Annotated in this window: 47 protein-coding genes; 22 read left to right on the top strand and 25 right to left on the bottom strand. The window is 42.7% G+C overall.

Annotated elements, in window-relative coordinates:
• The 16 genes from VB073_RS15460 to VB073_RS15385 form a co-directional block, all read right to left on the bottom strand.
• Window positions 1-740: RNA methyltransferase (locus VB073_RS15460; protein ID WP_323405091.1), on the bottom strand; the 740-nt coding region annotated here is incomplete at its 3' end.
• 6 nt (window positions 741-746) lie between these two features.
• Window positions 747-1,208 (bottom strand): thioredoxin, encoded by a 462-nt coding sequence (gene trxA / locus VB073_RS15455; RefSeq protein ID WP_323405090.1) that lies wholly within the window; start codon window positions 1,206-1,208, stop codon window positions 747-749.
• A gap of 107 nt (window positions 1,209-1,315) precedes the next feature.
• On the bottom strand, window positions 1,316-1,819 hold the full coding sequence (locus VB073_RS15450; RefSeq protein ID WP_323405089.1) for a pyridoxamine 5'-phosphate oxidase family protein: 504 nt from the start codon (window positions 1,817-1,819) through the stop codon (window positions 1,316-1,318).
• Between the two features lie 39 nt (window positions 1,820-1,858).
• On the bottom strand, window positions 1,859-2,980 hold the full coding sequence (locus tag VB073_RS15445) for a glycoside hydrolase family 43 protein (protein ID WP_416349563.1): 1,122 nt from the start codon (window positions 2,978-2,980) through the stop codon (window positions 1,859-1,861).
• Window positions 2,981-3,081: 101 nt separating this feature from the next.
• Window positions 3,082-3,426, bottom strand: a complete 345-nt coding sequence (gene rplT / locus VB073_RS15440) for a 50S ribosomal protein L20 (RefSeq protein ID WP_238868231.1) — start codon at window positions 3,424-3,426, stop codon at window positions 3,082-3,084.
• Between the two features lie 102 nt (window positions 3,427-3,528).
• Window positions 3,529-3,726 carry a 50S ribosomal protein L35 gene (rpmI, locus tag VB073_RS15435; RefSeq protein ID WP_294082979.1) on the bottom strand — a complete coding sequence of 66 codons (198 nt, stop codon included), beginning with the start codon at window positions 3,724-3,726 and terminating at the stop codon, window positions 3,529-3,531.
• A gap of 200 nt (window positions 3,727-3,926) precedes the next feature.
• The gene (locus VB073_RS15430) at window positions 3,927-4,262 is read right to left on the bottom strand and encodes an L-rhamnose mutarotase (protein ID WP_323405088.1); all 336 of its coding nucleotides are present in this window, start codon (window positions 4,260-4,262) and stop codon (window positions 3,927-3,929) included.
• Window positions 4,263-4,343: 81 nt separating this feature from the next.
• Window positions 4,344-7,196: a bifunctional fucokinase/fucose-1-phosphate guanylyltransferase gene (locus VB073_RS15425; protein WP_323405087.1), complete on the bottom strand. Its 2,853-nt coding sequence runs from the start codon at window positions 7,194-7,196 to the stop codon at window positions 4,344-4,346.
• Between the two features lie 173 nt (window positions 7,197-7,369).
• Entirely contained in the window at window positions 7,370-7,924 is a 555-nt protein-coding gene (gene infC / locus VB073_RS15420) for a translation initiation factor IF-3 (RefSeq protein ID WP_323405086.1), read from the bottom strand.
• A 141-nt stretch (window positions 7,925-8,065) separates the two neighbouring features.
• The gene (thrS, locus tag VB073_RS15415; RefSeq protein ID WP_323405085.1) at window positions 8,066-10,012 is read right to left on the bottom strand and encodes a threonine--tRNA ligase; all 1,947 of its coding nucleotides are present in this window, start codon (window positions 10,010-10,012) and stop codon (window positions 8,066-8,068) included.
• Window positions 10,013-10,282: 270 nt separating this feature from the next.
• Window positions 10,283-10,639, bottom strand: a complete 357-nt coding sequence (locus tag VB073_RS15410; RefSeq protein WP_323405084.1) for a heavy-metal-associated domain-containing protein — start codon at window positions 10,637-10,639, stop codon at window positions 10,283-10,285.
• A 120-nt stretch (window positions 10,640-10,759) separates the two neighbouring features.
• Window positions 10,760-12,970 carry a TonB-dependent receptor gene (locus tag VB073_RS15405; protein ID WP_323405083.1) on the bottom strand — a complete coding sequence of 737 codons (2,211 nt, stop codon included), beginning with the start codon at window positions 12,968-12,970 and terminating at the stop codon, window positions 10,760-10,762.
• Window positions 12,971-13,093: 123 nt separating this feature from the next.
• The gene (locus VB073_RS15400) at window positions 13,094-13,555 is read right to left on the bottom strand and encodes a hypothetical protein (protein ID WP_323405082.1); all 462 of its coding nucleotides are present in this window, start codon (window positions 13,553-13,555) and stop codon (window positions 13,094-13,096) included.
• Between the two features lie 60 nt (window positions 13,556-13,615).
• Window positions 13,616-15,679: a tetratricopeptide repeat protein gene (locus tag VB073_RS15395; RefSeq protein ID WP_323405081.1), complete on the bottom strand. Its 2,064-nt coding sequence runs from the start codon at window positions 15,677-15,679 to the stop codon at window positions 13,616-13,618.
• Window positions 15,680-15,714: 35 nt separating this feature from the next.
• Entirely contained in the window at window positions 15,715-16,131 is a 417-nt protein-coding gene (gene tsaE / locus VB073_RS15390) for a tRNA (adenosine(37)-N6)-threonylcarbamoyltransferase complex ATPase subunit type 1 TsaE (RefSeq protein WP_323405080.1), read from the bottom strand.
• A gap of 119 nt (window positions 16,132-16,250) precedes the next feature.
• Window positions 16,251-17,822: a PglZ domain-containing protein gene (locus tag VB073_RS15385; protein ID WP_323405079.1), complete on the bottom strand. Its 1,572-nt coding sequence runs from the start codon at window positions 17,820-17,822 to the stop codon at window positions 16,251-16,253.
• A 361-nt stretch (window positions 17,823-18,183) separates the two neighbouring features.
• Here VB073_RS15385 and VB073_RS15380 point away from each other — a divergent pair, with 361 nt between their 5' ends.
• The 5 genes from VB073_RS15380 (at window position 18,184) to mscL (ending at window position 21,881) form a co-directional block, all read left to right on the top strand.
• Complete coding sequence (locus VB073_RS15380; RefSeq protein WP_323405078.1) at window positions 18,184-18,822, top strand: DUF1080 domain-containing protein; 639 nt, start codon at window positions 18,184-18,186, stop codon at window positions 18,820-18,822.
• 68 nt (window positions 18,823-18,890) lie between these two features.
• A complete protein-coding gene (gene rocD, locus VB073_RS15375) occupies window positions 18,891-20,129 on the top strand; it encodes an ornithine--oxo-acid transaminase (protein WP_323405077.1) in 1,239 nt (412 codons plus the stop codon).
• Window positions 20,130-20,263: 134 nt separating this feature from the next.
• A complete protein-coding gene (locus VB073_RS17530; protein ID WP_416349564.1) occupies window positions 20,264-20,482 on the top strand; it encodes a hypothetical protein in 219 nt (72 codons plus the stop codon).
• The gene (gene ctlX, locus VB073_RS15370) at window positions 20,409-21,311 is read left to right on the top strand and encodes a citrulline utilization hydrolase CtlX (protein ID WP_323405076.1); all 903 of its coding nucleotides are present in this window, start codon (window positions 20,409-20,411) and stop codon (window positions 21,309-21,311) included. Before VB073_RS17530 ends, ctlX begins: the two co-directional genes overlap by 74 nt.
• Window positions 21,312-21,464: 153 nt before the next feature.
• Window positions 21,465-21,881, top strand: coding sequence for a large-conductance mechanosensitive channel protein MscL (gene mscL, locus VB073_RS15365; protein WP_323405075.1), 417 nt, complete (start codon window positions 21,465-21,467; stop codon window positions 21,879-21,881).
• A gap of 75 nt (window positions 21,882-21,956) precedes the next feature.
• On the opposite strand, the gene VB073_RS15360 is transcribed toward mscL, so the two are convergent.
• Together VB073_RS15360 and VB073_RS15355 are read right to left on the bottom strand one after the other, a co-directional pair.
• Entirely contained in the window at window positions 21,957-22,724 is a 768-nt protein-coding gene (locus VB073_RS15360; protein ID WP_323405074.1) for a TIGR03915 family putative DNA repair protein, read from the bottom strand.
• Between the two features lie 282 nt (window positions 22,725-23,006).
• On the bottom strand, window positions 23,007-24,269 hold the full coding sequence (locus tag VB073_RS15355; protein ID WP_323405073.1) for a putative DNA modification/repair radical SAM protein: 1,263 nt from the start codon (window positions 24,267-24,269) through the stop codon (window positions 23,007-23,009).
• Window positions 24,270-24,564: 295 nt separating this feature from the next.
• Between VB073_RS15355 and VB073_RS15350 the strand changes: the two genes are divergently transcribed.
• The 3 genes from VB073_RS15350 to VB073_RS15340 are packed head-to-tail and all read left to right on the top strand — an operon-like array spanning window position 24,565 to window position 25,935.
• Complete coding sequence (locus tag VB073_RS15350; RefSeq protein WP_323405072.1) at window positions 24,565-24,963, top strand: DUF6249 domain-containing protein; 399 nt, start codon at window positions 24,565-24,567, stop codon at window positions 24,961-24,963.
• A gap of 10 nt (window positions 24,964-24,973) precedes the next feature.
• The gene (locus VB073_RS15345) at window positions 24,974-25,546 is read left to right on the top strand and encodes a sigma-70 family RNA polymerase sigma factor (RefSeq protein ID WP_323405071.1); all 573 of its coding nucleotides are present in this window, start codon (window positions 24,974-24,976) and stop codon (window positions 25,544-25,546) included.
• Window positions 25,547-25,560: 14 nt separating this feature from the next.
• A complete protein-coding gene (locus tag VB073_RS15340; RefSeq protein ID WP_323405070.1) occupies window positions 25,561-25,935 on the top strand; it encodes a hypothetical protein in 375 nt (124 codons plus the stop codon).
• 15 nt (window positions 25,936-25,950) lie between these two features.
• Here the strand turns inward: VB073_RS15340 and VB073_RS15335 are convergent, their stop codons facing one another.
• From VB073_RS15335 to VB073_RS15305, 7 genes are all read right to left on the bottom strand, one after another.
• A complete protein-coding gene (locus tag VB073_RS15335) occupies window positions 25,951-26,823 on the bottom strand; it encodes a polyphosphate kinase 2 family protein (RefSeq protein WP_323405069.1) in 873 nt (290 codons plus the stop codon).
• A 109-nt stretch (window positions 26,824-26,932) separates the two neighbouring features.
• Window positions 26,933-28,240: a Gfo/Idh/MocA family oxidoreductase gene (locus VB073_RS15330; protein ID WP_323405068.1), complete on the bottom strand. Its 1,308-nt coding sequence runs from the start codon at window positions 28,238-28,240 to the stop codon at window positions 26,933-26,935.
• A 45-nt stretch (window positions 28,241-28,285) separates the two neighbouring features.
• The gene (locus VB073_RS15325) at window positions 28,286-29,884 is read right to left on the bottom strand and encodes a S41 family peptidase (protein ID WP_323405067.1); all 1,599 of its coding nucleotides are present in this window, start codon (window positions 29,882-29,884) and stop codon (window positions 28,286-28,288) included.
• A gap of 8 nt (window positions 29,885-29,892) precedes the next feature.
• The gene (gene coaD / locus VB073_RS15320) at window positions 29,893-30,363 is read right to left on the bottom strand and encodes a pantetheine-phosphate adenylyltransferase (RefSeq protein WP_323405066.1); all 471 of its coding nucleotides are present in this window, start codon (window positions 30,361-30,363) and stop codon (window positions 29,893-29,895) included.
• A 95-nt stretch (window positions 30,364-30,458) separates the two neighbouring features.
• Window positions 30,459-32,327: a DNA topoisomerase IV subunit B gene (locus tag VB073_RS15315; protein WP_323405065.1), complete on the bottom strand. Its 1,869-nt coding sequence runs from the start codon at window positions 32,325-32,327 to the stop codon at window positions 30,459-30,461.
• Between the two features lie 18 nt (window positions 32,328-32,345).
• On the bottom strand, window positions 32,346-33,476 hold the full coding sequence (locus VB073_RS15310) for a GNAT family N-acetyltransferase (RefSeq protein WP_323405064.1): 1,131 nt from the start codon (window positions 33,474-33,476) through the stop codon (window positions 32,346-32,348).
• Between the two features lie 77 nt (window positions 33,477-33,553).
• Window positions 33,554-34,942, bottom strand: coding sequence for a transglycosylase SLT domain-containing protein (locus VB073_RS15305; RefSeq protein ID WP_323405063.1), 1,389 nt, complete (start codon window positions 34,940-34,942; stop codon window positions 33,554-33,556).
• A 453-nt stretch (window positions 34,943-35,395) separates the two neighbouring features.
• Here VB073_RS15305 and VB073_RS15300 point away from each other — a divergent pair, with 453 nt between their 5' ends.
• The 14 genes from VB073_RS15300 to VB073_RS15235 form a co-directional block, all read left to right on the top strand.
• On the top strand, window positions 35,396-36,133 hold the full coding sequence (locus tag VB073_RS15300) for a TetR/AcrR family transcriptional regulator (protein ID WP_323405062.1): 738 nt from the start codon (window positions 35,396-35,398) through the stop codon (window positions 36,131-36,133).
• 169 nt (window positions 36,134-36,302) lie between these two features.
• On the top strand, window positions 36,303-36,647 hold the full coding sequence (locus tag VB073_RS15295; RefSeq protein ID WP_323405061.1) for a hypothetical protein: 345 nt from the start codon (window positions 36,303-36,305) through the stop codon (window positions 36,645-36,647).
• Window positions 36,648-37,405: 758 nt separating this feature from the next.
• Entirely contained in the window at window positions 37,406-37,783 is a 378-nt protein-coding gene (locus VB073_RS15290) for a hypothetical protein (protein WP_323405060.1), read from the top strand.
• A gap of 171 nt (window positions 37,784-37,954) precedes the next feature.
• Complete coding sequence (locus tag VB073_RS15285) at window positions 37,955-39,190, top strand: hypothetical protein (RefSeq protein ID WP_323405059.1); 1,236 nt, start codon at window positions 37,955-37,957, stop codon at window positions 39,188-39,190.
• Between the two features lie 7 nt (window positions 39,191-39,197).
• Complete coding sequence (locus VB073_RS15280; protein WP_323405058.1) at window positions 39,198-39,665, top strand: hypothetical protein; 468 nt, start codon at window positions 39,198-39,200, stop codon at window positions 39,663-39,665.
• Between the two features lie 11 nt (window positions 39,666-39,676).
• The gene (locus tag VB073_RS15275) at window positions 39,677-40,030 is read left to right on the top strand and encodes a hypothetical protein (RefSeq protein WP_323405057.1); all 354 of its coding nucleotides are present in this window, start codon (window positions 39,677-39,679) and stop codon (window positions 40,028-40,030) included.
• Window positions 40,031-40,033: 3 nt separating this feature from the next.
• Window positions 40,034-40,546, top strand: coding sequence for a hypothetical protein (locus VB073_RS15270; protein ID WP_323405056.1), 513 nt, complete (start codon window positions 40,034-40,036; stop codon window positions 40,544-40,546).
• The gene (locus tag VB073_RS15265) at window positions 40,530-41,585 is read left to right on the top strand and encodes a type II secretion system F family protein (protein WP_323405055.1); all 1,056 of its coding nucleotides are present in this window, start codon (window positions 40,530-40,532) and stop codon (window positions 41,583-41,585) included. The genes VB073_RS15270 and VB073_RS15265 overlap by 17 nt, the downstream gene beginning before the upstream one ends.
• 547 nt (window positions 41,586-42,132) lie before the next feature.
• Window positions 42,133-45,279, top strand: coding sequence for a hypothetical protein (locus tag VB073_RS15260; RefSeq protein WP_323405054.1), 3,147 nt, complete (start codon window positions 42,133-42,135; stop codon window positions 45,277-45,279).
• Between the two features lie 9 nt (window positions 45,280-45,288).
• Window positions 45,289-49,314: an RHS repeat domain-containing protein gene (locus VB073_RS15255; RefSeq protein ID WP_323405053.1), complete on the top strand. Its 4,026-nt coding sequence runs from the start codon at window positions 45,289-45,291 to the stop codon at window positions 49,312-49,314.
• A gap of 8 nt (window positions 49,315-49,322) precedes the next feature.
• The gene (locus VB073_RS15250) at window positions 49,323-49,580 is read left to right on the top strand and encodes a hypothetical protein (RefSeq protein WP_323405052.1); all 258 of its coding nucleotides are present in this window, start codon (window positions 49,323-49,325) and stop codon (window positions 49,578-49,580) included.
• Window positions 49,581-49,629: 49 nt separating this feature from the next.
• Entirely contained in the window at window positions 49,630-49,914 is a 285-nt protein-coding gene (locus VB073_RS15245) for a hypothetical protein (RefSeq protein WP_323405051.1), read from the top strand.
• A 7-nt stretch (window positions 49,915-49,921) separates the two neighbouring features.
• The gene (locus VB073_RS15240; protein ID WP_323405050.1) at window positions 49,922-50,302 is read left to right on the top strand and encodes a hypothetical protein; all 381 of its coding nucleotides are present in this window, start codon (window positions 49,922-49,924) and stop codon (window positions 50,300-50,302) included.
• A gap of 119 nt (window positions 50,303-50,421) precedes the next feature.
• Window positions 50,422-50,631: hypothetical protein (locus VB073_RS15235; RefSeq protein ID WP_323405049.1), on the top strand; the 210-nt coding region annotated here is incomplete at its 3' end.

Below are 50,631 nucleotides of genomic sequence, written 5' to 3'. Positions count from 1 at the left end.
GACACCGAGACATTGAGCGAATCGATTTTTCCACGCATGGGAATCTTGATTCGCTTTGTCGCATGATTTAGCCAGAAACTGGTCAACCCTTCCGCTTCGGTACCCATCACAATGGCAGAGGGACTACTGAAATCAATGTTTTGGTAAAATTCCGCAGCTTGCAACTCCGCGGCATAAATGGCAATCCCGTGTTCCTGCAGCCAGTTAAATGCCTCTTCTGAGGTACAGACAGCAGTCTGCATGGTGAACAATCCACCCACGCCTGAACGGATCACATGGGGGTTATACAGGTCGGTCTGCGGATCGCAGACTATCACGGCATCGACTGCCGCCGCATCGGCGGTACGCAGTACGGCACCCAGGTTACCCGGTTTCTCCACCGATTCGAGAAGAATCAGGAAAGGATTTTTCGAAAGTTGAATGTCTGTCAGCTTGTGCGATTTGGGTTTCAGCAATGCCACGATCCCGTCAGAGTTTTCCCGGTAAGCAATCTTTGCGAACACACCTTGAGATACCGGAAAGTGAGCCTCTTCGGGAATAGAGTCCAACACATCCGGATATTTCGTTTTGTTGAACATTTCCCTACATACATAAACAGCTTCCACGTGGTAGCCACTCTGCAAAGCCAAGGAAAGTTCACGGGCACCCTCGCTCACGAAAAGCTGCTGCTCCTTCCTCTCTTTACTTTTCGAGAGTTTCATGATATGCTTGACGGCCGGATTTTGCAGACTGGTGATCATCTCTTTTCAGAGTTCGGTTTGATTATCTTTTTTCAACAGAAAGTTGTCGATTGCCTCCTTGAAGGATTTTTTCGGCAGGGCACCCATCGCCACCTGCGGTTGTTCGTTCATCGGAATAAAAAGAAACATGGGAATGCTCTGTACTCCAAACATGCGTGCCAGTTCAGGTTCTTTGTCCACATCAATCTTATAGACATAGATGTCATCACCATATTCTGCAGCCAGATCTGACAAAATGGGGGACGTGATTCTGCAGGGTCCGCACCAGGTGGCATAAAAGTCTACAATGGCCGGCTTGTCACCGTTATACTTCCAGGCTTCCGGATTGTTTTCATAATTGAACACCTTCTCCAGAAAGGTTGCTTTGGTCAACTCAATCGGTTTTACGCTGTTCTTACTTTGCGGTTCTGAAGCTGATACGCTGAAGCATGTGATCAGTGCAATAAACAGTATCGTAGAAATTCTCATTGTGGGTAATCTTTACAGTGTGATTTTTAATTTGCCGGATAAATATCCTGTTATTTAATCGCGAATATTACAACAACAATGTATGGACGAAAGTTCTACGGTATCGTTTAAAACACCTTCCGGTCTTTGTACTTAATCGCTTTGGTGCCTGGCACACCGAACTCTCTTGCCGAAACATTTTCAAGGGCAACTTTCCATATCTTTACATTCTTCACCGAGGGTGTCGAGTAATTAAACTCCCTGTCGGAATACTGCCGCATAATGATATGCAATGCCTCCACCTTTTGGTCATACTCTTCCTCGAAAGCCACTTTCCCGTGACAAATCACACTCTCTGCCCGCATCCGGTAGCTGCAGGCTACCTCCTCATCCTGCCATACCAGCTTCGGATCGGTACAGAAGGTGATGCAGACCTGCGGGTTATTCTCCAGGATGGAAATGGAGCGACCCTCCTGTGCGGAATGGAGATAGATGATCTCATCCTCGTATCCGAAATTCATTGGCAACACATAGGGAATACCCTGCTCATCGGCCATGCCAACATAGCAGAGAGGACAGGTACGAATCAATGCTTCGATGCGATGTAACTCCTCCACAGAAACAGTTCTCATAACACAAACAAGTATAATTAAACACTATTTTCCAGTATCTTACAGTTCTTTCTCGGTAGTTGTGGGACCGTCGACGGTAAGTAAACCCTGATCATCGATCTGCACCTCATCGATAAAAACGACCCGTTCATCACCCGTTTGCCGGGTGCGCCCATGATAAACAGCATACATTTTCTGATCGTTCTTCGACCAAAAGATCATGTTGTGCCCGGTTCCGGTCACTTCGCCCCCCTTGCCTGTGTTCTTTTCCAACACGGGATTATTCGCGGCTTTCACGAAAGGGCCCAGCGGGTCATCGGAAACGGCATATCCCACGGCATAATGCTCACCTCCAAAGAAGTTGGCTGAGTACATCATGTATATCTTACCCTCGTACGGGAAGGCAAAAGAACCTTCCGTCCAGCGGCGGTTCACCTCTCCGGCTGTGACGGAACGACTTTCCCACTCTGTTTGCGGATCATCCATCGTCGTGGGCGGCTGCAACAGCAACACAGGCTCCCCGATCACAGCAGTGAAATCGTCTGATATCTCCACCCCATATACCCAGCTTTCTTCTATTTCTTTATAAAGATTCTGTTCCCGTGCCCATTGTGCGACCTCACTCTCTACCGGATGCTTGTAACAACAGCGGGAGTAATAAAGGTAGGTCTTTCCGTCATGCTGCAGGATGTTTGCATCGATGATGGGATAACCCGGGTCCAACAGCGGCTTATCGGATATCTCCAGGAAGGGGCCAGTAGGCTTGTCGGCAACTGCCACGCCAATGCGAAAGTTTTCCAGTTCTCCGGTGGGATTTTCTTTCCAGTCGGCACTGAAAAACATGTAGTATTTCCCGTTTGTTTCATACACTTCAGGGGCCCAGTAATTCTTCACGGTCCAGGAATCCGGTTGATTTCCGGAGTAAACCTCTCCTTCGGGATGCCAGTCCACCAGATTATCGGAGCTGTAAGCAACAAAACCCTTCGCTGTTCCTCCCGTACCATACATGTAATATTTGCCGTCGGCAGCGGAAAGGATGAACGGATCGCCAAAGGCAACGGATAAGGGATTGGAATATGTAATGGGATTGGATACACTCTTTTCCGAGCGGTTCGTACATCCTGCAAAAATAATGCCCATTAGAAGAAACAACAAGGATCGGTATATTTTTCTTGTGATCATATAATTGATTTGAAGTGTGCCTTCAGCACAAAGATAAATAAAAAAAGGAAAAACCATTGTCAGATTCTTCCTTTCTATGTTCAATCAACGGGAAGCTGATTTCACTTCACCTTGTCCACAATGGCCTTAAAAGCTTCGGGATGGTTCATTGCCAGGTCGGCAAGCACCTTGCGGTTGATTTCAATTTCATTTTTGTGCAACGCACCCATCAGGCGGGAATAAGACATTCCGTTTTCGCGGGCCGCAGCATTGATACGCTGGATCCAGAGTGCACGGAAATTGCGCTTTTTGTTTTTGCGGTCACGATAGGCGTAGGTCAAACCTTTCTCCCACGTGTTTTTGGCTACGGTCCACACATTCTTGCGGGCACCGATATAGCCTCTTGTAAGTTTCAGAACTTTTTTTCTGCGGTTGCGCGAGGCAACATGATTGACTGATCTTGGCATAATGTTACTTGTTTTGAATGATAGCGTCCCTGTCGTGCAGAGCCCTTGGTGGCATACATCCTGTTACTAAATCTCTTTTTTGGAAACTCATCCGGGTGTGAATTACTTCATTCCCAGCAGCGTCTTTACACTGTTTAAGTCAGATTTGTGAACCAGACCAGTTTGTGTCAGATTTCTCTTTTGCTTTTTGGTCTTCTTCGTCAAGATATGACTCTTATAAGCATGTTTCCTCTTGATTTTTCCTGTTCCGGTAAGGGCGAACCTCTTTTTGGCACCGGAATTAGTCTTCATTTTTGGCATTTTGCTCTCTTTGAATTTGTTATTATTATTGATCCTTTTCGCCGTTACCCAGCGAAAAAGTTTGCAAAAGTAATGATTTTATTCTCTCCTCACAAGTAATTCCCCGATTTTTTATCTGCATAACAACAGCACATACAGTTATTATGCAGTTTTTATAATCATAACTACTGTAAATACTATATTTAAACACAATCCATAACTTACCCGTTCAGAGAAAATATCTGCGTCATCAATCTCCACTTCTCATGCGACGCCTGTCCGGGTACTGACACCTGATATTTCGACATGTATGCTTCCCACTCCGCCTGACGCGGTAATGTAGCCAACCGGGCATTGTCTTTTTCCCAATTGAAATCGTCGGTGGTATCCATAATCATGAACAGACGGTTACCGAGCAGGAAAATCTGCATATCCAGAATTCCCACACTACGGATACCTTCCTTAATTTCATCCCATACATGCTTATGCTCTTCCACATAAGATGATATCAGTTGGGGATCATCATACAAATCGAGGGTTTGACAATATCGTTTCATCGGCTTGCAATTTATTGGCTTATATAATCGGGATTCATATAGCCCAACACCGGGATAACCATTTTCCCGAAATGGGTACAATTATGACCTTGAGACCTGAAATCCTTTTCGGGACAGTTCCATATCTACAAATCGGGATTTTTCGTTCAACGGATTTTCATTCAATATTTTCCGGATGCGCAGTACCGCTTCTTCATCCTTCGCCACCATGTAGAGGTATCCGCCGCCACCGGCTCCCGGCAGTTTATATCCGAGCGTGTAATCTTTCACCAAATCGATAATCTTTTCCACCTCCGGGGGATTCGTACCTTTATCGATTGTTTTCTTCTGCTCCCATGTTTTCATGATCAGCTGGCCATACCTTTCAAAATTCCCCCGTTGGATACAATTTGCCATATCTATCGCATGCACTTTCATATCATGCAGAATGGAAAGGTGCGGGGCGGAATTAAGAAACATCCCCCTTACAATCTCAGCGAGAATATTCTTTGCCATTCGGGTGATACCCGTATAATACAACAGATGGAGAGGTTTATAAGCGGGGTCGGTAAACAGAAAATCGGGAAGCCAACTGATCTGCGGTGTCTGTACGAACCCACGTCCCGACTCCAACAGTTTTACACCATGAAAGATCCCTCCATACTGGTCCTGCCATCCGCCACCGCTGGTCAATAATTGTTCTAATATCAACGTATTTGTACTGATATCCTGCTTGTTCCATTGCAGCCCGCAGAAATCATTCAGTGCCCCCAGTACGGTAGAAGCAAGGATAGAACTTGTTCCCAATCCCGATCCGGCCGGTATGGCCGCCAGCAAGGTCAGCTCAATACCCGCACCAAACACCTGCAACTGTTCGGTCAATGTATTCCAACGATCCGCGGAAAATTCCGGAAGAAACCCACACAGTGCCAGTGCTGCTTTCGGAATGGAAAAAGGTGATCCCAACTGATGGAAAGCTCTCAACTGGTCAAATGTTTCCACTACTTCTGTCGCACCCATATCAATCGACCGCAATAGGATCCGGTATTCTTTAGAAGGTTTCACGTAGACCTGTAAAGGTGGCTGGCCGTTTAATTCTATCGCCACGTTTACCACGTTTCCTCCTGAGTAGAGCGAGAAAGGTGGGGTATCCGTCCACCCACCCGCCAGGTCGATCCTCACCGGACTTCTACCCCATATGATCTGATCGGGGAATGCTGACAGTTGTGGGGATCGTTTTTTATCTGACAACGCCTCAATCATCCCGTTCCGCAAGAGGGAGAAAGCCTCTTTCTCTTCCTGCTCCGCTTCCGTAGTCTTCCCACGAAACGCCAAAAGGCGCGACCGGAACATCCGGTTATGGATACGCTGCATCTCATCTGCATCCTGTGGTAACAATGCCGGTGGATCCAGGTCCATACGATGGTACTCTTCTGCTACATCACTCAGGTCTAATTGATAAAATACACTCTTTTCGTAGTTCTTTTCCAGCATCTTGTAATTCGAGCGCCGGAATTCCTCACGTTGTGCATATAACCTCTCCATGGACGCTCTCTCCATCAGTTCATCCGCAGAAAGACGCTCCGACTCAAGCCAGAGTCTTTTGCCTTCCTCCGACAGGCCGTCACCGATCATCCATTTGAGCACCACTTCTATCTCTTCCAACTGCTCGAGACGGGGAAATAACTTACAATACTGGATATCTCCCGTATCTCCCGACAACACAGTTGTGTCTAATCCCCGCTCCTGCAACCATTCCATTACAGGTTGTCCCATCCAGAACGTCTGCGGATCATCCATACTTCCTCTGGAATGGTCATCCATTCCGTAGGGTCGTACGGCAAATGAGCGGCCATCCACAGGTACTATATCAATACACACTCCAACCGGCACATTCAACTGCCAGTCATTCTCCGGCACCCCGGTAATCACACTGTCTGCCTCAACGACCCATTTATCACCAAGACTGGCATTTTCAATCCAGATATTCCGGTTTTTTTCGTTAAACTGAAAGTCGAGGAGTGCATTTTGGGTGAAGATCGCAGGGTTCGGTTTAATTTTGCGATGTATGATCAGCCGCTGGTCGAACACCTTATTCTGCAACGCCAGGGTAGAGGTAATCATCTCACGACTAGTACCGTAATGGTAAAATTCACCACCCGGCAAAGGTAGTATTTTTACAGAGAGTTGGTTGATTTCATAGTCTGTCTTCTTCGGATGAGTACCCAATGCCAGGCCGAAGTCACTATACAGGTCGTAGAATTCCAGCGATCCCCCTTTCCCGTACGACCGCTCTCTAAGCAATCGTACTGCCCGGTCGCTTAGTAACCACATACCGATATCCATCAGCATCAAATGTGATCGCGACAGTTCCTCCAACTCTTGTAAGGAAGGCTTCTGCATCACCCGGTCCAACCGATCCGGCGTCTCCCTGCGGGCGGCAAACACGCCGTGACGGGTTGCCTGGGACGAATCCACCCATAGCCCGTAACACACCACATCGGCCTCCGGTATCTCCTGCAAAGGTTCTTCGGTACGGATCAGCACATCTCCACTCGCGATAAATGTCCGCAATGAATCCGGTGCCTGCTTCAAGATTTGCTCATATAGTGGAAGTTGTAATGAAATCAGGTCCTGGTGTAACTTTTGTCCCCGTGCCCAGCGAAATACCGGCATCGGCAGTTCTGTCTTGCCTGTTACGGCATATGAGGGAAGTCGGCGGCTCTGTCCACCCGCATGGACCAGTATCCGTTTTTCATTGGAAAGCCATGCAACGAAATCTGTTCCGGGATTTTCATTCCGGTAACATTCCTCCAATAACCATGTTGTTCCACTCCCCGAACCCAGTCGTTTCTCTTTTGGGTCGGAAGTACAAAACCACTCTTTCTCACTCTTGCGATGGAGTGAGTAATAATTTTTTGTAGCGTTAGGAGGAAGTGAAAGGAGTTTTTTCATTGTAACTCTATATATGAAGTTCAGATTTTTCTACCCACAAAGCACATGCTCTATGAGTATCCGGCAAAAATAATAAAAACAATTGGATATCGAGAATCACGCGACTCTCAATGATTTAGAGGAATAGAATAAGATTATTTCGATTAAAACATTGAACAAGAGGGAGAAGCAGTTTATTCTCCCTCTTTGTTTTCTTTTTTAACACTAGATCCCTTTTTCGGGGAGAGCATAATCGACATACGCTTACCTTCCATGATAGGCATATATTCTACTTTGGCATACTCTTCCAGATCATTGGCAAAACGCAACAACAATACCTCACCCTGCTCTTTGAACAGAATAGAGCGTCCTTTGAAGAATACAAACGCCTTTACCTTTGAGCCCTCGCTCAGAAAGTTCATGGCGTGCTTCAACTTAAAGTTGTAATCGTGATCATCGGTTTGCGGTCCGAAACGGATCTCCTTTACCGTTACCTTTACCGATTTCGCCTTTTGCTCTTTTAATTTTTTCTTTTGCTGGTATACAAATTTCTGGTAATCGATTACCCTGCAGACAGGCGGTTTTGCCGTAGGAGCTATCTCCACGAGGTCTAATTCCTGTTGCTCGGCAATTTTCAATGCCTCTCTCGTGGGATAGATGCCTTCCTGCACATTGTCACCTACTAACCGGACTTCCGGTACCCGGATACGCTCATTGATCCGGTGTTGCTCTTTTGAGTCTTTTCTCATTCAAAAACGTTTACGTTTAATATTCTCTTTTTTTTTAATTTAGACGTTAGAAATTAGAACTAGAAAATTGGAAATCGGAAGTCAAGAAGTCAAGAAGTTTGAAATCATGAATTGCAAATCGACGTAGTCAAATCTTACATCCTAAATCTTACGATTTATCATTTCTTCCACTTCACGTGAAATTTCTTCGGCAAATGTAAGCAATTTTACCGAACCTTTATCTTCCCCACCCTGTTTTCTTACCGAAACTTCTTCATTTTCTATCTCTTTCTCTCCTACAATCAACAAGTAAGGAATGCGCTTCAATTCATTATCGCGGATCTTACGGCCTACCTTTTCATTACGGTCGTCCACCTCAGCACGGATATCGAATTTCTTCAATGTTTTCACCACGTCAAAAGCATAGTCGTTGAATTTTTCGCTGACGGGAAGTACCACCACCTGGGTAGGTGTGAGCCATAACGGGAATTTACCGGCAGTATGTTCGATAAGTACCGCCACGAAGCGTTCCATTGATCCGAATGGTGCACGGTGAATCATCACGGGGCGGTGCTTCTGGTTGTCCGCACCGGTATATTCCAGTTCAAACCGCTCGGGCAGGTTGTAATCCACCTGAATGGTTCCCAACTGCCAGCGTCGACCCAAGGCATCTTTCACCATAAAATCAAGTTTAGGTCCATAGAAGGCAGCCTCTCCCAATTCCACTCTCGCCGGTAATCCTTTCTCTTCACAAGCCTCTACGATGGACCGTTCCGCTTTTTCCCAATTGTCATCCGAACCAATATATTTCTCTTTATCGTTAGGATCCCGGAGGGATATCTGAGCCTCAAAATTTTCAAAATTCAGTGCCTTAAAAATGATGAAGATAATATCCATCACTTTCAGGAATTCATTCTTCACCTGATCAGGGGTACAGAAGATATGCGCATCGTCCTGCGTGAAACCCCGTACACGGGTCAACCCGTGCAATTCGCCGCTCTGCTCATAGCGATAGACCGTGCCGAATTCTGCCAACCGTAACGGCAGTTCTTTATAAGAACGGGGGAAAGCCTTGTATATCTCGCAGTGATGGGGACAATTCATCGGTTTCAGCAGAAATTCTTCCCCTTCTTCCGGGGTCTTGATCGGCTGGAACGAATCTTTTCCATATTTGGCATAGTGCCCCGATGTCACATAAAGTTGCTTATGACCGATATGGGGCGTAATCACCTGTTCATAATCGAATTCGCGCTGTATTTTTTTCAGGAAATCCTCCAGGCGAAGACGTAATTGCGTTCCTTTAGGCAACCACAGGGGAAGCCCTGCCCCCACAGTCTGTGAGAAATGAAAGAGTTGGAGCTCCTTGCCGATCTTGCGGTGATCCCGTTTTTTAGCTTCTTCCAGTAACACCAGATACTCATCGAGCATCTTCTTCTTGGGAAAGGTGATACCGTAAAGCCTTGTCAACTGGGGACGTTTCTCATCGCCACGCCAGTAAGCACCAGCAGCCGACAATATTTTTACAGCCTTGATATAGGAGGTATTGGGAAGGTGTGGACCGCGGCACAAGTCGGTAAAACAGCCCTGGGTATAGGTGGTAATAGTACCGTCTTCCAGTTCATTGATCAGTTCTACCTTGTAATTTTCGTTCCGTCCGGAGAACATACTGATTGCATCGGTTTTAGAGATACTTTTACGCACAATCTCTTCCTTGGCAGCGATCAACTCCATCATTTTGTTCTCGATAGCAGGAAAATCGGCCTCTTTGATGGTCACTCCTTCGCCCGGATCCACATCATAGTAGAAACCGTTCTCAATAGCCGGCCCAATACCGAATTTTATTCCGGGATAAAGTATCTGCAACGCTTCCGCCATCAGGTGAGCTGACGAATGCCAGTAGGCATGTTTACCCTCTTCATCGTCCCATTTCAATAATCTGACAGAGGCGTCTTGTTCAATGGGCCTTGTCAGGTCCCACGTCACACCGTCCACGCTGGCAGCAAGTACTTCCTGCGCCAACCGCGGACTGATGCTATTAGCTATCTCTATTCCTGTTACTCCTTTTTCATATTCCCTGACTGATCCATCGGGAAATGTAATCTTTATCATATTCTTACTAATAATCAATTTCAGTTTGCACTAGACAATTTGAGTCGCCTACGCTCCTTTGTCTGCAATTGAGTCGCCTACGCTCCTTTATCTGCAATTGAGTCGCCTACGCTCCTTTATCTGCAATTGAGTCGCCTACGCTCCTTTATCTGCAATTGAGTCGCCTACGCTCCTCGATTTCCAATTCTCGCAACGGAATTGTTTTAAGAGTACAAAAATAGTGATTTTGTGTTATGTAAAGAAAAAAAGGAGAGTTATCTTTACAGAATACTACTTTTTCGTTTCTTTCTTCTTCTCGCTCTTCTTTGCCGGTTGCTCTACCACCGGTTTTGCCTCAACCACTTCCAGTTTCACCTTCTCAAAAGCAGCCTGCAATTTTTTCGGATCGGTACGGTCAGTACGGTATTTAACCTGTACCGTACTTCCATCCTCGCCATAAGTAATCTCAGTCACCCCTTTTTCAAATGCAATATTGTTATCGATCTTTCTCTTGCAATTCGGACAGATCACTTCATTGAGCTTGAACTCAACCACTTCCTGTTTTTTTTCCTTCTTTTCTTGTTTCTGAGCGAATCCAACGCCTGTAGACAAGGCTATCACTGTAAATAATACTATTAACTTCTTCATATCATTTTGTTTCAATTGTTTATACTTATAATTCTTCTAATCATTAAATTATTCAAATTCATTAGTCATTTTCATATTAACATCAGCAAATCAATCTATCTCAATCAACAAATCATCACATCAGTACCTAGGTATATTATACCTCAGACCGGCGTATATCTTTCTTCCGTGTACAGGTCCCCACACCATGGTGGCATCGAAATTCTCGCTGCGGGGATTGGCCGCATCGATAATCGGGTTTTTCTGCCGGAAGTCGAACAGGTTTTCCACCCCCAAATATACAGAGAAATTCCGGAAGAACTTGGTTATTTGTCCGTTTACAATGGTAAAAGGATCAAATCGTTCCTCCCACAAAGGGTTGTTGACATCGGCTGTAGGCATACGGCCACCTCCATTGAACTGACCGGTCAGATCGAACTGCCATTTTCTCAGCGGAGTCTGATACGAAGCTGTAATCAGGCCTTTATAGTCGTTCATCAACGGTTTGGAGAGAAAACGGTTTTCGCCTGTAGCCGGGTTAATATAATCAGACATGGAGCATGTGTAACGATAGGCCGCAGTGAATGTAAAACCGGTAAAGAAGGAATAGCTTGCTTCTATCTGAGCACTGTTGGAATAAGATCTCCCATCATCCAGATTATAAAAACTGATAGCATGTGGATCACTATCTACATCCACCACCACCTGGTTGATGAAGCGGGTATGATAATATTCACCCGTCAGAGTTATTTCCTTGTCACCCAGCGGAATATAAACGGTTGCATTTACACCTGTATTCCATGCCTCTTCCTGACGGAGGTCATCAGCTATAGTGATCTCTCGGGAACTGGCCAGCAGATAATTATTTTCCGCAAGGATATTGGCAGTACGGAATCCCTTACCGATAGAGCCGCGAAGATGTAACCACTCGACAGGATTGTATTTAAGATGGAGCCGTGGAGTCACAAAAAAGCCATAGCGACTACTATAATCCGCCCGAATCCCCCCTAATACAATGAACTTATTATCAAGATTGAAAGTGTACTGTGCATAAGCGCCGGTAACAGTCTCGTCCCTGTCGAAGGGCGTTGTACGCAACATCTCATCAAAGCCGTCGTAGTTAAGACTAAGTCCCGTACTGAGATTGTGCCTTGCAGAGAAATCCTTCTCATAGAGCAGGCTCACATAGAGGTTCTTCTGATTTACATCGTAGACTGTCTTATCGTACAGCGACTTCTGGTCGTGTACCGATCCCGACGCAATCACCGCCACGCTCTCCGCCAGCTCATCCGCTCTCATCACGTAAGCCTGCTTGGTATAGAACTCTCCACGGTTTGTATTCAACGAGATCCGGTAGGGATCGTCGAATGAGTGGTGGGAGATATCCTGTCCTCCTTCACGCTCTTCATTGATATACTTGACTCCGTATTGTGCCACATATTTCCCTACTTCGTGATTCCAGCGGTTCATCAGATTGAATTGTCTCGTTTTAGGATAGTCCAGAAAACCATCCTCATTACGATCATGAGGATGTTGGTCATTCGAATAGTGAACAAAAAGGGCGGACTTAAGATTTTCATTCAGATGGACGCTTGCATCCGCATTAGCTTCCATCCTCAGGGCATCGCTTCCGAAAAGATTCAACGAGAATTTATCCATCGTCTGCGGCTTCTTGTATTCCACATTGATTTGCCCGGCAAGCGCTTCATAGCCGTTCTTCACCGACGAAGTACCTTTGGATACATAAATGCCCTCCATCCATGCGCCGGGGATATAATCCATGCCAAAGGGTGAAGCCACACCACGGAAATTAGGATAATTTTCCGTCAGCATCTGCACATAAGTGCCTGCCAGCCCCAAGAGTTTGATCTGTTTGGCTCCGGTAGCAGCATCACTGTATGCTACATCCACGGAGGGATTGGTTTCAAAGCTCTCACCCAGATTACAACAGGCAGCACGATGAATTTCACCCAATGTGATTTTTTGTGTCTGTACAACGGCCGACCGCTGGGTTACCGTTCCCGGTGCACGTTTGGTGATCACCACTTCATCAAGTATTTGTGTATCCTCTTTCAGATACACCTTCAATTCCTCATTCACATCATCGATGTGCAGACTTTGGGGTTCGTATCCTGTATATGTGATAATAAGATATTCATGCTCGCCACCTGCTTCAATCTCAAAGTAGCCGTTGGCGTCGGAGACAACACCTTTCTTTGATTTTTCCCAGTAGATATTTGCTCCGATCACCGGCTCTTTTTGTTCGTCAAAAATATAGCCCCGTATTTTATTGCCTGCCATCAACGGAAAGGTGACGACAGATATAAATAAGTATAATATAATCTTTTGCATTAGTGATATAATTAGTAGATGTGTCGCCCGGATTATCTCCTGGCAATATATAATATTTTTTATGTCCGGAAGAGCATACAAAATGCCCTCACCTCTTTTTACCTGGAGGTAAGAAAAAATCCACTAAATTATAAGGAGAGTAAGTAAAGAAAAATAATCCTCTTTACTCAGATCGGGAGGTTTCTGCGATTGTTGTTCCCAACGGGAGACTGGCGAGAGATATGCAATCATATCGGTCAATTGTTCCATCGGGGAAAAAAAGATATAATTAAGGTCGATAACTTTGGGTTGTAACTCTATCCGATTCCCCTGAGACGACTGCCAGTCGAATTCGATCCTATCCACACTGCATTCCCCATGGGTGTGGCTGACAGATTGATCGCAATTATGATCATCATGATGGGAAAGGAGACAACTTTCATGATGATGAGGGTGTACTTCACAACATTCCTGTTCCACAGCAATGCTTCTACTATCTGCACGGCAATTACCGCAGCAATAGAAATAGGTATTTACCCCCGATCCTCCATAAGAGATGAGAACGGAAAGGAATATACTCAATAATATGAAAGCGTTTCGCTGCATAACGTCATAAAGATAGAAAACTTTTTCGACAAGCAATATACATGTAAACGGGGAAAACTATTATTGCATTCGTTTTATAATACTATACGACTGTATGATACCCAGTTCACCGGCTTTACGAAGATCATCAAGCCCATCCCGCGTCTCACCAATGGACAGTCTCGCTATACCCCGGTTGAAATAGGCTTCAGCAAACTGAGGTTCTATTTCGATCGCTTTTGTATAATCAGCAATGGCTGCACGGTAATCTTTTTCCAGACTATAAACCTCCGCACGATTGTAATAGGCATACATAAAATTGGGCTTCAGACGGATAATCTTTTCATATTCCCTCAAGATCTCCTCATATTCTATCGATTTGGTGGAGATCTCCGGTAACCGGGGTTTACCCGCAACTCCACTGCCAGGCAAGGTGATATCTACTCCGGCATTTCTATCTATCATTACCGGATCAGCCTTCAGATGGTCATATTCAATCTGTTTGGAACGGATAACCGCCCGCCCAAAATGCGCAACCAACAGGTCAGGATCCAACTCGATGGCCTTTTCCATATCCTTCAAGGCACTCTCATAGTCTTGTACAAGCATGAAATCCATGCCTCTTCCAAAATAGAATGAAGGATTAGCCGGTTCTCTTTCAATCCTGGCGGAATAATTATCGATGGAACGAAAATGGGTTTGTACCTGAAGTTCATTCAGCGGTGCTTCCTTGTTAGTTATCTTAAGTAACCAGGAAAGGTCAAGGCCTCTGTTCGATTGATCGATCGCCTCGGAATAATAAACGGGACGACGTACTTCTAAATCACGCTCGTAATAGGTTAATACGAAGCGTGGCTCAAGCTCAATCGGGGCATTAAGATTCTGCACACGGCCTCTGCTTTGGCGTTGGTATTTTGTTTTCTCCGATTCACCCTTATCAGCGACCACCAGGAGATTAAACTTCTCAATATCACGGTCGGTCTGTTCACGGGTATCTTTATTTTCTGATTTCTCCCCGGCCTGTTTAAAAGGCTCAGGATTGACAGTTGCCACTTTGTGCGCTTTCGATTCTTCAGCCCGTGCCAGTTTATAATCCTGTTCAGCACCACGTAGATCATTCAATTCACGCTTTAACTGTGAACGCATATAATAACCACTAAAAAAATCGGGGTGCTCTTCCAATACAATATTGAGGTCTTTCAGAGCACTGCTTTTATCACCGATTTCGTTGTACAACACACCCCTGTTCAGATAAGCGATGGTATTTTCAGGATCCAATTCAATCACCTTGTCGAAGTCCTGTATCGCCCTATTATTGTCGGCTACCTGCGCACGCAACAATCCCCTGTTGAAACGGGCAATAAGATTATTTTCGTCCATCTCTATCACCTTGTCGTAATCGGCCATCGCACCCCGTAGATCGTTCAAATGGTACTTCACCAATCCCCGGTTAATATAGTTTCCTTCAAAATAGGGATCTAACCTGATCGCTTCATCCAGATCGGCAAGAGCCCTGTTGAAGTCTTTCTGTTGAAAATGAAGTAATCCACGAGCTGAAAAAGTCTGTGCTGTATATGGATCTTTCTCTATTGCAGTGTTGAGGTCGGTCATCGCTTTAGTGGTATCCTTCATCTCGATATACATCTGTGAGCGGGCAAGATATCCGGCGGTATAATCGGGGAAACGTTGCAATAGCACACCAAAAAATTTCTCTGCCACATCATACTGCTTCAACTCAATATTCACAATCCCCATATTGACCAGCGTGAGCCTGTCCTCCGGATAGAACTCAAGGCTTCGCATGTAATCAGTGGCAGCCTCCTCGAATTTATCCTGATTCTGGCGTGCAGCGCCACGAAGTTGATACGCAGCCGTATAGTAAGGATTACGCTCCAGGCAATTGGTAGCATCTGCTTCGGCTCCTTTAAAATCATCGAGCATAAATTTAGCCACGGCTCTGAAATAATATGGATCCGCCAGATAAGATTTCGCAGTAATCACCTGATTGAAATACTGTATTGCCAGCACATAATCTTCGAAATACAACGCATTCCTTCCGATCATCATCACTCGGTCGGTATTGACCTGTGTCGACGCCGGGATCGATACAAGTAGAATAAAGGCTGCAATGATCGTTTTCTTCATCTTTAATACTTTCAATGTGCGAATATATGGATTTTTCAGGATATATACTCTATAATTCGACTTCCATTATCCATTTCCCGTATAGACAGCCTGACAGTGCTCTCCGGTAATATTTGTTCTATCAGTTCCGGCCACTCGATAAAGCAGGTATGACCACTGTAAAAATAGTCTTCATAACCGAAGTCGAATACCTCTTCAAGTTTGTGGATACGGTAAAAATCAAAATGATAGATCGGTTCTCCATCTCCGCCATTGTATTCGTTGATAATGGCAAACGTGGGGCTGGCCACAGTTTCCCACACCCCAAGTTCTTTACATACCGCTTTGATAAATGTAGTTTTCCCGGCGCCCATTCCACCGTAAAAAGCGAAAACAGTGTTGTCACCCATCTGGTCAATGAATTCCCGTGCAGCCGCTTGAAGCGAGTCTAAGTCATTTATTTTGATTTGCATCGTGTTGTTATGTTGAATCTGAATTGTTAAACAGGTGAATCGTTGAATCGTTGAATTGGAAAGGAGAGATTCACAAATGCCAATTTTTCACTTTTCATTTTTAATTCTTCATTCTTCATTTACAAAGTCTTGGCTCTTGGCTTTAACACAACTACCGGTACCATCATTTCTTCCATAGAAACACCTCCATGCTGGAATGTATCTCCATAATAGGATTGATAATGATGGCTATTATTCGGATAGACAAAAAAATCATCCTTCAATGCAAAAATATAACGCGTAGTCATATTGGGAGCAGGAAGTCCGGCATTCTCCGGATGGATGATATCGAACAAATCTTTGGGATTATACCCCAGGTTTTTACCCAACTTGTAACGGAGGTTTACCCCTGTCTCTCTGTCTCCAACCACCTTCACTCCGTTTCTTACCCGTATGGATCCGTGATCGGTAGTAAGGACGAGCTTATAACCTTTTCCAGCGATCTTTTCTAATAATGCAGGCAAAGGAGAATGTTTGAACCACGACCGCGTGAGTGAACGGTATGCCGACTCATCTGCGGCCAACTCCCTGATCATCGCAGACTCTGTACGTGCGTGAGAAAGAAAGTCGATAAAATTGAATACCAACACGTTTAAGTCATATTTTCCCAATTCCTGGAAACGGCTGACTAACTTTTCCCCTTCCTGATTCCGGTTGATCTTATGATAAGAGATGCGATAGTTTCTTTTATTCCTCTCCAGATGCGACTTTATAAATAATTCTTCATTCAGGTTCTTCCCTTCCTCTTCCGATTCCTCCACCCAGTAATCGGGAAATAATTCTGACAACTGTTTCGGCATCAGTCCCGAGAAAATGGCATTCCTTGCATAGGGCGTTGCCGTAGGAAGGATGGAGAAATAGATCTCTTCCCTGTAATTAAAAAACTCATCGACAATATCTTTCACCACTTGCCATTGGTCAAATCGGAAATTATCTATCAGGATAAAAAAGAGTTTCTCTCCTTTATCAACAAAAGGGAAAACAAATCGTTCAAACAGGTCGGTGCTCATCACGGGACGATCGCCGTCAACGTGGTTACGGCCCTCTATAATCCAGCGTTCATAATTTCCCTTTATAAATCTGGAAAAAAGTCGATTAGCCTCTTCCTTTTGCATTGCCAGCATCTCTCGCATCTGATGTTGGGTCCTATCGAGCTTCAATTCCCACGACACCAGCTTTTTATATACAGATATCCAATCGTCCGCTGTACGACAATTCTCTATCTCGCTGATTAAAGGGTTGAACAACTCCCGGTATTCCTGCGTAACCACTTCCACTAGGCGTTCCTCCTGCTCAAGGATTTTCTTGATGCTCATCAGCACCTGGCTGGGATTGACCGGCTTAATAAGATAATCGGTAATCTTCCTGCCGATGGCCCGATTCATGATCCCTTCATCTTCGCTTTTGGTTACCATCACTACCGGCATCTCGGGATAAGATATATGGAGTTCCGTGAGGGTTTCCAGACCGGAGAGGCCCGGCATCTGTTCGTCAAGGAAAACAATATCAAATCGTTTTGAACGGCACAGCTCAATGGCGTCACGACCATTATTGACACACTGCATCACATACCCTTTCTCTTCCAGAAAAAGGATATACGGTTTCAGAAGATCGATTTCATCATCCACCCAGAGCAGTTCTGCTTTGATCATTCGTTTCGAATCGTTTCAATCTACTCAACAAATGTATCCATTTCCGCTGTATCTCACAATTTTTTTACTTTTTTTGGGGACTTCCCCACCGGGATAATTTTCCCCACCTAATAATATTGCAAAAAAGATACCTAAGGCGATATTATTTTGGCATATTCAGGATTATCGGCACTAGTAGGACATTTCGTTTGATTGTTAAAGAGTTTAATTCTTTTTTACACTATAAAGATAAAGATTATATTTGTAGGGAATTAACAAAAAAAGGGAAACTATTTTTGGATAACTATCCCATTGACAGAAATAGATTGCGTAACAAATTCTGAAACAGAGCCAAACATATAATTAATTAAACTCATACAAAATGCAGACGACAAAACTATCAATTGTTATTCTACTGACATTTTTGGCAGTAGGTTGCGGACAACAATCAGACAAAATTTTCAACGGAAAGGACCTATCCAACTGGAATCTGGTAGTCGAAAACAACAGTGTCCCGGGAGATCAGGTATTCTCGGTGAAAGATGGAGTGATTTCGATAAAAGGCGAACCGTTTGGTTACATGTACACAAAAGAAAAATATGCCAATTTTACGCTCGAACTGGAATATCGTTGGGGAGGAGAAGCAAGCAACAGTGGTGTCTTTATCCTGATCGAAGATCCCGCGAATCCGTTTCCCAAAGGGGTAGAATGCCAACTGATGGCTGGAAATGCCGGTGATTTCGTACTACTCAACGGCTCCGACCTGAACGAATATACTCTTCCAGAAGGTGTGACTGAGCGTCCCAAATTCCCGGTGATCCAAAAGAAACAACCGTCGAATGAGAAACCCGCCGGAGAATGGAACAAAATTCGAATCACGGTGAAAGACGGTGCCATTTCAGTCTTTGTCAACGATACGCTGCAGAATGAAGCCACAAGCAAGGTAAAAGAAGGTTATATAGGTCTGCAGAGTGAAGGAAAGGAAGTACAGTTCCGTAATATTGTGCTCAAGGAAGCGTGAGAAAGTGGACAGGTGGATAGGTGGGAAAGTGGGAAAGAAACAACGGCACAAAAACTAACTATTTTATTATGATAGACTTATCCGATTCAACGAGGCAGTTTATTGATCTGGAAGAGAAATACGGAGCACATAACTATCATCCCCTACCGGTTGTGTTATCCCGAGGGAAAGGATGTTATGTCTGGGATGTGGACGGAAAGAGATATTTTGATTTCCTGTCTGCCTATTCTGCGGTGAATCAAGGTCATTGTCATCCCAGGATCGTGGGAGCGTTGAAAGAGCAGGCCGAGAAACTTTGCCTTACTTCCCGTGCCTTTTATAACGATACGCTGGGACCTTATGAACAATTTATTCATGATTATTTCGGTTATGATAAGATACTACCGATGAATAGTGGGGCCGAAGGGGTAGAAACAGCGTTGAAACTGGCCCGGAAGTGGGGTTATCAGAGGAAAGGCATTCCGGAAGAGAAGGCACTTATTATAACATGCGAAGGAAACTTTCACGGAAGAACCATCACCATCGTTTCCGTTTCCACCGATCCCGAAGCCCGTGCCGATTACGGGCCCTATACACCTGGTTTCGAAGTGATCCCCTATAACGATCCCGAAGCCCTCGCTTCTGTTCTAGCAGAGAAAGCGGACTCTATTGCCGGATTCCTGGTAGAGCCTATCCAGGGTGAAGCAGGCGTGAATGTACCCAACGACGGTTACCTAAGAACCTGCTTTGAACTCTGTAAAAAGCACAACGTCCTGTTCATTGCCGATGAGGTGCAGACCGGTATTGCACGTACAGGGCGGAAGCTCTGCTGTGATCATGAAGGGATCCGTCCCGACATCGTCATCCTCGGGAAAGCTATCTCCGGAGGTGTACTTCCTGTCTCGGCTGTCCTGGCCGACGACGCGATCATGCTCACCATCCGGTCCGGTCAACACGGTTCCACTTTCGGCGGATTCCCTCTGGCTTGCAAGGTAGCCACCGCTGCACTGGAGGTGGTGGAAGAGGAGAAATTGGCAGAGAAAGCCGAACACTTAGGTAACTTCTTCAGAGAAGAAATGAAGCTGTTTGAAAATCCTTTTATCAGGCAAATCAGGGGTAAGGGATTGCTAAATGCCATCGTGATAGAACCATATAATGGCAGACAAGCATGGGATGTCTGTCTGAAGATGGCTGAAAATGGTCTTCTGGCAAAACCGACCCATGACCATATTATCCGTTTTGCTCCGCCATTGGTGATTACCCAAGAGGAGTTGAAAGAAGCGATCGATATCATCAAAAAGTCAATTAAATCTCTGGAAAGTGATTAGGTGATAGGAAGTTGATGTGATGATGTGCTAATATGCCAATGAAATGTTTGTTGAACTGTTGAATTGGTAAACTGTTGAATTGGAAAGGAGAGGCTCACAAAGGCTAATTTTTCACTTTTCATTTTTAATTCTTCATTTACAAAGTCTTATGTCTTAGTTCTAAAAATCTTGGTTCTAAAAATCTTGGTTCTATAAATCTTGGTTCTAAAAGTCTTGGTTCTAAAAGTCTTGGTTCTATAAGTCTTGGTTCTATAAGTCTTGATTCTAAAAGTCTACTTTATGCAGACAACATCCAAAATATTGATGGTCCGTCCTTTCAGGTTTGTTTTCAACGAGGAGACCGCACAGAATAACTATTTTCAGCAACCGACGGATCCGGGGTCAGTGGCTTTTAAAGCACTTGAAGAATTTGACGGGTTCGTGAACCAGCTTCGCGGCAAGGATGTAGACGTAACGATCGTACAGGACACTGCTGATCCACCGACGCCTGATTCCATTTTCCCCAACAACTGGTTCTCGTCGCATTTCTCAGGTGAGTTGGTCCTTTATCCGATGTTCGCAGAAAATAGACGTCAGGAAAGAAAACCACAAGTAATGGAGTTGCTGACCAGGAAAATGAATCATCGTAAAGTGATTGATCTTACCCATTGGGAAAAAGAGGGAGAATTTCTGGAAGGAACCGGAAGTATGGTACTCGACCGGGATAAACGGATCGCCTATTGCTGCCGTTCTCCCCGCACCTCGGAGAAAGTGTTGGTCGAGTTCTGCGCGCGATTGAACTACGATGCTGTGGTATTTGATGCTACCGACAGAAATGGTAACCTTATCTACCATACCAATGTGATGATGAGTGTGGGTAACCAGGTAGCGGTTATCTGTCTTGAATCGATAAAGAATGATGATGAAAGGCGCAAAGTAGTTTCCAGGCTCACCACCACCGGAAAAATCATTGTCGATATCACATTGGATCAGGTTGAACAGTTCGTCGGAAACATGCTCGAAATAAAAAGCCGGAACGGACACCCTGTGATGGTGATGTCCGCTTCTGCCCGAAATGCCCTGACAGCTGTACAGGAAAAGGTCATATCGACCTACAATACTATTTTGGCAGCTCCGTTATCGACTATCGAGTTGAACGGTGGAGGGTCTGCACGCTGCATGCTGGCAGAAATTTTTTATTAGAGTAGAAATTTAACATTATTGTTTACTCTGTATACGAAACAATTTCATTATATAATTCGTTATGTAGTTACAGAGTTAAAACCTGTATTGAATATATCGAGTGCTAAAAAATCTTTTGAACTATATTTTCAACCCTATTAATCAAAAAAAACTATGTCATTCAGCTCAGAATTAAAAGAATTCTTAATGCGCGGCAGCGTGGTCGACATGGCCGTAGGTATTGTGATTGGCGGCGCTTTCGGAAAGATCGTCACCTCTTTCGTGAACGATGTCCTTATGCCCCCCCTCGCATTGATCTCCGACCAGGGTCAATTCACAGACCTGAAGCTGGTCTTAAGGGAAGCGGTAATACAGGGAACGGAAGTAGTCACACCCGCTGTCACATGGAATTACGGCGCTTTCATTCAATCAATTGTCGACTTTCTGATCATCGGCACTGCCATCTTTTTGGTAATTAAAGGAATGAATTCCATGAAACGGAAAAAAGAGGAAGTTCCTGCACCCCCAGCCGAACCGTCCAAGGAAGAGTCGTTATTGACCGAAATCCGCGATTTGCTGAAGAATAAATAATCCCAAAAGGAACACCGGCACTCCATTGACCGGAGCAAATCACTCACGACATTCACCCTCCCATCGAATAACTGGTTACTGGATTTCCGGAAGGTATTTCCAGTAACGGGTGGGCATGTGTTGCCGTTGCAGTTTGAGGTTGATACGTTCCTTGATGGTGATGCTCTGAAAATACTCTTTCCACATTTGCTGGAAAAAGGCTTCCTCTTCGGACACCTTTTCATTGTTGAGCTTGCCCGATTTCAATTCTATAAAGTCTTTCCGGGAAAACGATATCTCCTGTACCGTGTGCGTATCATAGTATAACCCACTGTTCCGAATGGTATCGTAGATGATCCAGGGTTGATCGGCATAACGAGATCTGAAATGAGGCACGATCAGAGAAAGTACATTATAACGCGGTGAAACAGGAGCGAACCAAATCCCGTCCGCCGTCTCCTGAAAACGGATAAACTGGACCAGTTTCCGGGCATCAGTGCCTACCTGTTGTGCGATATCCTTGATACGAAGCACATCATCATCACCGAAATTCATCTCTATCCCTTTCGGATGATCTATATTCTTTCGGATATACCTAAACAGTAACATCGTTGTCTCGGGTAATTCCGACAGCCAGACACTCAGCATCATATTCTGTGCAAACTTCGACAGTTTTTTCTCCAGGCCTTTCCATACCCTCTCCGATTTATCCTTTTCTGTAACCACATAATACTGCTCATCTATAAACAGCGGCTTCTGATCAGAAGCCGAAAGGATCAGATCCGGAAATTTCTTCTGCTCATACGCGAAAAAAACGCATGAAAGCAAGCCATCGAATGTTTTATCATATTCAAAGACAACCATTTTGTAAGATTAGAGAACCAAGAATCAAGACTTATAGAACCAAGACTTTTAGAATCAAGATTTATAGAGCCAAGACTTTTAGAACCAAGACTTTTAGAACCAAGACTTTTAGAACCAAGACTTTTAGAATCAAGACTTATAGAACCAAGACATAAGACTTTGTAAATGAAGAATTAAAAATGAAAAGTGAAAAATTGGCCTTTGTGAGTCTCTCCTTTCCAATTCAACAGTTTAACAGTTCAACAGTTCAACAAATATTTCATTGGCACATTGACTCATTAATCACTCTCCCCAATCAATAGAATACTGTAACAACTCTGTCGCATTTTTTTTCTGCTTTTGTGATACCTGACGCCGCACATATTGCGGTGTAAGCTCATTTACGGTCTGCATAGGCAACTCACGACATACGATAAAGTAGCGGGCGCGTTTCATCACCACACCTATCTTCTTAAGCTGCTCTGAAGTCAATCTACCGTAACGTCGTGAGGTAATGATCAACTTGGCAGATTTCACACCAATACCTGGCACACGAAGGATCATCTCGTAGGACGCCGTGTTGACATCTATCGGGAAGAATTCGGGATGGCGAAGCGCCCACCCCATTTTCGGATCTATATCCAACTCCAGATCAGGATGTGTATCATCTACCAGTTCAGATGCCTTAAACTCGTAGAACCGCATCAGCCAATCGGCCTGATACAATCGGTTCTCACGTACCAACGGAGGTTTGGTCAACATGGGCAGACGGCTGTCACCGGAGTTTACGGGAATATAACCCGAATAATAAACCCGTTTGAAAGAAGGGCGCTTATACAATGCCGATGCAAGAGAAAGTATCTGCTTATCATTATCGGGAGTAGCACCGATAATTACCTGGGTACTTTGCCCTGCCGGTACAAATTTTGGAGCCGAGCGGAATTTTTTACGGTCTTCTGCACTTTCCAACATCCCCTGCTGGATAAACCGCATAGGAGCGAACACACTCGGATAATTCTTCTCCGGGGCAAGTAATTTCAGATTCTCTTCGGATGGAATTTCAAGGTTCACACTCATGCGATCGACCAGTATCCCTGCTTGCGAGATCAACTCGCTACTCGCTCCCGGAATGGATTTCATATGGATATATCCATTGAAACGATGCACCTCCCGTAACAACTTCACTACCCGGATCATCCGCTCCATCGTGTAATCGGGATTACGCATCACGCCGGAACTGAGAAACAGCCCTTCAATATAGTTTCTCCTGTAAAATTCTATCGTCAGTTCTGCCAGTTCCTCTGCAGTGAAAGCAGCACGCTTCATGTCGTTACTCCGGCGATTGCCACAATAGGCGCAATCGTAGATACAGTGGTTGGTAAGCAGTATCTTGAATAATGAAATGCAACGCCCGTCGGGAGTGAAGCTGTGACATATGCCCCACCCTGCAGCCGTACCAATCCCTCCCTTCACGTTGTTACGCGAGGTACCGCTCGAAGCGCAAGATACATCGTACTTGGCAGCATCGGCAAGGATTTTCAGTTTCTCGAGCGTCTTTTCGTTCATCGTAAATCACAATACATTCAAGTATCTTTCCCTGTAAATATCTGTCGGAACCCGGGAGTTGAGGTGTATGTGAGGCACACCTGCTTCTGTCCGGTTACAAAGGAAAGAAATAGAAATCAGATTGACGAATTTAAAATCTTAAAAAATACAGCTTTGTCGATAAGTTATTAAAATGCTGATTTTCAGGTAAAATAAACTTATGAATTAAAAAAACACTATTTTTGTAACCGATTCGTAGAAGTGACTGTCCTATAAATGTAAACAATTTATTATTCACTTTTTACATTAAAAAATTATGGAAGATATTTTGGTCCCGATCGTTGCAATTGTCAGTGCCTTTGGATTTCCGGTTGTCCTTCTCTGGGTAATATTAGAAATAAGAAAAATCAATTTGCGGAACAGAGAACGAATGTCACTCATTTCACAAGGAATTATTCCCGAAGAAGAAATACGACAAAAAAGGAATCCCAATAGATTCGTGTCACTTCGGAACGGAATCGTCCTTATCGGTATAGCGATAGGAATCCTTGTAGGATTCGCCGTCACCGAAGGAATGAGCCTGACAGATGAAAAAGCGTTCTGGATTTATTCGGCATCCATTTTACTTTTCCTTGGAATCGGCTATCTGGTCTATTTCTTCACCACAAGAAACATGAAAATGGTAACTGAAACGACCGACTTACTTCAGGAATAATCCCCGTGTGATGGACGAACAATTGTATGTGAAGCAGGTACTCTCAGGCAATACTTCCGTATTCAGCTACTTTGTCGAAACCTATCAGGAGATGGCAATCACCATCGCCTACCGGATTTGCGGCAACATGCAGGATGCGGAAGATGTCGTGCAGGAAAGTTTCGTGAAGGCATACCGCAATTTACACAGTTTCCGCGCCGACAGCAAATTCTCCACGTGGCTCTATCGCATCGTATATAATACGGCGGTGACACTCACAAAATCAAAAATGTGGACAAGCTTCCACGAAACAGATATGGAAAATGCAGCCCATCTATCCGCCAACCCGATAGATATCAACATAGAAAATAGTGAACAGAAGGAAATGGTAGGAGAGATCCTGCAAAAAATGCCCAAAGGCGATGCGTTGCTGCTTACATTGTATTATATGGAAGACAATCCGGTCAAGGATATTGCGAAAATAACGGGATTGAACGAATCCAATGTGAAAGTGAAATTATTCAGAGCAAGAAAGTTATTCAAGGAGATGCTCGTTCGACACTATGGACAAACCGTAGAGGATCAACTTCTGGCATCTTCCTAAAAAAGAAATCAATTATGGCAGAGAAGAAAAATATACAAACAGAAGAGGATGTCATTCGGCAAATGATGCAATCCTCAAAAATTCAGGCTCCCGAGAACCTGAAATACCGCATCATACAACAAATTGAAACCGAAAAAACGCTCATACCACAAAAAAAGAAACGGGCCACGTCCAAAGGAGATACACTGATAGATTTCAGAAGTATTTTCGGAACCATGTACGGGTTGCTTTTCGTGTTCTCACTGCTGACGATTGTCTTCGCCGGAAAAGAAGCGATCCTCTCTTCCCAATACATATTTACAGCACTCCTTATCGTGATGACCCTCTCCTCTTTCTGGGCGCTTACACGATTGGACACCTATTTGAGACGAAAGAAAAAAACGAAATAAACGGATATATTGGGATTATTCCTTCATCAATATCTCACGTGCTTTCCCCAGAATCTCGGATGATTCGGCAGGCGGGTAGTGCAGGTCGAGCGATTTGAACAGTTCAAGGATGATATCACCAACCGCCACCCGGGCAAAATATTTCTTGTCGGCAGGAATCACATACCATGGCGCATATGAGGTGGATGTCTTCTCCAGCATCTCTTCGAAAGCTTTTTCATACTCATTCCACTGAGTGCGGGCCTGCAGGTCGGCAGAACTGAACTTCCAGTTCTTGTCCGGTTCGTCGATACGGGAAAGAAAACGCTCTTTCTGTTCTTCTTTCGACACATTCAAAAAGAATTTAAGAATGCGCATCCCATTCCGATGAAGGTGCTTTTCAATCGCATTGATATCTTCGTAACGACCATCCCAAAACTGTTGATCGATTTTTTCTACTGAATCGTATCCCGGAATACGCTCGTTGAGTATCCATTGGGGATTCACCTTGGTAGCCAGTACATTTTCATAATGAGAACGGTTGAAGATCTCAATCATCCCACGTTGAGGCAATGCGATGTAATGACGCCAGAAATAATCGTGCTCCAGCTCATTCTTGGTCGGGGTCTTAAAACTGTGTACCCTGCACCCTTGCGGATTAATACCCGACATCACGTGACGGATGACACCGTCTTTCCCGGCGGCATCACGTGCCTGCAAAATGATCAGCAGTGAATAACGATCATCGGCATAGAACAACTCCTGGTATCTCCTCAACTCTTCAATGTTCTGTTCTATTTCTTCTTTGCCCGTTTTTTTGGTATACCCTCCATCTTCACTGGTAGGGAAATCTTTCAGGTTGACTTTCTGGCCCTCCCTGATCATCAACCTTAAATAATCGTATTTCATTGCTTTTTCATTTTATTGGTTTACAAGTTATCCCACATGTATATCAATAATAGGAATTTCCTTACATTATTGGGGAAATACGGGGTTCTCTTACACCGGAAGGCCGACCCTACACCTTTGGGAATACCCAAGGCTTCCTGTAGGATGGTTTTAAATATTTATTGGCTTCGGGCTGGTTGAACGATTTCTTAACATCGTCATACTGAAGTGTAACACCCTTTATACGTGAAGCGATATTGCCTAAATGCGCATATTTAGCAGATAAACTCCCGGTTTCAATAGGACAAGCTGTTTTTTTATCTCCGTTCTTCACGCAACTCAAAAAGTTTGTCACATGATCCTTATGATCCTGGTAGTCTGCTTTTACCGTTTTTGAAGCTATTTTATCTCTTTCAGGATATACCTGCCAGTCATCCCTGTTGGCGACCAATGTTCCATTGGTGCCTATAAAAGCGATACCATAGTTCTTACCATAGGGTCCCGATTCAATCCCGGCATTGTTCTCCCAGGTAAGCATAAAATCATCGAACTTATATTGTACCGATTGGGTGTCAAAAGTTTCATGTGCTCCTTCCGGAAACAGGAAATTACCACCACTCCCCTGTATACTGTTCGGCATCGAATTGATATTCATCGCCCATAGTACCATATCGAGCAAATGTACTCCCCAGTCTGTCATCAATCCGCCACCATAATCCCAGAACATCCTCCAAAGGCCATGAAAACGGTTTTTATTGAACGTACGATCAGGAGCAGGGCCTAACCACCTCTGGAAATCTACCCCTTCCGGGACTTCCGAGTCGGGCACACGGTTTGGAATAGCAGCATAATTGAAATTGGCCCATACATGCACACGTCCGATTCGGCCCAATATCCCCGAATGCAGATAATCCACCATCTCCTTCCACAAACGGGCACTTCGCTGTTGCTGTCCCACCTGTACAATCCTGTCGTACTTTTGGGCTGCAGCTACCATCACGTCGCACTCTGCAATAGAATTACTGATGGGTTTCTCCACATAGACATGCTTACCGGCCTTACAGGTATCCACAAACTGGAGGCAGTGCCAGTGATCGGGAGTTCCGATAATGACAGCATCCACATCTTTGCGATCGAGTATATGACGGTAGTCATTATACAGGTCGAACTTTGTTTGCTGCATACCGGAGAGTTCCTTGCCTCGCGAATCAAGCACGGATTTGTCGATATCACATAAAGCAACGCATTGTACCTCTTTATGTGGCATGAAATCCATCAGGTTAGACCACCCCATACCCCGGCATCCGATCAATGCCACATTCATTTTATCATTAGCTGAAACACCGGAAATCGCCGATTTCAGATAGGCTGGTATAGAAAGGCCGGCTACAGCTACATAGGATGATTTCTTAATAAATGACCGTCTTGTCAGCTCCATACAATATAAATTTAAAGTATCAGGAATATGATGGAAACGGGAGTTTTAATCCGGTTTCAACAGATCGTTATAACGCTTGTCGTCGCCAATAATCTTCAACCCCTCCTTAAAGATATCGCTTTCATCATTAATGATGTGATAAAATGCGGAGGAATCGTATAGATCGCGGGCAATCAACGCTTTTAGCTGTAAAAATATCAGCTTTTTAGAAGAGGCGAATTGTTCTTCATTCCATTCAATTTTCTCCTCGGCAGCAAGTTTTTTCAGTTTAGAAGTCATTGCTTCCGGGATCTGATAATTCTTATTAAATGCAAGAATATCGGGATATTTCGTCAACAACTCCTGACGGTTATTATCCACTTCGGCTATCGCCGCCTTATAGATCACATTCAACCCGTTCAGCTTGGCATGTAACAAGCTTCCTCTCGTGGTATCGATCGGCACAAAATAATCAGGCATAATTCCTCCGCCGCCGTATACCGTACGTTTATTTACCAAAGTGGTATATTTAAGGGAATCGGGAAAATGAATACTGTCGGCCTGGAAGAGTTCTCCATGATTATAACGGTTGATGAAATCCATGTTGTATGACTCCTGATCACCGTTTTCGTATGGCTTCTGGATACTTCTGCCGGTAGGTGTATAATACCTTGCCACCGTCAGACGGATCATCGTACCGTCAGGAAGTCCCAATTGCCGTTGTACCAATCCTTTTCCAAATGTCCTTCTCCCTACGATCACTCCCCTGTCCCAATCCTGAACTGCTCCGGCGAGTATCTCGCTTGCCGACGCCGAATACTCATTGACCAGGATCGCCAGTTTTCCTCCTTTGAGTTCATCCCCTCCGGTAGCGTTCATCGTGAATCGGGGTTGGTTCTTTCCTTCCGTATAGACGATCAGCTTATCTTCACCCAGGAACTCATCCGCTATTTCATTGGCTGTCTGAAGGATACCGCCTCCATTATCTGTCAAATCCAGGATAAGGTGCTTCATACCCTGCGACCGGAGTTCCTGTGTTGCCTGCCGGAACTCATCTGCTGAACTGATTCCGAACCGGCTGAGACGAATATATCCTATATCATTGGTCACCATATAGGAAGCATCAATACTGGTAATGGGGATTTTGTCACGGATAATGCGGAAAGACATTAATTCCGGCACGCCGCGGCGAAGCACTTTGATATCCACCACCGTCCCTTTGGGACCTCGAAGCATCGACACTATATCCTGATTGTTCTTCTTCACCCCCGCGATAAGCGTATCATTCACATAAATAAACTTATCTCCCGGCATAATACCCACCTTCTGCGACGGCCCACCGGAGATGACCTCCATCACGTAAAGTGTATCGGTGAGCATGTTGAACGAAATACCAATCCCGTCAAAATTTCCCTGCAACGGCTCGTTCATCGCCTTCACCTCCTCCTTGGTCAGGTAGGTAGAATGCGGATCCAACTCTTTGAGCATGCCTCGTATAGCCGCTTCAGTCAATCCCTGCGTATCTACATCGTCCACATACAATCCCTGAATAAGCTGGAGGGTTCGCTCTAATTTAACACCATCGGAGGAAGGCCTGAATTGAGCATAAACACATCCGGTTAAAAACAGTGTACCTAAAACAATCGGTATTATTCTTTTTAGCATTTTTATTATTATTGTAGGGTTAGTCCTTTCGGTAGAAATTCACTTACATCGTATCCGTAATGCAGCAGTTCCCTCACATGTGATGAACTGACATGGGTCAGGGCCGGTTCGGTAAATAGTACAAACGTCTCAATTCCCGAAATAGTTCGGTTCATGTCGGCAATCGTCTTCTCATATTCGAAATCGATTACTGAACGGATACCACGCAGGATGTATTGTGCTCCCATTTTTTTCGCGAATTCTATCGTCAGCGAGTCATAACTTTCCACGCTTACACGCGGTTCGTCCCGATAGAGTTTCCGGATCATCTGGAGCCTTCGATCCAGAGGAAAGTATGATTTCTTTGCCTCATTCACTCCGATGGCGATCACAATCCGGTCCATCAGGGATAATCCCCTTCTTACCAACGACTCATGACCGATAGTGAAAGGGTCGAACGTTCCGGGGAACAGGGCAATTTTTTTTTCGGATGTATCCATTTTAATTCAGTTGTTATTCGGTTGTTACTATTGAATAAGATGCGAAGTATGAATAACGGCGAAGCCGAATAACTATCGAATAACGCGAAGCCGAATTATGCAACTTCATCCTCCTCTACCACCAGGTTCTCAATAATGAAAGATTGACGTTCCGGCGTATTCTTACCCATATAGAACTCAAGCAACTCCTTCAGGAGATCCTCTTTCCGCATGGTTACCCTGTCGAGGCGGATATCTTCACCGATAAAATTGCGGAATTCGTCGGGTGATATCTCTCCCAACCCTTTGAAACGGGTTATTTCCGGGTTCGGGCCAAGCTCCTCGATAGCGCTGAGCCGTTCCTCTTCGGTGTAGCAGTATAGAGTTTTCTTCTTGTTACGCACCCTGAAGAGCGGTGTTTGAAGAATATACACATGCCCCTTTTTGATCAGGTCGGGGAAGAACTGCAGGAAAAAAGTAAGGAGCAACAGGCGTATATGCATTCCGTCGGTATCGGCATCGGTGGCAATGATCACCCTATTGTACCGCAAGCCGTCCATATTTTCTTCGATATTGAGAGCAGCCTGCAGAAGATTGAACTCTTCATTCTCATAAACGATCTTCTTTGTCAGGCCAAAGCAGTTCAATGGTTTTCCCCTCAGGCTGAATACCGCCTGCAGGTTCGGGTCGCGGCTCTTTGTGATGGAACCGCTGGCTGAATCCCCCTCGGTGATGAAGATAGATGTCCTGTCCCTGTCGTCCCCTTTTGAATCGTTATAATGGATACGGCAATCCCTCAGTTTCTTATTATGAAGATTCGCTTTCTTTGCCCGTTCACGTGCTAATTTGGTAACACCCGCGATCGCTTTACGCTCTTTCTCCGAATCGAGGATCTTTTTCTGCAATGCCTCTGCCGCATCGCCATGTTTGTGCAGGTAATTATCGAGTTCCTTCTTGAGGAAGTCGTTGATATGTTTGCTCACCGAGATGCCGTTGGGTGTCATCTCTTTCGATCCCAGTTTGGTTTTTGTCTGCGACTCGAAGACCGGCTCTTCCACCTTGATACTGATAGCCGCCACCATCCCGTTACGGATATCGGAATATTCGAAATTCTTGTTATAGAACTCTTTGATCACACGTGCCGTCGCCTCACGGAAAGCGGCAAGGTGTGTTCCTCCCTGCGTAGTATGTTGTCCGTTAACAAACGAGTAGTACTCCTCACCATATTGGTTGGTGTGGGTGATGGCCACCTCTATATCCTCGCCGAAAAGATGAATGATCGGGTAGAGTTCTTCGGAGGTAAGATTTTCGTTCAACAGATCTTCCAACCCGTTTTTCGAACTGAATTTCTTGTTATTGAAAACGATAGTCAACCCGATATTCAGGAAGACATAATTCTTGAGCAATGGCTCTATATGCTCATCTCGGTAATGATATTCACCAAATATCTCCATGTCGGGTGTAAAGGTCACATAGGTTCCGTTTGCACTGGTGGTCGGCACAATCCCTCCGTCATTCAGGATCACACCCTGTACGAATTCCACACCTTTCATCTGCCCATCCCGGAAACACTCCATCGCGAAGGAAGAAGAGAGTGCGTTGACAGCTTTGATACCCACACCATTCAATCCCACCGATTTTTTAAATGCTTTGGAATCGTATTTGGCTCCGGTATTCATCCTGGAACAGACATCCTTCACCTTTCCCAGAGGGACACCACGGCCATAGTCGCGAACTGATACCCTCCCGTTCTCGATGGTCACTTCAATGGTCTTTCCGTATCCCATCATGAATTCATCGATAGCATTGTCGAGAACTTCTTTCAGGAGAACATAGATACCATCGTCGTATGACGAGCCGTCACCCAGCTTCCCGATATACATCCCGGGCCGCCGGCGAATATGTTCCTGCCACTCTAATGTGACAATATTCTCTTCTTGATAATTATTTTCAACTAATTGTACTCCTTTTTCTACTTCGTTCACTTCTCTCTCCTCTTCTCTCTATAAATTTTTGATAAAAGCTCTCCGTCTTTTGTGTTGTTTTGTTTCCAGACCGTTCCACATGGAGTGCACTTTATTGTTTATCTCCAGTTCGGGATTGCTCTCGGCATATTCAAAGCCCAACCGGTTGGCTGCGGGAATAAATTCGTTGAACATCAAGGCATTCAAACCTTTCCCCTGGTATTCCGGATCAACAGCGACCATTAATAGGTCGAGCACATTGGTCCCCTTTCCTTTTAACGCCTTATACAGGTGATACCACCCTGAAGGGACAAATCGTCCCTTTGCCTTCTGTAATGCCCTGGCAATACTCGGCAGGCCTATACCCACTCCCACCAGTTTATTGTCTTCCTGGCGGATCACCAATGTGAGGAAATCCAGGCGAAGCATCGGGATATACATATCCACGTAATAGTCTATCTGCCGCTCGGTTAGCTCCACATATCCGTAAAGATCCTTATAGGCACGGTTGATCAGTTTGAAAATATCTCTCGCATAAGGCAATACATCCTTCTTACTTTCGATATGCTTCACATCAAGTCCGGAACGCCTTTTCACAATCTCCGAAGCTCGTAGGAACCGCTCGGGCATCTCCCTGGGGATGGTAATGAGAAATTCCACCCAGTCCTGATCTTTCACATATCCCATTCGTTCCATGTGGTCCACATAATAGGGATAATTGTATATGGTAGAAAGTGTACCGATCTGGTCGAAACCCTCTACCAGCATCCCCTCATGATCGAGGTCGGTAAAACCGAGAGGTCCATGCATCTTCTCCATCCCCCTCGACCGTGCCCAACTTTCCGCGGCACCAAAAAGAGCATCCACCACCTCGTCGTCATCAATAAAATCGACAAAACCGAAACGGGCATTCTTTTCGTTCCATCGCTCATTCGCCTTGTGATTGATGAACACTCCGATCCTGCCTACTATCTTATCGTCACGATAAGCCAGGAAATAGTTGGCATCACAATGATCGAATGCCGGATTTTTACTCGGACTGAGCGTGGCCCTCTCATCGTAGATCAACGGGGGAACAAAATATTCGTTCCCTTCATAGAGATCTATACCGAATTGGATGAATTTCTTCAAATCCTCTTTCGTTCTAACTTTATTGATTATAACTGACATGTTTTGCTTTCTGTAAATATGATTTTCACACCAATGGCAAAGATAGTGATTTTTTTATTGAATGATCAACAGGATTTTTATTCTTTCAATTTCTCCTTATATATCATCCATCTGTCGACTACGTCACGTACATAATTGATTGTTTCATCCGCTCTGAAATAACCGTTTTTACAAACCGGATCCCTATAATACTGCTCCAGGCGTTTCAACTGAAGATAACGCTCCACATTACCTTCCCACGCCTCCTTGTCCCCTCCATATTTTTCGGTGAGCGCCATGGCATCAGAGACATGGCCTATCCCTCCATTATAGGCCGCCAGAGCCATCTTCACTCTCTCATCAGGATTATCGATAAATCGAAATTTATGAAGCAGATTTTTCATGTATTTCGCACCTATGCTTATATTTTTTTCAGGATCAAGGATCTGGTCCCCCTCTGCACCGAATGATGCGGCCGTAGCCGGCATCAATCCCATTAAGCCTGTAGCACCTGCCCATGATTGACCTTCAGTCTCGAACCTGGATTCCTGGTAGGAGATGGAGGCAAGCAGTCGCCAGTCAATCTCCGACTCTTTCCCGTAACGCTTGAAATAGGAGTCGAAAGGAGAAAGGGTTCCATGACCCGAGATTTCTCTGAAAGAGAGCCTGTCTGCATCGGAATATCCCTTTGTCTCTTCAAAATAGCGTTTGATGATCCGCATGAAAGCCGGTTCGGCAGTCCGGTTCTCAATCCAACTGTCCAGCGAATCGGCAAGCAGCGGCGTATCTTTTCTGACTACCCATGATGAACGCTGGTCGAAGCTTACCGGGAGGTCCACATTCAAATTGCCGAAATAGGTATGATTAAGCATTGCCACGTCATCATCGGCTACCGTATAGGCAATCTCTCCACGGGAGACCATCCGGATCAGGTCTTCCACCGCAATCGTATCGCTGTCGATCACGTCGATAAGGATACCTCCTCCCAACTCATCATTCAGGTTGTTCATTCTGTCGAGGTATTTCGATTCGTTGATCACCGTCACTTTCTTGCCGATCAATCCCGTCACGTCGGTCAACAGGGCATCCCCCCTCTCTGCACGTTGCACCAGCACCTGATGCGATATCTGCTCAAGACCACAATAGCGGATGGAATCCTTCAACGCATTGGTAACCGGCATACTGTAAGCAATCAGATCGGCTTTCCTGTCCTGCAGCATCTGCAACATCACGCTTGTATTTCCGGCAACGATGATCTCGGGAAACAACCCGTGATGCTTACAGAAGTCGCGGATCATATCGTAATGATATCCCATGGGTTGATCCCGGTACAGGAAATAGGAAGTGGAGGCATTAAGGGTCAGCACACGCAAGGTATCTGCCTGTAAAATCTGTGGAAAGTCGTATGTCCCCTCTTGCCTGTTCCATTTTCCACACGACAGGCACAAGAAGGAGAGAAGCAGTGAAAACAATAATACTTTGTTCATAGCTCGTTTCGCACCGAGTCTTAAGTTAAAATCGCGACAAATATAGTGAAAGCCAGGAGAAATACAAAGCTTGCTTTAGTATTTCCGAGGCGCATCCTATATTATGGAAATATAGTGAAAGCTGAGGATAAGCCAAACATGTTTGAGTTTATCCGAGACGCATCCTATTTTCCATCGTCATAAGTCCATTTTAATCAACTCAGCATCCATCCACACATCTATATATCAACAATATAAACAATACATTCTCATTTTTCTCTTTACGGTTATGCTAATATGTTACATAAAGAAGACAATTTTATGATTATTTTAGACATACTCCGCCTAATCGTTACAGATAATAGATTAATTTTGCTGATCAATTATCTTAATTGAAAAGCAGTTAAGAATAACATAATTGTTACGGATAGCAAAACACCTGTGCTGATTGTAAAACTCATTTATTTTCAAATCATGAAATATTACAGACCACTAAAGAGTAGAAAAAGGAGAACCTCTAAAGAAATCGAAGAAGCAGTTTTTAATGCAACAGAACAACTGGTGATAGAAAAAGGCTTCAATAATGTGGCGATTACTGAAATCATGAAATTATCTGCTGTCCAACCACATGTCTTATACAGATATTTTACCAATATAGAAGAAGTCTACGACAAGTTTATACGACACTACGATTACTGGCTTCATGATATTGTAGAATATAGGATAGATGAAAAAGATCCAGTATCTTCTGCAAAAACCACTTTAACAGAGTTGATTAATTCATTATATGAAAACCGTGTAATGCAGGAAATTCTAATATGGGAAGTATCCAATAAAAATAAACTTACTTGCAGGAATGCATTGAACCGCGAAATCAATTCGCTACCCCTATATGACTTCTTCAGAAATAACTTGCCCACCACGGTCAACATCAATGCACTGATATCAATATTGATAGGTGGTATATATTATCTCATATTAAGACGGGATCGATCTTCATTCTGCGGTATCGATTTCAATTCAGATAGCGGCAGATTATTATTAATCGAAATTGTCAACCAAATCATCGATAATCTCTACAATAATGGCGAAACCAATGAAATGGAAAAAGTCGCGAAAAGGCTATTGGAAGAGGGGGTGGACGAAGAGATTATATCAAGATCAACAAGATTGTCTAAACAAGCAATAAAGAGACTGAATAGAGTTAATTAATATTAAATACAACACTATTACCATTCTTATTATTGTATAATAAAAGTTATATCTTACATTTGCCATTGTAACACAAGAATTGATTTTTTTAAGTTGATTCAAATTCTATTTATTCATTTGTATTACCTGTAGCACATATTTCTATTCTCTAATTTAAGCTAAAAACATCATGAAAAAGATCTTCTTTCTGGCTCTATTGCTGATGCCTATTCTAACCACTAATGGACAACAGCAATTATCCTATTCGTACGATATCGCGGGGAATCGCATCAGTCGTACAATTATTGTGGGCGCTTACAACAGCACTGCGGGAAGTGTGCATCAGGATACGACCCGCATCTACCTGGATTCTATTGAGGGTAGACAACTTGCCATCAATGCCTACAGTACACAACCCTGGCTCACAATCGCCGTGGAGGAATATGATTCCTCACTCAAGGGAGAATACTCACTTTTTGACAAGAAAGGACTATTGCTCGCAAAGGAAAAGATTTGTGGCTTTTTCACAAGGTAGAAGTTCTATGTGGAATTTGAAAATATTTTTTCAAGATACAATACTAATGACAACTTTAACATTGATAAACTATGGGACAGTATCGAAAAAAGATTACGTCTTATTGAAAAGTAAGGAGAAATATACTTTTACTTTTAATATAGCTTTCAAAACATTAATTCGAGAGAACTTCTCAAATTTTGTTAATGTTAATGCTGATTATGGCCAATATTCTTTAAGGTTGGTTTATACAGATCCTTTTCTCGCTCAAAAAGGAGCGTTTAGAGGAAACGTAGAAAGTAACGTGATAAGGTTGATATATAAAGATAGTTGAATAATATGAAAATATATCCGCCTTATAAACGAGAATGATGATGCTATCTTATCCCTTATTAATTAGAGAGATATGAAGATAAAGATAAGAATACGGTAATCTTTGGAGACAAGATATACTCTGACTTTGAATACTTTGGTAATGAAAGAAAACAAAAGCAGCATATTGAAATGTTGATTCCCGTCAAGGCTGTCAAGGGGTAGTCCGAACAGGAAAGACAGAGTAGCAAAGCCTACAATGACCTGTTCTCCACGGCCGTTTCAAAAGTCAGACAACCCATAGAATCATTCTTCAACTGACTGAATGAAGAAACAACTATTCAAAGAGCGCAAAAAGTAAGATCCACCAAAGGATTACTTATACATACGATGGGGAAAATCGCCATCGCGTTTATTTATCTAATTTTTTAAATACTGATTCGCATTAATATATAAAAATAACTGAGATGGACAATAATAATTATAATTATAATTATTTAATTCAGGTCCTTAATATTCTAGCTGCTTCATTTAAGGATCAGATTAAAGTATTTCCTGATTTTGTGGTAATTCCAGATGAGATTGCTTTGTTGTTCGATGATATCTATTTATCGATAGATAGTTTAAAGAAGAATGGATTTGTTTCTGCTGAGTTAGCTTTGATATTGGAAAAAATAGATTACTGTTTGGATTCTATGTCTGGTAACAAGTCAAAATGGGATCTCCAATCATTGAAGAATGACTCTGAATGGGAAGAAATTCGAAATCTTGCAAAATCTTCTTTGAATATATTGAATATTCATGCAGATAAGCCAGTGATTGATTTTGTCAAATGGATAAAATAAGTAATTTGCAGGAGAATTATAAAGAAATACCAACTATCAAAGAAAGATAAAAAAAGTATTAACAGGAGCTCAATAAAGCCACTAATAAAAACATCGTCATGAAAAGAATTAAATCCTCCTTTGAGCGATATTTCAGATAAAACAGATTAATTCAACTGTAATCTCGTGTATATGCCGAATAGGAAAATCCGTTTAACTGCAGCTACCCTGCCGGTAGTGATGGTGATATCAGTCCTGATGTTGCTTGTGGTACTTTTTGTGTACTCATTATGGGACATGAACTTGCTTTACTATTCATCCTACCATTATAAAAGGCAACAGCAGGAGAACCTGAATTCGGCCATTATATTGTATAGCAACGACAGTACTTTCCTGAGGGAGCATAACGAAGAGAAAACATTCCGTCTATTCGAGACAGACAGCTCTTCCACCGTTAGATTCCTATCTAAACAGTGGGGATTATATGAAGCCTTACATGTCTCATCCCATAATGGCAATTTTTCTTCAACTCAGCTATTGGGTAAAAAACAGGAGTGTGACCATAAGGCTGCACTATGGTTGTGCGACAGGAACCGGGCTTTGTCCCTATCCGGTGGAACAGAAATCAGAGGGAAAATTTATATCCCCCTTAATGGCATCAACTACACCCAAATCGATGGTGATTATTATAGAGGCGAGGAAATACCTTACACCCGTCTGGGTATTGCCGATGCCCAATTGCCTCCCATCGATTCCACCTCCCTGGTAATTCCGGAGAGCCTGAAAGAATACCGTGAGCAATCTGATGAACTACCCACAACTACTCAAACCTACTATAGTTTTCTTGAACCGACAAGATTCTTTAGCACGATAGAAAACCCGGACGAGATCGTATTGCGGGGAAATGCAGTTCTTTTCGCAGACGAGTTAAAGATATCGGCTTCATCCAAAATCAACGAGGCTATCATCATCGCACGGAAGGTGACTATTGAAGAGGGGTTTACGGGAAGCATGCAGATTTTTTGCAGTGACTCGGTGATGATTCAAGAGAATGTCATCCTTCAGTATCCGTCGGGCATATACCTTAAGGCTGAAATTGACTACCCCTTTGTTTCCTTGTCCGACAACAGTGAAATGAACGGGTACGTGATCATCCTGGGAAGGATAAGGGACGAAGAGTTGTTGTTCCCAAGTTACAGGCAATCCGATAAATCCCTGCTCAGGGGTTTATTGTATGTGGACGGCACCACCAATATCCGTGGTGAAATCTCCGGAGCGGTCTACCTGAAAGACTGTTTTTTCTCGTCCAATATGAATGTCTACGCAGGAACCTTATACAATACCCGCATATCCCGTAACGACAATATTGCCTACCCGGTTTTCCTATCGGGAAAGTACACCCGTAAAGAAATAAAAACAATTTATTGATAACGATATGAAGAATAAAAAGATCACCACATACCTGTTGCTGGCGGCATCCATCATAATCTGGGGAACCATCACATGGAGAGTGATTAAGGCTTTTAAAAAGGAAGATGTGACCGTAGGGGCAATACAACCCCGCCCTATTGTCCAGAAACCCGACAGTGCGGTATTACTGCTAAACTATCAGGATCCTTTCTTGAAAGATGCCGGGATTACAGCAGCATCAAAGGAAGAAGAGTTCAACAGTCCCGAGATCGATCTTCCACCTCAGGAACCGGAACTGGTACAAGGCCCCGCCTTCAAGTTCAAGGGTATGCTGACAGCGGGAAAGAAATCCTATGGTCTATTGGACCTGGCAGGAGAAACAATAATGGTGAGCGCAAAGGAAAAAATCGGAGATTTTTATATTGTGAGCATCACCTCCGAAAAAATTATTGTACGCCGCCAGGGGTTGGACATGGAGCTGTTCGCAGAATAAACGTCACCGCTATGAAACAACTGGATCAAAAACTACAGGCAACCTCTTTGCTGGAGACGATTGTCTCGTCCATCATCTTTATGATCATATTCATCATTGCCATGCATTCCATGACCAACCTCCTCGTACATGAAAACAGGCAACCAGGTTATCTTATTGTCGAGAACGACATGAAAAAGTGCAGGAGCCTGATCGAGAAAGAAGGTATTGACAAGAATGTCAATGAACGATACTTCTCTTTTCCATGGGGCAAAGTCAGGGTATCAGTCTCTCCCTATAAAGACAATATTCTTTTGATCCATATGGCATCTGAAATTGAAAACGGACAATCGATCGGGTACCACTTTCTATATGCAAACGAATAAGATATGAGTAAAAATCGGAACATAATAAGAAAACGGTTAAAGGCAAATACATTGGTGGAACTGTTACTCACCATGATTATTTCGGGTATCATTTTCCTGCTGGTTTTCGACGGAGTTGATATCATCAGGAGATTCAGCCATATGGTAAATAACCGTATCTCTACCAACCAGACTGTGTTGTACAGCCACCAGTTCATGGAACACCTCGTGGAAAATGCAGACAGTATAGTTAAAAGAGGTAACAAGCTTCTTTTTTACCGGGAAAGTACCGTGTCCGATTCGGTTGCTATCGGGGACTCCTTTTTTATCCTGGAAACTCCGGGGCTCACAGATACCTTGTTTGCCGGTTATATCAATTACGGGACCTCTCCAACGCCTGATAATACGAATCATATCGACTCCATTTTTATACATTGTGCCATAAACACGAGGGATTCCATCTGGCTGGAGTACGGGCTACCATCCAACCGTTACGCTTATTTAAACAGTATTGAAGACTATGAAGACTTCCGGTAAATTAAATCGTTTTACAGATAAGAAGAAATATCTCTTCTTCTCCCAATTACACTCCCTTTTGAAATCGGGATTGAGTTTCAGCCGTTCTTTCGAGTTGCTCATCGAGAATGGAAGCGAAAATGAATCCGGAATATTACAAAGTGTATATAATGACATAATATCGGGTAATGCACTCTGGACTGCCTTACAAAAGAGCGGGAATTTTTCCGACCTCGATTGTGGGGTAATCAGGATTGGGGAAGAAACCGGCAGGCTCGACCAGTCTCTGGAGTTTCTGAATAATTATTATAACAAGAAAAACGAACAGCGGCGGATACTGACAGGCGCATTGAGCTATCCGCTGATTATTCTGGTGGTAGCTGCCCTGGTAGTTACATTCATGATCCTTGTCGTGGTCCCGATGTTCGAGCAGGTCTATTCCCGCATGGGAGGGGAACTACCCCAAATAACCCGTTTCATTATCAGGCTATCCGGCTCCGCCCCTGCCTTTTTTACCATTATCGCCATTCTTATTATCCTGTTCTTTACTGTGAGGCATTTTTATGGGAAAAGTGAAAAATACCGGCGAACAAGCGCTAAGATATTGCTCAAACTTCCTTACCTGGGCGATCTTTTCAGGATGTATTACCAGTCCCAGTTTTGTCAGCTTATGCACCTGTTGATCAGTTCCAATATCCCCCTGTTAAGATCATTGCAGATGCTGGAAGATATCATCTGTTTTTATCCATTCAGTGTCTCCTTCGGCAATATTGCGAAAAAAATCATAGAGGGAGGCTCGTTCGGAGAAAATCTTGCCATCTATGAAAATATCTACAGCAAAAAACTGGTTGCCCTGATAAAAGTGGGGGAAGAAACCAATACGCTGGACAAGATGCTTTTTCAGCAAGCGACTGATATCACTGCAGAACTGGAGTACAAGCTAAAGCAACTGGGCAATGTGTTGGAACCGCTGTTGATATTGGGTATCGGGATACTCGTGGCCTTTATCCTTATCGCGATGTATGTTCCCATGTTCAAACTTGGGCAAACGATACACTGATTTTGCCTACAACAATTACAAATCAATGACATTCAAATCTATATAAATGATTCAAATGGATTTGAATCATTTATACATAAGTAATTATTATTACTTATCAATATATTGATTAGTTATATTTAGTTAATTATAGATGCATTATTTGTTCAATAAAAATTATATATTACTTTTGCTCTCGTTATAAACGCATAGATATTTTTCAATAGATCTATTTCCGTATATAGTTAATATATCAATTATAAATCACAATTAAAAATTAATCATCATGAAAAGGATTCTATTCTGGCCTCTAGTTATTGGCTTGCTTTAATTATAAAGACAATAATAATAGTCTTTATCTATAATTAATTGACAATGCCTCGATCATGCATAATATGATCCGTTCATAAAAACACGCTCTTTTTATTTTATCAATGAACAAACAAATCGATTAAAATCATGAGAAAAATATTTCCATGTATTTCCTCTTATCGTCTCTAATAGATAAGGTCTTATTTGACAACTAAAATTCAATAGACTACTTAAACAAACCAAATTATAAAAGCAGATGAAAAAATTAGTACATTTATTCGGGTTGTTGTTATGTTTCCACATACATGGGCAATCACAAGAGCAGTTTATGTCTACAGAATATTTAATGAAGTTAGACAAAGTTATAGCAAGCCCTCATGTGAATGCATTTCAAAAGTATGCTTATTATCCGGTCTCACCGAGTACCGGAACAACCAACATACAAATTCCTGTTTTTACAGTAAAACAAGGGGAACTTACACATGACATTTCGTTTGACTACCATACCGGAGGTATAAAAGTGAACGATGCTTCTACTCCGGTGGGATTGGGGTGGTTACTTAACGCTGGTGGAATAATAAGTCGTAGTCAACAAGGAGCAAGGGAAGATGAAGACAACATGAATGGCTATTTAATCAAAAAAAATTCCATTCCCACACAAAGCTATTTGAATACTATCAGATCCTCCAGTGAATATAGTCAGGAAAGAAAAGATTTCTTTTATTTCTGCAAAAATATTGTAGGAACTCAAAATCAAACCCTAAGAGGACCCGGGATAGATTTGGAACCTGATTTATTTAGCTATAACTTTCAAGGAAGGTCGGGCGTTTTTTATTTTTCAAATTCGGGAAAAATCGTCACTGAAAATATTGAAGCTTTAAAAATCAACTATATGCCTAACAATGGTTTTCAGATTACAGACGAAAGAGGGATTATATATCTTTTTGAAGGAAAACAGCAAACATCATATAAAAGCAATAACCAAACTAATCTTCTTTCAGGTCATAATTTATATTTATTCCATAATTCATCTGGAACTCTTCCCTCTGATGCATCACAGTTGTTAAGTGGCAATATCGGTTTTTGGTATTATTTGGGAAATAATACTGTTCCTTATCCTGCTACCAGTTCAAATCCCTCTACCAGTGCATGGTATCTAACCAGAATTATTCACCCTAATTCCCAAGATACTATTCACTTTGAATACAAGCATATAAATTATACCTCTCAACAATACTTTATGCAAAATAAAGAAGTAGTATATGGGCACATGTCTTTAAATCACAGCAACACTCCATATGACATAAACCTGATCGAAAATAGTTTTTACAACGAGATTGCAGATTGCTTATTAACTAAAATAAGATATAAATCAGGAGAAGTTGTTTTTAGTTATGTGCAGGATCGAATTGACAGTAACTGTAAAGATCGGCTTTTCTCTATCACTTGTAAAAATAAAAATGGGGAAAATGCATTTATCATTGAATTAGATAATAATAAGTATTTTAGCGCAAATTTTGGGACTTATAATTCCGATAACAAAGTAAACAAAAGACTAAAACTGGAAAAAATACTGTTTAAAAATAATTCCAATACGCTCTCAAATACATACGAATTTGGATATAATGAAACTTCGTTGCCTCCTATCAATTCCAAATCTGTAGATTATTGGGGATATTTCAACGGGAAAAATAATACTTCACTTATTCCAAAAATAACGATTAAAGATAAAGGTGTTACCTATGGTAATGCTAACAGAACCGCCGATGAGAACTGCATGAAAGCTTTCATACTTGAAAAAATAATTTATCCAGGTAAAGGAATGGCTCTTATAGACTATTCTTGTCATAAAGTACACAATTCACATTCTAAAATATATGTAACCAATGTGGGAGGATTAAGAATCAATGAGATGAGATTGTATCCTAATTTTCAAGATATGTCAGACTATACGGTAAAAAAATTTGAATATAGCTATAACGGTGCATCTGGTATAGGAAGAAATATTTCAAATGTTGGAGCGGAGTTTAATTTTCAATTTATGAACAGATTCGGAAATAAAGGAGAGGTATACACTAAATCATTTGTTATCAACTCCTGGCCGGTTAATACAATAAATTTACCTGATTTCTCAAATGCTGTGTATGACAAAGTTATAGAAACAGACATGAGTATGACTGGAGAGAACTTAGGCAGGAAAGAAACGATCTTCGATATGGGTGCTTTACCCGATGTTTTTTATGATTCCTATACTTCTGGAGATCTGGTTTTATTAAATATCTACGATTATTATGATCCGGAAAAATTAACCTTCAGAGCTCAAAATTCATATGCTAATGCATTTTTTGTCCCTGTTAAAACATTTTATCCGTTGCGTAGCCGTCCATACTTATTAAAAGAAACTATCTATAATAATAATAACTTGAAAATACAGGAAACTATAAAAGAATATAGTATTAGAACGGATGAGATTGAACATGTAAAGGGGTTTTATGTCTCAAGTTATAATGAATATGTTGAAAGCAATGCTGGTGGAAATGAAGATATGTATTATTACCCTTTCAAATACTATTATTTCCTGTATGAAATTCCTATACAGAAAAGAGAATTGATATCCCGATCAGACTTTTCATTAACGGCAAATGGTACACTTCACACTAAAACTACATTTGAATATGATAATGTAAACGGTTTGTTACGTAAATCTACCTTTAAAAATTCCGATGGAAAAACGATTAGTCAAGAAAATTGGTACCCGTTTGATTATTCTCCTGCGATTCCAGTGATTGGAGTATTAAAGAATAAGCATATTTTGACTCCACCCATTATGCAACTTAAAAGATCGGATGAAAAGATAGTTGAAGGTATTATAACAGAGTTGAATGAATATGCAGAACCAATCACTTTTTTTACAAAAAAAAATAGTAGTATAGATATTGTCTTCAACCCCAATACGATAATCCAAGTCGCAGAATTTTTGAAAGAAACAGAGATTAAAAATATAAACGGAAGAATAGTTGAGAAAAAATTAAAAGACGATATACCTGTCGTTTATTTATGGAGCTATTCTAATGAATATCCTATTGCGGAAATTGAAAATGCTTCTTATTCACACGTCGAAACAGCATTAGGAGGTGCAAATGCTGTCGCAGCTTTCGCCAATAAAGTAAGTCCATCAATAGGAGAGATAAAAACTTTTCTAGCTCCTCTATCAAATAATTCTAACACTAAAAATGCATTAATAAATTACTATACCTATAAGCCTTTGATTGGTATGACGAGTAAAACGGAACCCAATGGTATCACGACCTTTTACGAATATGATAGTTTTGGACGTCTACAGTACATTAAGGATCACAATGGAAAGATTATAGAAAAATATGACTATCACTACAAACAATAAATTTATCCTATGAAAGCGACAATAAATATTCAGCCTAGCGGCAACATGAGATTCATCATTTTGATATGTTTTCTCTTTTTTACAGGACTTTTGAAAATATATGCCCAATGCAATTTAAGTGCTTATCCCAATATACTCACTTTCTCGGCAATTAATGAAACCAAGAGCATATCCATATCCAACGCATCAGGTTGTCCTTTTAGGGTTGGAGCTCCTGCTTTTCTAGAGAGCAATATATCCGGAAATAATCTATATGTGAAATTATCAGACAATTATTCCGGAATGCCCGGCACGACTGTCACTGTAGAAATACTTCTGTTACATCAATCTTCAGGGACAATATTACTAAAAATTCCTGTAGAGATTTCTCTGGCTCCATCAGTAGTACCGCTTTCCGGAGGAAGTATAAGTTGCAGTACCACCAGTATTGTATCCGGCAATTCCCCGGGAACAATCGGCAATTCATCCAGCCCTTCCGGGGGAACAGGTAGTTATACTTATCAGTGGCAACAATCTATTAATAACGGTTCCACTTGGACAAATATTTCGGGAGCCACAGGCCTTACCTATTCTTGCCCAGTCTTAACTATCACTACTTCTTTCAGACGTAGTGTAACAAGCGGTTCCCAGACATCCTATTCCAATACTGTAAAGATTACAGTTGAAGGCCCGGTTACTTTAAGCCCTTCTTCCAACCGGAATTATATCCTTACGCAAACGATGCTTGACAATACTGGAAACTTGTCGTTCAATAAAATCGACTACTACGACGGCCTGGGACGTCCCAGCGAAATGGTTATGCATAATGCGTCTCCGGGGCAGAAAGATATAGTCACCTTGCAAGAATACGACGAGGTAGGCAGACTCCTCAATTCTTATATCCCTTCCCCTGTTAGTACTGCTAACGGCTCCTATGTAGAAAAAACCACATTCAAAGCCAAATCTAACAGTTTTCACGGTGATGCTTATGCGTATGAAAAAACCGTTTATGAAGCCTCCCCCCTTGACAGGATCACCGATAAGTATGGTGCCGGGGCAGCGTGGCATACGGGCGAGAAACGGGTTACGACTAATCATTTTGTTAATAGCTCGTCAGAAGAACTCTCATGTGCCCTGTATGCAGTAGCTTCCTCGAATTCACTTCAGCGCAAGGGACTTTATGCTGCAGGAGAACTCTCCGTAACAAAAACCACCGGAGAAGATGGTCATGTAACCTACATATTCACCGACAAGCTCGGTCAGGTTATCCTTGAACGTATGATGAACGGAACAAAAAGGAACGACACCTACTATGTATATGACGAGTTCGGTAATCTTTCCTATATATTGCCTCCGGCAGCTTCTGACGCACTCGGAACAAACACTATATGGGAGGATACAGACATGACATTGAGAAATTTTGCCTACGTTTATAAATATGACGAGTTCAGACATTGCATTCAAAAGCGTCTTCCAGGCTGCGATCCCGTAGAGATACGTTACGATAAGGCCAACCGTCTGATTTTTTCGCAGGATGGCGTTCAGCGTGAAAAAAACCAATGGACTTTTTTCTTCTATGATACATTGGGTCGTGAGGTAGTAACCGGGATATGGGAATCTTCTACAATTGCGAACGTGATGAATATGGTGGTAAAGACAGACTATAATTCTGGCTCCACTGGCACCAAACTTGGTGGATATACTGTGAACCTGACTCTACCGGCAACAGTAAGGCTGATGAAGGTGCACTATTACGACGATTACCGTTTCCGGAGGATACAGACAGCACTCTCGGACACTACAAAACTGAAATGTATCACCCTTGCGGGCTATGACAGCGCATATCCAAACAACTCCGCACCCAATGGCAGGGGAATGTTGACCGGGATACGTATCCACCGATTGGACGACCCCACCAGATACACTATCTCCGCACTATATTACGACAGCCGTTCAAGGGTGGTACAGTCCCATACTTCCAACCACTTTGAAGGTTTCGAAGATAAATACTTCGCTTATACTTTTACCGGAAAAGTCAAACAACACCGGCAGATACATTCGGCACCGGGCAAAACCACTTACACCGAAACTTATACTTACTATTACGGGACTCCACAGACAAATCCATCTGAACGGTTACTGTCGTTAAGGCACCAGGTGAACAGTGCATCTGAAGTCACCCTTGCCGAGTATGACTACGATGAGATTGGACGGCTAAAGACGAAAAAACTAGCAAACGAAACCTCCACCTATCATTATAATGTACGTAGTTGGCTGACACAGATTGCCGGGACAAAGTTCAACCAAACAATGACCTATAATGCGGCAGTCAACGGGGTTACTCCCGCCAAGGCATTATACAATGGCAATATCAGCGCCATGAAATGGAAATCGGGCCATGAAACCACCGAACGGGGCTATAAGTTCACTTACGACAGCCTGAACCGCCTTACCGCTGCCACCTATGGTGAGGGTACAGGATTTACTACGAATCCGAACCGTTTCAACGAGAACATCACATATAACGACAAGATGGGCAATATAAAAACGCTACAGCGGCGGGGAAAGATCGCAGAAAACGGATACGATTTAATGGACAACTTCACTTATAGCTACACGGGAAACCAGCTCACAAAAGTTACGGATGCGGTCACAACCCCGATTGCCTATCAGGCTGCCTTCCATTTTGTGGACAGGGCGAATACCTCCATAGAGTACGAGTATAATAAAAATGGAAACCTAAAGAAAGATTTAAACAGAAATATCACCTCAATAACATATAATGAATTAAATTTGCCAAGCGTCATCACCTTTTCGGATAACAAATCCATTACCTATGGCTATGATGCCGCAGGAAGTAAGCTAAGCGTAGCTTACCTGTCCGATGGTGTGACCTCGAGGATGGATTATGTGGGCAACAAGGTTTACAATAATGGCACATTGAGTACACTCCTGACGGAGGAGGGATATATAGAACCCGGTACAACTCCCACCTATCACTACTACCTGAAGGATCACCAGGGAAATAACCGGGTCGTGATCAGCCAGACGGGCACGGTGGAGGAGGTGAACCATTACTACCCCTTCGGTGGACTGTTCGGTGAGGGGCTGCAGAACTCGAACCAACGCTACAAGTACAACGGCAAGGAATTCGACCATAAGTACGACCTGGACATGTATGATTACGGTGCCCGGCATTACGACCCCGCCCTTGGAAGGTGGTTTACAGTTGACCCATTGGCAGAGAAATACTATTCTTCTAGTCCGTATGTGTATTGCGGAAATAATCCGGTAAGGTTTATCGATCCGAATGGAATGTGGTATGGAGACCCTCCATCAAATTGGCTGATACCCTCACGTCCGAAATATGAGTATGGGAACAATTTATTAACGAATAGTCTGACTTTCGCCAATAATGTTTCAGCGGATATCCTGAACTCGGGCATTTCAATTATCAATACACCCATAAACGCCGCTCAAACACTCTATAAAGAAGGTGTTGGTGGATTGGTGAACTCCGAAATAACAGGACTTAAAAATGCAGGGAATGCAATTGCCGACGAAGTAAGCTATACTTTAACGACTCCTTTGGGTGAACAATTGCAAGGGTTTAAAGATCCCGCGACGTGGGAAGCGGGTGTTGCATTTGGAGCAACATTATTCACCGGTGGCGTTGCAGCCAATTTAGGCAAGGGGGCAACTGTTGCAAATAGTGCTACAACTGCTAAGGGGGTAATGAACCCTAATAAAATTCATTTTATGCAGAGCAGTATTAAGAATACCACAGGTAATTATACAGTTCTTGGAAATGCAGAAGCTTTGGCAAATGGTAGTTTAAATCCAAATGTTCTTAGGATGAATGTATGGAAAGATGCAAACGGTAAAGTATGGACACTGGACCATAGACGATTAGGTGCTTTTAGATTGTCAGGATTACAAGAAGCACCAATTCAATGGGCAAATCCAAGTGGGCAAATGTGGAAAATGACAACTACAAATGGTGGTACGTCTATTAAGCTTAAGCTTGGTGGAGATAATAGTATGATTATTAAATAAAAAATGTTATGATAGATTTTAATAAAAAAATAAATGAGATTAACAGTAAAGAAGACTTTGTCAACTTTGTTGAAATATTGGTTGCCGATTTGAATAGCAATCCAAACGAGTGGGTTAATAAAAATTTATCAGAATATTTGGAAGGGATCGCAAGTTGGACGGAAGATATGGAAGGTTATTATCAAAATAATAATATTCCAGTTCCTGAAAATGTAAATTGGAAAGTCTTTGCAAATATTTTGATGGCAGCTAAAATGTATGAATAGATAGAATTGTCGTTAAGGGGGACTTAGTTCTTTCAATGTCTTTAAAGAGGTGGTTGTCGACAAGAATGGCGATGTCAAGCAGGCGGCTGGTTTTGCTGGCGTTGCTATATCAGGAGTTCAATTTTTTCACGCCAATACATTAGAGGGAAAACTTGAACACGGACTTGATGTTTTTATGGGAGGAATGGGTTTTGTTCCTGTTGTTGGGTCGGGTATTTCTTTGTATTGGTCATTTGGTGGAAAGCAGTTGCATTACAAGTGGGTTGATGGAGTTTTGGTGCCACAAATGGAAATGGGAATACTTGGACTTCCCGCAACAATGCCTTTTAAATAATACAATTATGAAAACCTTATTTGATTATTTATATTACAGGACCTCAAAATTTTATGAAGATTGGGGTGAGAAAAACGGGTATATTGCGGGGAGCGTAGTTGTTACTACAAGCTTTGGTTTTATATTTCTATCTCTTTGTATTTTTGCTTTTTACTTGTTTGATAAGAAAATCAATCTTAATATCATATGGGCAGTTATAATATCTTTTTGTATTTTAAGTTTATTTTTTATCAATAAAAGAAAATTTGCCGAATTAACAAAAAAATACAGAGACGAAAAACACTGCAAGTTAAAAGGTTGGTTAGTGTTCGCATACATTATTGGTTCTGTAGCATTATTTTTTGTTTCATTGGCTTTATGCGGTTATTGGGTTAACGTAAAAATATGAGTATATTTTTTACTTTCTTGGGGGAGGATTTATTTATTTTGTGGCTTTGCCACAAAATAAATAAATTTAATGCTATTTTTATCTGTTTGGGGATATTTTTAATCCTGAAAAACACCGTAATGGTGCGGTATAGTACGTTGAATGCCGACACATATTATTTGTATAATCCGGCCGGACAACTGCGCTATGTGCTTCCTCCCTCGGCGGCAGACGCCCTGGTTGCCTTCAACTTTTATGATCTCTCCAATGACGCTATAAGCAAATATACCTATTTCTACCAATATGATGCAAGAGGCAATTGTATCCAAAAGAAGCTTCCCGCGTGTGAA

It is taken from the genome of Proteiniphilum sp., from assembly GCF_034927365.1.
Classification (GTDB): domain Bacteria; phylum Bacteroidota; class Bacteroidia; order Bacteroidales; family Dysgonomonadaceae; genus Proteiniphilum.
The sequence above is the reverse complement of the archived record's forward strand: the minus strand, read 5'-3'. Positions and strand labels throughout refer to the sequence as shown.

What these genes read in the sequence shown, in the direction of transcription:
- VB073_RS15270 (WP_323405056.1), top strand. Translation starts at nt 40,034, where the DNA reads ATGAGTAAAAATCGGAACATAATAAGAAAACGGTTAAAGGCAAATACA.
- VB073_RS15250 (WP_323405052.1), top strand. Translation starts at nt 49,323, where the DNA reads ATGATAGATTTTAATAAAAAAATAAATGAGATTAACAGTAAAGAAGAC.
- trxA (WP_323405090.1), bottom strand. Translation starts at nt 1,208, where the DNA reads ATGAGAATTTCTACGATACTGTTTATTGCACTGATCACATGCTTCAGC.
- thrS (WP_323405085.1), bottom strand. Translation starts at nt 10,012, where the DNA reads ATGATAAAGATTACATTTCCCGATGGATCAGTCAGGGAATATGAAAAA.
- VB073_RS15425 (WP_323405087.1), bottom strand. Translation starts at nt 7,196, where the DNA reads ATGAAAAAACTCCTTTCACTTCCTCCTAACGCTACAAAAAATTATTAC.
- VB073_RS15450 (WP_323405089.1), bottom strand. Translation starts at nt 1,819, where the DNA reads ATGAGAACTGTTTCTGTGGAGGAGTTACATCGCATCGAAGCATTGATT.
- VB073_RS15430 (WP_323405088.1), bottom strand. Translation starts at nt 4,262, where the DNA reads ATGAAACGATATTGTCAAACCCTCGATTTGTATGATGATCCCCAACTG.
- VB073_RS15380 (WP_323405078.1), top strand. Translation starts at nt 18,184, where the DNA reads ATGCAGACGACAAAACTATCAATTGTTATTCTACTGACATTTTTGGCA.
- VB073_RS15255 (WP_323405053.1), top strand. Translation starts at nt 45,289, where the DNA reads ATGAAAGCGACAATAAATATTCAGCCTAGCGGCAACATGAGATTCATC.
- tsaE (WP_323405080.1), bottom strand. Translation starts at nt 16,131, where the DNA reads ATGCAAATCAAAATAAATGACTTAGACTCGCTTCAAGCGGCTGCACGG.
- VB073_RS15340 (WP_323405070.1), top strand. Translation starts at nt 25,561, where the DNA reads ATGGCAGAGAAGAAAAATATACAAACAGAAGAGGATGTCATTCGGCAA.
- VB073_RS15240 (WP_323405050.1), top strand. Translation starts at nt 49,922, where the DNA reads ATGAAAACCTTATTTGATTATTTATATTACAGGACCTCAAAATTTTAT.
- VB073_RS15395 (WP_323405081.1), bottom strand. Translation starts at nt 15,679, where the DNA reads ATGAAGAAAACGATCATTGCAGCCTTTATTCTACTTGTATCGATCCCG.
- coaD (WP_323405066.1), bottom strand. Translation starts at nt 30,363, where the DNA reads ATGGATACATCCGAAAAAAAAATTGCCCTGTTCCCCGGAACGTTCGAC.
- VB073_RS15350 (WP_323405072.1), top strand. Translation starts at nt 24,565, where the DNA reads ATGGAAGATATTTTGGTCCCGATCGTTGCAATTGTCAGTGCCTTTGGA.
- rpmI (WP_294082979.1), bottom strand. Translation starts at nt 3,726, where the DNA reads ATGCCAAAAATGAAGACTAATTCCGGTGCCAAAAAGAGGTTCGCCCTT.
- VB073_RS15410 (WP_323405084.1), bottom strand. Translation starts at nt 10,639, where the DNA reads ATGAAGAAGTTAATAGTATTATTTACAGTGATAGCCTTGTCTACAGGC.
- infC (WP_323405086.1), bottom strand. Translation starts at nt 7,924, where the DNA reads ATGAGAAAAGACTCAAAAGAGCAACACCGGATCAATGAGCGTATCCGG.
- VB073_RS15275 (WP_323405057.1), top strand. Translation starts at nt 39,677, where the DNA reads ATGAAACAACTGGATCAAAAACTACAGGCAACCTCTTTGCTGGAGACG.
- VB073_RS15265 (WP_323405055.1), top strand. Translation starts at nt 40,530, where the DNA reads ATGAAGACTTCCGGTAAATTAAATCGTTTTACAGATAAGAAGAAATAT.
- VB073_RS15385 (WP_323405079.1), bottom strand. Translation starts at nt 17,822, where the DNA reads ATGATCAAAGCAGAACTGCTCTGGGTGGATGATGAAATCGATCTTCTG.
- VB073_RS15360 (WP_323405074.1), bottom strand. Translation starts at nt 22,724, where the DNA reads ATGGTTGTCTTTGAATATGATAAAACATTCGATGGCTTGCTTTCATGC.
- VB073_RS15290 (WP_323405060.1), top strand. Translation starts at nt 37,406, where the DNA reads ATGGACAATAATAATTATAATTATAATTATTTAATTCAGGTCCTTAAT.
- VB073_RS15445 (WP_416349563.1), bottom strand. Translation starts at nt 2,980, where the DNA reads ATGATCACAAGAAAAATATACCGATCCTTGTTGTTTCTTCTAATGGGC.
- VB073_RS15295 (WP_323405061.1), top strand. Translation starts at nt 36,303, where the DNA reads ATGAAAAAGATCTTCTTTCTGGCTCTATTGCTGATGCCTATTCTAACC.
- VB073_RS15280 (WP_323405058.1), top strand. Translation starts at nt 39,198, where the DNA reads ATGAAGAATAAAAAGATCACCACATACCTGTTGCTGGCGGCATCCATC.
- VB073_RS15260 (WP_323405054.1), top strand. Translation starts at nt 42,133, where the DNA reads ATGAAAAAATTAGTACATTTATTCGGGTTGTTGTTATGTTTCCACATA.
- VB073_RS15345 (WP_323405071.1), top strand. Translation starts at nt 24,974, where the DNA reads ATGGACGAACAATTGTATGTGAAGCAGGTACTCTCAGGCAATACTTCC.
- rplT (WP_238868231.1), bottom strand. Translation starts at nt 3,426, where the DNA reads ATGCCAAGATCAGTCAATCATGTTGCCTCGCGCAACCGCAGAAAAAAA.
- VB073_RS15355 (WP_323405073.1), bottom strand. Translation starts at nt 24,269, where the DNA reads ATGAACGAAAAGACGCTCGAGAAACTGAAAATCCTTGCCGATGCTGCC.
- VB073_RS15300 (WP_323405062.1), top strand. Translation starts at nt 35,396, where the DNA reads ATGAAATATTACAGACCACTAAAGAGTAGAAAAAGGAGAACCTCTAAA.
- ctlX (WP_323405076.1), top strand. Translation starts at nt 20,409, where the DNA reads ATGCAGACAACATCCAAAATATTGATGGTCCGTCCTTTCAGGTTTGTT.
- VB073_RS15325 (WP_323405067.1), bottom strand. Translation starts at nt 29,884, where the DNA reads ATGCTAAAAAGAATAATACCGATTGTTTTAGGTACACTGTTTTTAACC.
- rocD (WP_323405077.1), top strand. Translation starts at nt 18,891, where the DNA reads ATGATAGACTTATCCGATTCAACGAGGCAGTTTATTGATCTGGAAGAG.
- VB073_RS15310 (WP_323405064.1), bottom strand. Translation starts at nt 33,476, where the DNA reads ATGTCAGTTATAATCAATAAAGTTAGAACGAAAGAGGATTTGAAGAAA.
- VB073_RS15330 (WP_323405068.1), bottom strand. Translation starts at nt 28,240, where the DNA reads ATGGAGCTGACAAGACGGTCATTTATTAAGAAATCATCCTATGTAGCT.
- VB073_RS15335 (WP_323405069.1), bottom strand. Translation starts at nt 26,823, where the DNA reads ATGAAATACGATTATTTAAGGTTGATGATCAGGGAGGGCCAGAAAGTC.
- VB073_RS15285 (WP_323405059.1), top strand. Translation starts at nt 37,955, where the DNA reads ATGCCGAATAGGAAAATCCGTTTAACTGCAGCTACCCTGCCGGTAGTG.
- mscL (WP_323405075.1), top strand. Translation starts at nt 21,465, where the DNA reads ATGTCATTCAGCTCAGAATTAAAAGAATTCTTAATGCGCGGCAGCGTG.
- VB073_RS15305 (WP_323405063.1), bottom strand. Translation starts at nt 34,942, where the DNA reads ATGAACAAAGTATTATTGTTTTCACTGCTTCTCTCCTTCTTGTGCCTG.
- VB073_RS15405 (WP_323405083.1), bottom strand. Translation starts at nt 12,970, where the DNA reads ATGCAAAAGATTATATTATACTTATTTATATCTGTCGTCACCTTTCCG.
- VB073_RS15400 (WP_323405082.1), bottom strand. Translation starts at nt 13,555, where the DNA reads ATGCAGCGAAACGCTTTCATATTATTGAGTATATTCCTTTCCGTTCTC.